Origin of the sequence: Streptomyces sp. NPDC097617 (assembly GCF_044761485.1) — a bacterium.
GTDB lineage: Bacteria > Actinomycetota > Actinomycetes > Streptomycetales > Streptomycetaceae > Streptomyces.
In genome coordinates, this window is the sequence record NZ_JBIWCL010000005.1 from 300508 (window position 1) to 357974 (window position 57467).

Annotated in this window: 47 protein-coding genes and 2 tRNA genes (2 of these 49 only partly in view); 30 read left to right on the forward strand and 19 right to left on the reverse strand. The window is 71.2% G+C overall.

What is annotated here, in order from left to right:
• The 3 genes from ACIQZO_RS12370 to ACIQZO_RS12380 form a co-directional block, all read right to left on the reverse strand.
• On the reverse strand, positions 1–151 hold the 5' end (the start) of the coding sequence (locus ACIQZO_RS12370; RefSeq protein WP_403624095.1) for an ABC transporter substrate-binding protein. It extends 1199 nt beyond the left edge of the window; 151 of the gene's 1350 nt are visible here — the first part of the coding sequence; the start codon lies at positions 149–151; the stop codon falls past the left edge of the window.
• A 100-nt stretch (positions 152–251) separates the two neighbouring features.
• A complete protein-coding gene (locus ACIQZO_RS12375) occupies positions 252–1511 on the reverse strand; it encodes an ROK family protein (protein WP_403624099.1) in 1260 nt (419 codons plus the stop codon).
• Positions 1512–1681: 170 nt separating this feature from the next.
• The gene (locus ACIQZO_RS12380) at positions 1682–2764 is read right to left on the reverse strand and encodes a mechanosensitive ion channel family protein (protein WP_403624102.1); all 1083 of its coding nucleotides are present in this window, start codon (positions 2762–2764) and stop codon (positions 1682–1684) included.
• Positions 2765–3049: 285 nt separating this feature from the next.
• Between ACIQZO_RS12380 and ACIQZO_RS12385 the strand changes: the two genes are divergently transcribed.
• The gene (locus tag ACIQZO_RS12385; protein ID WP_360892756.1) at positions 3050–3586 is read left to right on the forward strand and encodes an HNH endonuclease; all 537 of its coding nucleotides are present in this window, start codon (positions 3050–3052) and stop codon (positions 3584–3586) included.
• Between the two features lie 132 nt (positions 3587–3718).
• Here ACIQZO_RS12385 and ACIQZO_RS12390 read toward each other — a convergent pair whose 3' ends face one another.
• Complete coding sequence (locus tag ACIQZO_RS12390; protein WP_403624105.1) at positions 3719–6709, reverse strand: beta-N-acetylglucosaminidase domain-containing protein; 2991 nt, start codon at positions 6707–6709, stop codon at positions 3719–3721.
• A 201-nt stretch (positions 6710–6910) separates the two neighbouring features.
• Here ACIQZO_RS12390 and ACIQZO_RS12395 point away from each other — a divergent pair, with 201 nt between their 5' ends.
• The gene (locus ACIQZO_RS12395) at positions 6911–8935 is read left to right on the forward strand and encodes a 4-alpha-glucanotransferase (protein WP_403624108.1); all 2025 of its coding nucleotides are present in this window, start codon (positions 6911–6913) and stop codon (positions 8933–8935) included.
• 20 nt (positions 8936–8955) lie between these two features.
• Positions 8956–9195 (forward strand): hypothetical protein, encoded by a 240-nt coding sequence (locus ACIQZO_RS12400; RefSeq protein ID WP_403624111.1) that lies wholly within the window; start codon positions 8956–8958, stop codon positions 9193–9195.
• 108 nt (positions 9196–9303) lie between these two features.
• Here the strand turns inward: ACIQZO_RS12400 and ACIQZO_RS12405 are convergent, their stop codons facing one another.
• Positions 9304–9795: a MarR family winged helix-turn-helix transcriptional regulator gene (locus tag ACIQZO_RS12405; RefSeq protein WP_403624114.1), complete on the reverse strand. Its 492-nt coding sequence runs from the start codon at positions 9793–9795 to the stop codon at positions 9304–9306.
• Between the two features lie 105 nt (positions 9796–9900).
• Here ACIQZO_RS12405 and ACIQZO_RS12410 point away from each other — a divergent pair, with 105 nt between their 5' ends.
• The 4 genes from ACIQZO_RS12410 to ACIQZO_RS12425 are packed head-to-tail and all read left to right on the forward strand — an operon-like array spanning position 9901 to position 14158.
• A complete protein-coding gene (locus tag ACIQZO_RS12410) occupies positions 9901–11286 on the forward strand; it encodes an MFS transporter (RefSeq protein ID WP_403624117.1) in 1386 nt (461 codons plus the stop codon).
• 55 nt (positions 11287–11341) lie between these two features.
• Positions 11342–12274: an EamA family transporter gene (locus ACIQZO_RS12415; RefSeq protein ID WP_403624120.1), complete on the forward strand. Its 933-nt coding sequence runs from the start codon at positions 11342–11344 to the stop codon at positions 12272–12274.
• A 50-nt stretch (positions 12275–12324) separates the two neighbouring features.
• Positions 12325–13245 carry a DMT family transporter gene (locus ACIQZO_RS12420; RefSeq protein WP_403624123.1) on the forward strand — a complete coding sequence of 307 codons (921 nt, stop codon included), beginning with the start codon at positions 12325–12327 and terminating at the stop codon, positions 13243–13245.
• Positions 13246–13255: 10 nt separating this feature from the next.
• The gene (locus ACIQZO_RS12425; protein ID WP_403624126.1) at positions 13256–14158 is read left to right on the forward strand and encodes a LysR substrate-binding domain-containing protein; all 903 of its coding nucleotides are present in this window, start codon (positions 13256–13258) and stop codon (positions 14156–14158) included.
• 117 nt (positions 14159–14275) lie between these two features.
• Here the strand turns inward: ACIQZO_RS12425 and pepN (ACIQZO_RS12430) are convergent, their stop codons facing one another.
• A complete protein-coding gene (gene pepN, locus ACIQZO_RS12430) occupies positions 14276–16876 on the reverse strand; it encodes an aminopeptidase N (protein WP_403624128.1) in 2601 nt (866 codons plus the stop codon).
• Positions 16877–17016: 140 nt separating this feature from the next.
• Between pepN (ACIQZO_RS12430) and ACIQZO_RS12435 the strand changes: the two genes are divergently transcribed.
• Positions 17017–17517 (forward strand): DUF1203 domain-containing protein, encoded by a 501-nt coding sequence (locus ACIQZO_RS12435; RefSeq protein WP_403624131.1) that lies wholly within the window; start codon positions 17017–17019, stop codon positions 17515–17517.
• A 59-nt stretch (positions 17518–17576) separates the two neighbouring features.
• On the opposite strand, the gene ACIQZO_RS12440 is transcribed toward ACIQZO_RS12435, so the two are convergent.
• The 3 genes from ACIQZO_RS12440 to ACIQZO_RS12450 form a co-directional block, all read right to left on the reverse strand.
• Entirely contained in the window at positions 17577–18605 is a 1029-nt protein-coding gene (locus ACIQZO_RS12440; RefSeq protein ID WP_403624133.1) for an aspartate-semialdehyde dehydrogenase, read from the reverse strand.
• A 467-nt stretch (positions 18606–19072) separates the two neighbouring features.
• Positions 19073–22396: a S8 family serine peptidase gene (locus tag ACIQZO_RS12445; protein WP_403624136.1), complete on the reverse strand. Its 3324-nt coding sequence runs from the start codon at positions 22394–22396 to the stop codon at positions 19073–19075.
• 273 nt (positions 22397–22669) lie between these two features.
• Positions 22670–23230 (reverse strand): CGNR zinc finger domain-containing protein, encoded by a 561-nt coding sequence (locus ACIQZO_RS12450; RefSeq protein WP_403624139.1) that lies wholly within the window; start codon positions 23228–23230, stop codon positions 22670–22672.
• Positions 23231–23366: 136 nt separating this feature from the next.
• On the opposite strand from ACIQZO_RS12450, the gene ACIQZO_RS12455 reads away from it, so the two are divergent.
• Complete coding sequence (locus ACIQZO_RS12455; protein WP_403624141.1) at positions 23367–24257, forward strand: pyridoxamine 5'-phosphate oxidase family protein; 891 nt, start codon at positions 23367–23369, stop codon at positions 24255–24257.
• Here ACIQZO_RS12455 and ACIQZO_RS12460 read toward each other — a convergent pair.
• Positions 24233–25192 (reverse strand): hypothetical protein, encoded by a 960-nt coding sequence (locus tag ACIQZO_RS12460; RefSeq protein ID WP_403624144.1) that lies wholly within the window; start codon positions 25190–25192, stop codon positions 24233–24235. The two genes, ACIQZO_RS12455 and ACIQZO_RS12460, sit on opposite strands and share 25 nt — an antisense overlap.
• Positions 25193–25424: 232 nt before the next feature.
• The gene (pepN, locus tag ACIQZO_RS12465) at positions 25425–27980 is read right to left on the reverse strand and encodes an aminopeptidase N (RefSeq protein ID WP_403624147.1); all 2556 of its coding nucleotides are present in this window, start codon (positions 27978–27980) and stop codon (positions 25425–25427) included.
• Between the two features lie 139 nt (positions 27981–28119).
• Between pepN (ACIQZO_RS12465) and ACIQZO_RS12470 the strand changes: the two genes are divergently transcribed.
• Entirely contained in the window at positions 28120–28764 is a 645-nt protein-coding gene (locus ACIQZO_RS12470) for a DsbA family protein (RefSeq protein ID WP_403624150.1), read from the forward strand.
• Between the two features lie 146 nt (positions 28765–28910).
• On the opposite strand, the gene ACIQZO_RS12475 is transcribed toward ACIQZO_RS12470, so the two are convergent.
• From ACIQZO_RS12475 to ACIQZO_RS12485, 3 genes are all read right to left on the reverse strand, one after another.
• Positions 28911–29567 (reverse strand): superoxide dismutase, encoded by a 657-nt coding sequence (locus ACIQZO_RS12475; RefSeq protein ID WP_403624153.1) that lies wholly within the window; start codon positions 29565–29567, stop codon positions 28911–28913.
• 161 nt (positions 29568–29728) lie between these two features.
• A complete protein-coding gene (locus ACIQZO_RS12480; RefSeq protein WP_403624156.1) occupies positions 29729–31132 on the reverse strand; it encodes an amino acid permease in 1404 nt (467 codons plus the stop codon).
• A 134-nt stretch (positions 31133–31266) separates the two neighbouring features.
• Positions 31267–32667: an amino acid permease gene (locus ACIQZO_RS12485; RefSeq protein ID WP_403624160.1), complete on the reverse strand. Its 1401-nt coding sequence runs from the start codon at positions 32665–32667 to the stop codon at positions 31267–31269.
• 285 nt (positions 32668–32952) lie between these two features.
• Between ACIQZO_RS12485 and ACIQZO_RS12490 the strand changes: the two genes are divergently transcribed.
• Complete coding sequence (locus ACIQZO_RS12490) at positions 32953–33537, forward strand: biotin transporter BioY (protein ID WP_403624163.1); 585 nt, start codon at positions 32953–32955, stop codon at positions 33535–33537.
• Between the two features lie 75 nt (positions 33538–33612).
• On the opposite strand, the gene ACIQZO_RS12495 is transcribed toward ACIQZO_RS12490, so the two are convergent.
• On the reverse strand, positions 33613–35046 hold the full coding sequence (locus tag ACIQZO_RS12495) for an amino acid permease (protein WP_403624166.1): 1434 nt from the start codon (positions 35044–35046) through the stop codon (positions 33613–33615).
• A gap of 219 nt (positions 35047–35265) precedes the next feature.
• On the opposite strand from ACIQZO_RS12495, the gene ACIQZO_RS12500 reads away from it, so the two are divergent.
• The 3 genes from ACIQZO_RS12500 to ACIQZO_RS12510 all read left to right on the forward strand — a co-directional run bounded on the left by ACIQZO_RS12500 (position 35266) and on the right by ACIQZO_RS12510 (position 38233).
• The gene (locus tag ACIQZO_RS12500) at positions 35266–35751 is read left to right on the forward strand and encodes a ribose-5-phosphate isomerase (protein WP_202201560.1); all 486 of its coding nucleotides are present in this window, start codon (positions 35266–35268) and stop codon (positions 35749–35751) included.
• A gap of 68 nt (positions 35752–35819) precedes the next feature.
• Complete coding sequence (locus tag ACIQZO_RS12505) at positions 35820–36626, forward strand: Fpg/Nei family DNA glycosylase (protein WP_403624169.1); 807 nt, start codon at positions 35820–35822, stop codon at positions 36624–36626.
• A gap of 464 nt (positions 36627–37090) precedes the next feature.
• Positions 37091–38233, forward strand: a complete 1143-nt coding sequence (locus tag ACIQZO_RS12510) for a PP2C family protein-serine/threonine phosphatase (protein WP_403624171.1) — start codon at positions 37091–37093, stop codon at positions 38231–38233.
• A 73-nt stretch (positions 38234–38306) separates the two neighbouring features.
• Here ACIQZO_RS12510 and ACIQZO_RS12515 read toward each other — a convergent pair whose 3' ends face one another.
• Positions 38307–38714 carry a DUF4232 domain-containing protein gene (locus tag ACIQZO_RS12515; protein WP_403624174.1) on the reverse strand — a complete coding sequence of 136 codons (408 nt, stop codon included), beginning with the start codon at positions 38712–38714 and terminating at the stop codon, positions 38307–38309.
• Here ACIQZO_RS12515 and ACIQZO_RS12520 point away from each other — a divergent pair.
• From ACIQZO_RS12520 to ACIQZO_RS12535, 4 genes are all read left to right on the forward strand, one after another.
• Positions 38695–38940, forward strand: a complete 246-nt coding sequence (locus tag ACIQZO_RS12520; RefSeq protein WP_403624177.1) for a hypothetical protein — start codon at positions 38695–38697, stop codon at positions 38938–38940. The genes ACIQZO_RS12515 and ACIQZO_RS12520 overlap by 20 nt on opposite strands.
• A 75-nt stretch (positions 38941–39015) precedes the next feature.
• Positions 39016–40404: a pyridoxal phosphate-dependent decarboxylase family protein gene (locus ACIQZO_RS12525; protein ID WP_403624180.1), complete on the forward strand. Its 1389-nt coding sequence runs from the start codon at positions 39016–39018 to the stop codon at positions 40402–40404.
• Positions 40401–40856, forward strand: a complete 456-nt coding sequence (locus tag ACIQZO_RS12530) for an HD domain-containing protein (protein WP_403624183.1) — start codon at positions 40401–40403, stop codon at positions 40854–40856. The genes ACIQZO_RS12525 and ACIQZO_RS12530 overlap by 4 nt, the downstream gene beginning before the upstream one ends.
• Positions 40857–41033: 177 nt before the next feature.
• Positions 41034–41228, forward strand: coding sequence for a hypothetical protein (locus ACIQZO_RS12535; protein WP_403624186.1), 195 nt, complete (start codon positions 41034–41036; stop codon positions 41226–41228).
• Positions 41229–41491: 263 nt separating this feature from the next.
• On the opposite strand, the gene ACIQZO_RS12540 is transcribed toward ACIQZO_RS12535, so the two are convergent.
• Positions 41492–41562, reverse strand: a tRNA-Gly gene (locus tag ACIQZO_RS12540).
• A 169-nt stretch (positions 41563–41731) separates the two neighbouring features.
• On the opposite strand from ACIQZO_RS12540, the gene ACIQZO_RS12545 reads away from it, so the two are divergent.
• From ACIQZO_RS12545 to clpX, 5 genes are all read left to right on the forward strand, one after another.
• Positions 41732–41808 (forward strand) — tRNA-Pro (locus tag ACIQZO_RS12545).
• Between the two features lie 164 nt (positions 41809–41972).
• Positions 41973–43361, forward strand: a complete 1389-nt coding sequence (tig, locus tag ACIQZO_RS12550) for a trigger factor (protein ID WP_403624189.1) — start codon at positions 41973–41975, stop codon at positions 43359–43361.
• Positions 43362–43637: 276 nt separating this feature from the next.
• On the forward strand, positions 43638–44255 hold the full coding sequence (locus ACIQZO_RS12555) for an ATP-dependent Clp protease proteolytic subunit (RefSeq protein WP_403624192.1): 618 nt from the start codon (positions 43638–43640) through the stop codon (positions 44253–44255).
• Between the two features lie 56 nt (positions 44256–44311).
• Complete coding sequence (locus ACIQZO_RS12560) at positions 44312–44980, forward strand: ATP-dependent Clp protease proteolytic subunit (protein ID WP_403624195.1); 669 nt, start codon at positions 44312–44314, stop codon at positions 44978–44980.
• 153 nt (positions 44981–45133) lie between these two features.
• A complete protein-coding gene (gene clpX, locus ACIQZO_RS12565) occupies positions 45134–46420 on the forward strand; it encodes an ATP-dependent Clp protease ATP-binding subunit ClpX (RefSeq protein ID WP_361751229.1) in 1287 nt (428 codons plus the stop codon).
• A 92-nt stretch (positions 46421–46512) separates the two neighbouring features.
• Here the strand turns inward: clpX and ACIQZO_RS12570 are convergent, their stop codons facing one another.
• Entirely contained in the window at positions 46513–47451 is a 939-nt protein-coding gene (locus ACIQZO_RS12570; RefSeq protein WP_403624198.1) for a hypothetical protein, read from the reverse strand.
• A 128-nt stretch (positions 47452–47579) separates the two neighbouring features.
• Between ACIQZO_RS12570 and ACIQZO_RS12575 the strand changes: the two genes are divergently transcribed.
• Positions 47580–50201 carry a valine--tRNA ligase gene (locus ACIQZO_RS12575; protein WP_403624201.1) on the forward strand — a complete coding sequence of 874 codons (2622 nt, stop codon included), beginning with the start codon at positions 47580–47582 and terminating at the stop codon, positions 50199–50201.
• A gap of 308 nt (positions 50202–50509) precedes the next feature.
• Complete coding sequence (locus ACIQZO_RS12580) at positions 50510–51658, forward strand: sensor histidine kinase (protein WP_403624204.1); 1149 nt, start codon at positions 50510–50512, stop codon at positions 51656–51658.
• A 118-nt stretch (positions 51659–51776) separates the two neighbouring features.
• Here the strand turns inward: ACIQZO_RS12580 and ACIQZO_RS12585 are convergent, their stop codons facing one another.
• Entirely contained in the window at positions 51777–52826 is a 1050-nt protein-coding gene (locus tag ACIQZO_RS12585) for a rod shape-determining protein (protein WP_403624207.1), read from the reverse strand.
• A 116-nt stretch (positions 52827–52942) separates the two neighbouring features.
• Here ACIQZO_RS12585 and ACIQZO_RS12590 point away from each other — a divergent pair, with 116 nt between their 5' ends.
• The 5 genes from ACIQZO_RS12590 to mreC form a co-directional block, all read left to right on the forward strand.
• Positions 52943–54481 carry a bifunctional folylpolyglutamate synthase/dihydrofolate synthase gene (locus ACIQZO_RS12590; protein ID WP_403624210.1) on the forward strand — a complete coding sequence of 513 codons (1539 nt, stop codon included), beginning with the start codon at positions 52943–52945 and terminating at the stop codon, positions 54479–54481.
• Positions 54482–54484: 3 nt separating this feature from the next.
• The gene (locus ACIQZO_RS12595) at positions 54485–54853 is read left to right on the forward strand and encodes a DUF4233 domain-containing protein (RefSeq protein ID WP_399745935.1); all 369 of its coding nucleotides are present in this window, start codon (positions 54485–54487) and stop codon (positions 54851–54853) included.
• Between the two features lie 64 nt (positions 54854–54917).
• Positions 54918–55328 carry a nucleoside-diphosphate kinase gene (gene ndk, locus ACIQZO_RS12600; RefSeq protein ID WP_403624213.1) on the forward strand — a complete coding sequence of 137 codons (411 nt, stop codon included), beginning with the start codon at positions 54918–54920 and terminating at the stop codon, positions 55326–55328.
• Between the two features lie 296 nt (positions 55329–55624).
• Entirely contained in the window at positions 55625–56644 is a 1020-nt protein-coding gene (locus ACIQZO_RS12605) for a rod shape-determining protein (RefSeq protein WP_008738981.1), read from the forward strand.
• A 132-nt stretch (positions 56645–56776) separates the two neighbouring features.
• Positions 56777–57467, forward strand: the 5' portion of a protein-coding gene (gene mreC / locus ACIQZO_RS12610) for a rod shape-determining protein MreC (RefSeq protein WP_403624216.1). Its footprint extends 257 nt past the window's final position; only the first 691 of its 948 coding nucleotides appear in the window; it begins with the start codon at positions 56777–56779; the stop codon falls past the right edge of the window.

Here is a 57467-nt window from a genome sequence, read left to right on the forward strand (position 1 = left end):
AGCCGTGCCAGAAGTTGAGGGTGACGTCCGCCTTCGGGTCGTCGGAGGCGGTGTCCGCGCTCTGGCCGGTACAGGCCGTGGCGAGGGCGGATATCGCCGCGAGGAGGGCGGTCGCGGTGGTCAGGCGACGGGTGCGTCCGAATCTGGGCATGGCGGGGCTCGCTCTCTGCGGGAGGAACTTCCGTGGGGGGTGCCGATGGGGGAGGCGGTACGGGGATGGGGCGGTACGGGGGCGGCGGCGCGGGGTGCGGTCAGCCGGAGGTGTCGAACACTTCGTCCCGGGTGGCGGCCAGCGCGCTCTCCAGCGCGCCGTGCAGGACCGGCCGCTCCCGCACCTCACCGGGAACCAGCCGGGGCCGGGAGGGCGCCAGTTCGGCGAGTTCGGCCTCCAGCAGGGCGCGCAGCGGCTCGCCGCCGGCGCTGATGGCGGCCCCGGACAGGACCACGATCTCCGGGTCCAGCACGGCGACGACCGAGGCGAGACCGGTGGCCAGCGCGGTCGCGTACGACTGGAGGAAGCGCAGGTGGGCCCCCTCGGGCGCGGCGGCGGCCCGCGCGAGCAGGGCGACCGCGGCGGCCACCTCCGGGCCGTGCGGGGCGCCGGACGCGGCGGGTCCCGGGGGTGCGGGTGCATCGTGCGCGGGTGAGTCGGGAGCCGGCGGGGGCTCGACGCCCAGTTCCGCGGCGAGCCGGGGCAGTCCCTCCACTCCGGCCAGCTCCTGGTACCCGCCGGAGTTGGCCCGGGTGACCTGCCGGACCAGCGGGCGGCCGGGGACGGGCAGGAAGCCCACCTCGCCCGCGCCGCCGGTCCAGCCGCGGTGCAGCCGGCCGCCCAGCACCAGCGCGGCGCCGAGGCCCTCCTCGTTCCACAGCAGGACGAAGTCCTCGTGGCCGCGGGCGGCGCCGAGCCGCTGTTCGGCGACGGCGGCGAGATTGACGTCGTTCTCGTACTCGACGGGCATCGGCAGGGCCGCCGCCAGGTCCTCCAGGAGGGTGGGGGAGTGCCAGCCGGGGAGGTGACTGGCGTACCGCAGCCGGCCGGTCTGCGGGTCGAAGGCGCCCGGGGTGCCGATGACCACCCGGCGCAGGTCGGAGCGGTGCAGCCCGGCGGCCTTGACGGCCTCCCCGAGGGCCTCGGTCACCTGGTCGACGGCCTCCGCGCCCTCGGTGTAGGGGACCTCGTGGGTGGCGATCACCGTGCCGGTGAGGTCGGCGACGGCCGCCAGCACCCGCTCGGGGGTGACATCGAGGCCGCCCACGTACGCGGCCCGCGGGTTGATCGCGTAGAGCTGGGCACTGGGGCCGGGGCGGCCGCCGTCCGTACCGGTGGCGACGACGAGTCCGACCGCTTCCAGGCGGGCCAGCAGCTGGGAGGCGGTGGGCTTGGACAGCCCGGTCAGGTGCCCGATACGGGTCCGGGACAGCGGGCCGTGCGTCAGCAGGAGTTCGAGTGCGGCCCGGTCGTTCATGGCGCGCAACAGGCTGGGCGTTCCGGGCGTGGCGGCGGGCATCGAGCGGCTCTCCCTCACCGAGGTGATCTGTTAGGTAAGTTTCCTATCACCTGTTGAACTGTGTCAATGCCGCTGCCCCGCAGGCTGTGTCCTTTCGGGAACGGCCTGCGGGGCAGCGGGGGTGAGCGGGGCCCGTGCGACCTGTGGTCGCCGCGGGGGCCACGTGGTGGCTACTTGGTGATCCGCGGGCCGGCCGGCGGCGGGATCGGGGCGGTGGCCAGCGACTGCGGGGAGGCCGGGTTCGCCAGCGCGGACGGCGCGGCGAACGCGACCGACGGGTCCGCGGGGGCCTCCTCGTCCTCCTCGGCGGCCGGCATGCCGCCGATGATCCGGATGCCCGCGGCGTCGAAGGCCTCCTTGATCCGCCAGCGCAGCTCCCGCTCCACCGCGAACTGCTGGCCGGGCATGGTCTTGGCGGACACCCTCACGGTCATCGAGGCGAGCAGCACCTCGTCCAGGCCCAGAACCTCCACCGGACCCCACAGACGCTCGTCCCACGGGGACTCCTTCGCCATGGAGTCGGCGACCTCCTTGACCACCTCGCGGATCTTCGACAGGTTTTCCGAAGGCTTGACCTGTACGTCCACGCCCGCGGTGGCCCAGCCCTGGCTGAGGTTGCCGATGCGCTTGATCTCGCCGTTGCGGACGTACCAGATCTCACCGTTGTCGCCGCGGAGCTTGGTCACCCGCAGTCCGACCTCTATGACCTCGCCCGAGGCCACGCCCGCGTCGATCTTGTCCCCGACGCCGTACTGGTCCTCCATGATCATGAAGACGCCGGACAGGAAGTCCGTCACCAGGTTCCGGGCGCCGAAACCGATCGCCACACCGGCCACACCGGCACTCGCCAGCAGCGGGGCCAGATCGATCTTCAGCGCGGCCAGGACCATCAGCGCGGCCGTGCCGAGGATCAGGAACGAAGCCACCGACCGGAGCACCGAGCCGATCGCCTCCGAACGCTGGCGCCGCCGCTCGGCGTTGACCAGCAGGCCGCCCAGCGCGGTGCCCTCCACCGCCTCGGCGCTGGTGTTCATCCGGCTTATGAGCTTGGTGAGGGCCTTGCGGACCGCCGAGCGGATCACCGCCGCTATCACGACGATCAGCAGGATCCGCAGACCGATGCTCAGCCAGGTGGCCCAGTTCTGCTCGATGAAGCTGGCGGCCTCGTTGACGCTGTCCTGCGCCTCCTTGACCGATGCGGGCGCGTCCGGAACTTCGGCTGCCAGCGGCAGCAGAGCGGCGGGCCAGGGCACGACGGGAACCTCCAGGTATAGCGGTCTGCCCGCGGAACCGGGGGTACCCCCGGAGGGAACCGGGGGTATGCGGGGCAGACCAACCACACTAACGGGGCAATCCCTTCACCTTGGCGCCGTGTTCGAGGGAGAGACCAGACTCACCTGGGGATGACTGACTGTGGTTGAAAACACCTCGGACCCGTTACGGGCGCGTGGTGGCGTTTCGACCAGCCGTAAGGAGAGACTGGAGAGCAGATCGTCCCGGCGCGAGCCACGCGCCGCCGGCGTACAAGGAGGCAGTCCGTGCCGCACGTCCTGGTCCTCAACGCGTCGTACGAGCCCCTCGGCGTCGTACCGCTCCGCCGCGCGCTCGTCCTCGTCCTGGAGAACAAAGCGGTCTCCCTGGAAGAATCCGGCGCCTATCTGCACAGCGCGACAAGGGTCGTCCCCGCGCCCAGCGTGGTACGGCTCAAGCGCTTCGTGCGGGTCCCCTACCGGGGGCCCGTTCCACTCACCCGGCGCGCCCTGTTCGCGCGGGACGGCGGTCGCTGCATGTACTGCGGCGCCGTCGCCACCAGCGTCGACCATGTCATCCCGCGCAGCCGGGGCGGACAGCACGCCTGGGACAACGTCGTCGCCGCCTGCCGCCGCTGCAACCACGTCAAGGCCGACCGGCACCTTCTGGAACTCGGCTGGCGGCTGCGGCACCAGCCGGCGCCGCCGTCGGGGCTGGCGTGGCGGATCATCGGCACGGGGCACCGGGATCCGCGGTGGATGCCGTACCTCCAGCCGTACGGGGCGCAGGACGCGCTGGAGCGGATCGGGGTCGCCGCGTCCTAGCGCTCGCGGGGCCGCCGGTTCCCTGCGGGGTTGCGCCCCCGTCGGGTACCTGCGGCCCCGGCCTCCCGGGGCTCCGCCCCGGACCCCGCGCCTCAAACGCCGGCGGGGCTGGAAGAGGCGGCGGGGCTGGGTTTACGGGGTGACTCCGTAGGCCTCTGCCGACCAGAGGGAGCAGCCGTAGCGGGTCGCGCGGGTTTCGCACGTGACGCGGAGGAAACGGGTGTCCGGGGCGTCCAGGCGGAGGGACTCGCGGCCACCGCGGGAGGCGGAGACGGCCGCCCCCGGCCGCCAGGTCACCCCGTCCGCGGAGGTCTCCACCCGGTACGCCGAGGGGTACGCGTCCTGCCAGTGCAGCTCCACCCGGCCCACCCGCGCCGGGGCGCGCAGCTCGGCCTGCCACCACGCACCGTCCACCGCCGGTGACGACCAGCGCGTGGTCGCCGAGCCGTCCACCGCCGCCGGGGCCGGGAAGTCGGCGGTCTCGTTCGCCGAGGAGGTCGCCTTCGCGGTGCGCAGCAGATCCGGGCCGCCGGTCCGGGCCACCGCACGCACGGTCAGGGTGCGTGACTCCCCGTCAAAGGTCACCGGTACCCGGTAGCTGCCCGGCGCGGTGCCCGCGGCGACGCTGACCTCCAGCGGGATCGACGCCTGGCCGCCGCGCGGCACCACCGCGAGCTGCGGCAGGCGGACCTCGATGCCCGCCGGCGGCCGCGCCGACAGCGGCCCGCGGACCTCGCCCGGGCCCAGGGCGGACAGCTGCGCCGAGACCCGCTGCGCGGCTCCGCCGATCTCGGCGGCGGTCGCGGCCCCGTCCGCCAGCTCGAAGCGGGCCCGCGGGCCGTCCGCGAACCAGGGGACCACCTGGTGCACCGCCGGCGCCGATTCGGCCCCGGCCCAGGACAGGCGTACCGCGTCCGTGCTCAGCCCGGCCGTGTCCACCTGGGTCCAGCCCGTTGCGGCGGCGTCGGCGACCTTGCGCCAGCCCTCGCCGGGTACGTGGGCCTCCACCACGGCGCCCCGCGCCCCCTGCGGGAGCGGTTCCGTCATCACCGTCACCGCCGACACCGGACGCGGGGCGTTCAGTCGTACGGTCCAGGCCCCGGCCTCCTTGGTGACCGTGCCGGTCCTGCGGCTGGCCCCGGTCCAGGCGTCGGCCTCCGCCGTCGCCTGCGCCAGGAAGGGGTCCAGGACGGCCTTGTCCACGCGGGCCTCGCCCTGTTGCGCCAGCGCCTCGCGGGCCGCGGCCAGGGCGCGGGAGGCCTGCCAGGCGGCTGCCCCGTCCCCGCGGGCCTGGGCCTGCAGGACGTCCACGGCCAGCTCGCCCGCCGTTCCGTAGCGCGCCAGGCGCTCCAGCCAGGGTCCGGCCTCGCCGGACAGGGCCGGCAGCCGGCCCGGGGCCTCGCGCAGTACGGTGAACGCCTTGCGCAGCGCGGTCCCGGCCGCCGGATCGCCCGCGGCGCGGGCCCGCCAGAACTGCTCGACCAGCGGCTTCAGGTACGCCGACTCCTCCTGCCCCAGGCCCGAGGACGCGGTGTTCCCGGCCAGCGCCGCCACCGCCTCGCGGGTGCGCGGGTCGGCGCCCGCCAGGTCGCGCACCGCGGCGGCCCAGGACTCGCCGGCCCGGTAGCCGCGCGGGTTCCACGCGAAGTCCGCCGCCGTGAACAGCGGGATCCGCGACAGGGTGCCCTGCGGCATGGCGTTGGCCAGCAGCGCCGCCGAACCGCCCGCCACCACCGGATCGCGGCCCGCGTACGGGCCGAGGAAGATCCGGCCCGGGTCCCAGTCGTTCACCGGGTAGTTGTCCATGGTGATCAGCCGGTGTCCGAGGGCGGAGCGCGCCCCGGCCAGGTCCTTGCCGGAGATCGTGGGCGGCACCACGCCCACGCCCGTCCAGGCCACCTCCACCCGCGGGTCCAGCGCACCCGCCAGGGCGGTCCGGTAGGCGGTGGCGCCCTCCTGGTAGAACTCCGTCGGCAGCAGGGACAGCGCGGGCGCCCCCGGATAACGGGCGGCCAGGTGCGCCGCCACCCGCCCCGCGACCTCCGCGTGCGCCTTCGCGGCCGCCGCCGGACCCTTCCCGTACCGGTCCCGGTCGGCCTTGCAGCCCCACTCGGTGTAGCTGACGTCCTGGAATTGCACCTGGAAGGCGCGGAAGCCGAGGTCCCACATCGCGTCCAGCTTGCGGGTGAGCGCCGCCCGGTCGGCCTCCGAGGACAGGCACATCGACTGCCCGGGCGTCACCGCCCAGGCCAGGACTATCCGGTTGGCGCGGGCCCGTTCGGCCAGCGCGTGGAACTCCTCCTGCTGCTCCCGCGGGTAGTCCTGGCGCCAGGCCGTCGTGCGGTAGGGGTCGTCGCCGGGCGCGATCAGCAGCCGGTTCTGCTTGGTGCGGCCCATGAAGTCCAGCTGCGCAAGGCGCTGTTCCCGCGTCCACGGCTGCCCGTAGAAGCCCTCGGTGATCCCGCGCACCGGGGCCGCGGGCCAGTCCCGCACCAGGACCCCGGGTACCTTCCCGCCGCCCGCCGCGAGCACCTGCCGCAACGTCTGCGCCGCGTGGAACAGGCCCGACTCCCCGACCCCGGACAGCGCGATCGTGTCCCGGCCGTCGTGGCGCCCCACGGCCAGCCGGTAGCCCCCGCCCGGCAGGTCGGACGGTGCGGTCGCGCCCAGTGCCCGCAGCGCCTGCTCCGCGCCCGGGTCCTGGAGCCGTACGAGCGTGCCGCGCGCGGGGAGCGGCGCCCCGGGGGCCGGCTCGCGGAGCGTGCGCACGCCCGCCGCGCGCAGGGCGTCCCGCACCACTTGGACCGCGTACGGATCCGCGTCGGCCGGCGCGAGGAGTACGGCCTCGGCCCCCAGCGGCAGCTCGCGCGCGGGATCGGCGGTCATCGACTGCGGCCGGGGCCATACGGCCGGGCCCTCGGAGGCGGCCCGGGGCGTATCGGCGCCGGGGTCCAGCGGGGGTCCTCCGACGGCGACCCCGGTGGCCGGTACGCGCGCCGGTCCGGTCGGCACGGAGGGCGCCGCGAGGCTCCCGGGTGGCGCGGAGGCCACCGCGCCGCCCAGCAGCGTGCCGATCACCGCCACGGCGGCGGCGGTGGCCCGCTTCCTGCCCCTGAGCTGCACAGAGCCTCCTCGTCGCGAGACGTCCCCCGCTCGTACGAATGAGCTTGAGCCCACCATCCGCGCGGCTGGAGTGTCAATGCGAGAGGGTGATCTGCCCCGGATGTGCCAGGAATGCGGTGCCTCCGAGTGGGTATGGACGCGGTGTTCACCGGCGGCGTCCGACCCCCGTGCACCACTCTTCTGACACATCCTCATGCCCTCATGCCCACACGCACGAAGGAGCGCCCGCAGATGGACGACCTGGCCCGGCTCGCCGCCCAGTACGGCGTCGCCACCGACTACCGGCCCGCCGCCGACGTCACCGTCCCGGTGCCGGAGGCCACCGTCAAGACGGTCCTCGGGCTACTGGGGGTGGTCACCGGCGACGCGACAAGCATCCGGGTGCGCGCCGAGGCCGCTGTGCGGGAGGCCGCCGGACGGCTGCTGCCGCCCACGGTGGTGCTCTGGCAGGGGGAGCCGGTGGCCCCGGAACCCGCCGGACTGCCGCCGGGCACCGTGGTGAGGGTGGTGGAGGAGGAGAGCGGGGCGGAGCTCGCGTGGGGCCCGGGACTGCCCCTCGGCGTCCACCGGCTCACCGCCGAGGCGCCCGACGGGCGCACCGCCGAGGCCACCCTGGTGGTCGCCCCGGAGCGCGCCCCGGCCGCACCCGAGCGGGCCCACGGGCTGCTCGTCCAGCTCTACTCCCTGCTCTCCGAGCGCTCCTGGGGCATGGGCGACCTCGGTGACCTCGCGGAACTCGCCCGCTGGGCGGGCCGCACCCACGGCGCCGGATTCATCCAGGTCAACCCGCTGCACGCGGCCGTCCCCGGGGTCCCGACCGACCCCTCCCCGTACCGGCCCTCCTCGCGGCGCTTCCCGGACCCCGTGCACTTGGCGATCGAGGACGTCCCCGAGTACGCCGACTGCCCCGACCGCGAGGCCCTCGACGCGCTCGCCTCACGCGGCGGGGAACTGCGCCGCCAGGTCCTCGAGAAGGGTGCGCTGATCGACCGGGACGCCGTCTGGGAGCTCAAGCGGTCCGCCCTGGAGCTGCTGTACGCCGTCCCGCGCACCCCCGAACGCCAGGCCGCCTACGAGGAGTTCCGCGCCGACCAGGGCCCCTCGCTGGACACCCACGCGCTCTGGTGCGCGGCCGCGGCCGGCGAGGACCCCCGGGAGCGGGCCGACTTCCACCGCTGGCTGGTCTGGCTGACGGACACCCAGCTCGCGGCCGCCCAGCGGGCGGCCCGGGCCGCGGGCATGTCCGTGGGCATCGTGCACGACCTCGCCGTCGGGGTGCACCCGGAGGGCTCCGACGCGCAGACCGGCTCCTTCCACGCCCGGCACATCTCGGTGGGCGCGCCGCCGGACGCCTTCAACGCCCGCGGCCAGGACTGGGGGCTGCCCCCGTGGCGCCCGGACGTCCTGGCCGCCACCGGCTACGCCCCCTTCCGGTCCCTGCTGCGCGGGGTGTTCCGCTATGCGGGCGCCCTGCGGATCGACCATGTGATGGGGCTGTTCCGGCTCTGGTGGATCCCGGAGGGGACCCCGCCCGCCGAGGGTGCCTACGTCAGCTACGACGGCGAGGCCATGCTGGCGATCCTGGTCCTGGAGGCCCACCGGGCGGGCGCGCCGGTCATCGGCGAGGACCTCGGGACGGTGGAGCCGCGGGTCCGTCAGGAGCTGGCCCGGCGCGGGGTGCTCGGCACCTCGGTGCTCTGGTTCGAGCGGGACTGGGACGGCGGCGGGCGCCCGCTCGCCCCGCAGGCCTGGCGGGCCGACTGCCTGGCCACCGTCACCACCCACGACCTGCCGCCCACGGCCGCCAAACTCGCCGGGGGCCATGTGGAACTGCGCGACCGGCTCGGCCTGCTGACCCGGCCGGCCGAGCTGGAGCGGGCCGAGGACGCCGCCGACACCGCCGAGTGGCTGGAGCTGCTGGACGGGCTGGGGCTGGACACCAAGGGCGAGGAGGCCGCCGTACGCGCCCTGTACACCTTCCTGCTGCGTACCCCGGCGCGGCTGGTCGGCGTATGGCTGCCGGACGCGGTGGGGGACCGGCGGCCCCAGAACCTGCCGGGCACCTGGGACCAGTACCCCAATTGGCGGCTGCCGGTCGCCGATGCCGGGGGGCGGCCGCTGGCGCTGGAGGAACTGGTGTCCTCGCCCCGGGCGAACGCCCTGCTGGGCGCGGTGGGGGAGGGCGTGCGAACCCGTACGGCACCCCCGGGCGCGCGCCCCGTTTAGGTGTTCGCTACGTTTGCACCGTGGACAAGAAGAACGCTCTGCGCGCCGGCGCCGTCACGGCCGGAACCGCGCTGATGATGCTGCTGATGACGTCTCCCGCCCTCGCGCTCACCCGCGACGACGGTGACGACCCGGGCCCGGGCCTGAGCATTGGCGAGACGGTCGGCCTGTACGTGGTCGCGCCCCTCGTGATTTTCCTGGTCATCGTGGGTCTCGTGATGGTCCTCGACAAGTCGGACAGGCCGCAGAAGCAGGCCTGAGCCGGTCCGGCCCCACGGGGTCGGGACCACTGACCTTCCCGGGCGCCGGGGGTCCGTACCGCCGAATTCACCCGGCCGTACGTCGACCCCTGGCGCCTTGTCATGTCCTCAGAGGCCGGCCAGCACCTTGCGGAGCAGGCCGGTCAGCTGGGCGACCTCGTCGTCCGACAGCCCGGTGAGCCCGGCGCGCTGCACTTCCAGCCCGGCCGTGACCGCCTCGTCGATGAGCGCGAGGCCACGCTCGGTGATCGTCACCTGGAGCCCCCGCCGGTCGTGCGGATCGGGCTTACGCACGAGCAGCCCGGCCTTCTCCAGCTTGTCCAGCCGCCCGGTCATACCGCCCGTGGTGAGCATGAGGGTGGCCGAGAGCTGGCGCGGCGAGAGCGTGTAGGGCTCGCCCGACCTGCGCAGCGTGGCCACGACGTCGAACTCGCCGCGCGAGATGCCGAAGCGCGAGTAGCACTGCTCCGTCGCGTCGCCCATGGCCTTGGCGATCCGGTAGATGCGTCCGAAGAGGGCCATGGGAGCCGTCTCCAGGTCGGGGCGCACCGCGAACCACTGGGCCGTGATCGCGTCCACCGCGTCCTTGTCGTCACTCATGGGTGCAGTATCCGGCTTCCTCAGGATCGTTCGCAAGAAAGTTGCTTGACGATAAGTAGCTTAGCGGTAAGCTACTTACCAGCAACCGAGTCCGGGGGAGAGGTCATGGCCGTGTTCCTGAGGAAGACAGTCGCGTCGGAGGAGGCGAAGGTCGCGGGGGAGCGGTCGCTGCTTCTCGGCATCGGCATCAGCGCGGTCGGGATCGGTATGTACGTCCCGTTCTCGCTGGTCTTCTTCCACCACGTCACCGGCCTCTCCCTCACCCTCGTCGGCCTGGTCATGACGGTCACCGGGCTGGCCGGACTGGCGTTCATGCCGCTGGCCGGCTCGGCCGTCGACCGGTTCGGGGCCAAGCGGGTCAACCTGGTGCTCTACGGGATACGGGCGCTCGGCTTCGCCCTCTACCCCTTCGCGAGCTCCCTGCCCGCCTTCGCGGCCGTCGCCCTCGTCACCGCGCTCGCCGACCGCTCCTTCGCCGTCGTCCAGCAGTCCCTGATCGGCGAGGTGGCCCGGGGCGCCGCACGCGACCGGCTCCAGGCCTCCACCCGGGCCCTGCAGAACGCCGGGATGGGCGCGGGCGCCCTGCTCGTGTCCGGGGTGCTGGCGCTGTGGGGCACCGGCGGGTTCACGTACACCGCCTGGGGCAATGCCCTGGCCTTCGCCCTCGCCGGACTGCTCGTCAGCCGGGTCCGCGCGGTCCGCACGCCGGGTACGGTCGGCGCGGCAGGGGCGGCCGGCGCCTCGCAGGCCGGATCCGCCGGGTACCGGACGGTGCTGCGCGACCGCCCCTTCCTCGGGCTCACCGCCGCCAACTTCCTCACCGCGCTGGGCTACTCCGCCCTCTCCGTCCTCTTCCCGCTCTACCTCGCCTCCTGGCTGAAGGCCCCCGACTTCCTCACCGGAGCCGCCTTCACCGTCAACACCGTGCTGTGCGCCGGGATCGGCGTACTGATCGCGGGCCGGGTCCGCCGCTCCGGCGCCCGCCGCACCCGCTCGGCCGCCCTCGGCGCCCTGCTCTTCGCCGCCGCCTTCACCGGGCAGATCGTGCTGGGCACCCTGCGGCCCGGGCAGACCGTCACCCTGGTCGCCCTGCTGGCCATCGTCGTCGTCTACACCCTCGGCGAACTCGTGCACAGCCCCTCCGGCGGCGCCCTGTCGGTCTCCGCCGCCCCCGAGCCGGTCCGCGGCCGCTACCTGGCCACCTACCAGCTGTCCTACTCGCTGGCCGCTGCCCTCGCTCCCTCCCTCTTCACCGCCCTGCTCGCCGTCGACGGCCGCCTGCCCTGGGCCGTCCTGACCGTCGCCGCCCTCGGTGCCGCCCTGGCGCTGCTCCGGCTGGAGCGGCACCTGCCGGCCGAGGCCGTGCACGCCGAGCCGCCGGTGGTCATCAAGGCCGGCGCCGCGCCGACCACCGCGCCGACCACCGCGCCGACCGCCGCGCCGACCACCGCGCCGGCCACCGAGGCGGCCGCGGTGAGCGCCGCCGCCTGAGGCCGCCGCCGCTCCTGCCACCCGCTCGCCACACCCACTCGAGGAGCCACCCACAGTGAAGCGTTTAGCCACTGTCACCCTGACCGCTCTCGCCCCCATCTCCTGGGGTTCGACCTACGCCGTGGCCACCGAGCTGCTGCCGCCCGACCGGCCGCTGTTCACCGGTGTCATGCGGGCCCTGCCCGCGGGTCTGCTGCTGACCGCCCTCGCCCGCACCCTGCCCAAGGGCCAGTGGTGGTGGAAGTCCGCCGTCCTCGGCATCCTCAACATCGGCGCCTTCTTCCCCCTGCTGTTCCTCTCCGCCTACCGGCTCCCCGGCGGGGTCGCGGCCGTACTGGGCGCCGCCGGCCCGCTGTTCGTCGTAGGACTGGCCGCGCTCGTCCTCGGGGAACGGGCGAGCCTGCGCACCGTACTGGCCGCCGTCGTGGGGGCGTTCGGCGTCAGCATGGTCGTCCTCACCGCCGAGGCGCAGCTCGACGCGGTCGGCGTGGCAGCCGGTGTGATCTCCTCCGCCTCGATGGCTGCGGGCACCGTGATGACCAAGCGCTGGGGCCGCCCGGAGGGCGTGGGCCCGCTGGCGATGACCGGCTGGCAGCTCACCGCGGGCGGACTGTTCATCATTCCGCTCGCGGCCCTCGTCGAGGGAGCTCCGCCCGAGCTCGACGGCAAGGCCCTCCTCGGCTACGGCTACATGATGCTGATCAACACCGGTATCGCGTACTGGCTCTGGTTCCGCGGCATCGGAGCCCTCAACGCCACCTCGGTCACCCTGCTCGGCCCGCTCTCCCCGCTCACCGCCGCCGTCATCGGCTGGGCCGCTCTCGGGCAGGCGCTGTCGCCCGTGCAGATCGTCGGGATGGCGATCACCTTCGGGGCCACCGTCGCCGGGCAGCTGGCGGTCGCCCGCACTGCCAAACCGTTCAGTTCTCCTGAAAAGAACGATCAGAACATTTCGATAGACCTGATGGATGAAGGGGTGCGACGGTAGGTCGCACGCACCGCCCGCCGACTCCGAGGAGCAGACCCACAGTGGCCGTCATGGACCGCGCCCGTACCGTCCCGCAGACCGAGCCCGGCAGCACCGGAAAGAAGGGTGCCGCCGGGCTCGGCGTGCTGCTCGCACTGCTCGCGACGGTCGTCTGGTCCGGCAGCTTCGTCGCCACCCGGGGTATGGCCGAGACCGTCCCGCCCGTCCAGGCAGTCTTCTGGCGCTGGATCATCGCCCTGCTGGCCGTGGCCCCCTTCGCCGCGCGGCAGACCTGGCGGCAGCGGGCCCTGATCCGGCGCCACCTCGGATTCATCGCCCTCGCCTCGCTCTTCGGCGTCACCCTCTACAACACGCTCGTGCACCAGGCCGGTCTGACCACCTCCGCCTCCAACATGGGCATGATCATGGCCGCCTCGCCCGTCATCATGGCGCTCTACGCCCGCCTCGGCGGCGAACGGCTCGGACCCCGGCGGACCTCCGGCCTCCTGCTCGCCGCCCTCGGGGTGCTGCTGCTCGTCGGGGACGGCTCGATCGGCCTCGACCTCGGCGCCGGAGACCTGTGGATGTTCGCCGCCGCCCTCTCCTTCGCCACGTACAGCGCCCTGCTGCGGCGCAAGCCCGCCGAACTCGGCGGACTCGCCTTCCTGATCACCACGTTCGCGCTCGGCGCGCTGATGCTGGCACCCGCCTACGCCGTCTCCGTCTCCGTCCAGGGCGGCTTCGAGATCACCCCCGGGACGGTCGGACCGCTGCTGTACATCGGCGTGTTCTCCTCCGCCATCGCCTTCTTCGCCTGGAACAAGGCCGTCTCGATGATCGGGGCGGCCCGTGCGGGAGTCGTCTACTACCTCCAGCCGGTCTGCGTGGCCGGGCTCGGCCTCCTGCTGCTGGGCGAGCGGACCGGACCGGCGCAGCTGCTCTGCATGGCGCTGATCCTCGGAGGGGTCGGGCTGGGGAGTGCCCGGCGGTAGGTTCGGGCCCATGACCGAGTGGGACATCAAGAAGCTGCGGATCCTGCGGACCCTCGCCGATCGGGGGACCGTGACCCGGACGGCCGAGGCGCTGCACATGACGCCCTCGGCCGTCTCGCAGCAACTGACCAACCTCGCCCGGCAGCTGGGAGTGGTCCTGCTGGAGGCCGAGGGCCGCCGGGTACGGCTCACGGACGCGGCCCACCTCGTCCTGCGGCACACGGAAGCGGTGTTCGCCCAACTGGAGCGGGCCGACGCGGAACTCGCCGGATACCTCGCCGGGGACACGGGGGAGGTGCGGGTCGGCGCCTTCTCCACCGCCGTACCGGCCCTCGTGGTCCCCGCGGTGGCCGCCCTGCGGCGGTCCCACCCCGGGGTGGAGGTCCGGGTCCGCGAGACGGAGGCCGCGGAGTCGTACGAGCTCCTGTCGGCCGGGGGCGTGGACCTGGCGCTGTCGCTCGCGGCCCACGCGCCGACCGCGCGGGACCCCCGGTTCACCCGGGTCGTGCTCCTGGAGGACCCGCTGGACGTGGCGCTCCCGCCGGGCCATCCGCTGGCGGCCGCTGCCGACCTGAGGCTGGCCGACCTGTCCGGCGACCCCTGGATCTACGGGGGCAGCGGACCCTGGTCGCAGATCGCCCGGTCCGCGTGCGAGGCGGCGGGCTTTGTCCCGGAACAGGCGCACTCGGCGTCCGGGTGGACCGCGATCCTGGCCATGGTCGAGGCGGGGATGGGGGTGGCGCTGGTCCCCCGGATGGTGTCGGGCCGGGTCTCCGGCGGGACGGTCCGGGTCCTGGCCCACGACCGCCCGACCCGCCACGTGATCGCGGCGGTCCGCCGAGGCGCCGAGTCCGCGCCCGCGCTGTCCCACGTGCTCGCGGCGTTGCGCGAAGCGGCCGCGGCGCGGCGGTAGGGGTTGACCGGGCTCTGCCCGGACCCGGTCCTCAAACACCGGACAGGCTGAAAATTCAGCCTCGCCGGCGATTGAGGACCGGGGTCCGGGGCGGAGCCCCGGTTACGGCGCGAGCCGTCAGGCCCGCGCGGCAGCGGCGTCCGCGGCCTGGGCCTTCAGGGCGCGTTCGATGCCCGCCCGGGACTCCGAGACCAGGCGGCGCAGGGCCGCGTTCGGCTCGGCCGAGGCCAGCCACGCGTCCGTCGCGTCCAGGGTCTCCTGCGAGACCTGGAGCGCCGGGTACAGGCCCACCGCGATCTGCTGGGCGATCTCGTGACTGCGGGTCTCCCAGACCTCCTTGACCGCCGCGAAGAACTTCTCGGTGTACGGGGCCAGCAGCTCGCGCTGGTCGATCTGGACGAAGCCGCCGATCACCGCCTCCTGCACCGCGTTCGGCAGGTCGCCGGACTCGACCACCGAGGCCCACGCCTCGGCCTTGGCCTCCGCCGTCGGGCGCGCCGCCCGGGCGGTCGCCGCGTGGCGCTCGCCCGCCGCGGTGGCGTCCCGCTCCAGCTCCGCCGCGATGGCCGGCTCCCCGCAGACGCCCGTCGCGACGAGCCGCTCCAGGAACGTCCAGCGCAGCTCGGTGTCGACGGCCAGGCCCTCGATCTCCGCCGCGCCGTCCAGCAGCGCGGACAGGTAGGTCAGCTGGCCCTCGGTGCGGGCCGTGGCCGCGAAGGCCCGTGCCCACGCCAGCTGGTGGTCGCCGGCCGGCTCCGCCCCGCGCAGGTGCTCCAGGGTGGCCTCGGTCCAGGCCGCCAGGCCCTCCTCGCGCCACGCCGGGTCGGCGTACAGGTCGACGGCCAGCTTCACCTGGCGGTGCAGCGACTGCACGACGCCGATGTCGGACTCCTTGCCGATGCCCGAGAGGACCAGCGAGAGGTAGTCGCGGGTGGCGAGCTCGCCGTCACGGGTCATGTCCCAGGCCGAGGCCCAGCACAGGGCGCGCGGCAGGGACTCCGCGAAGTCGCCGATGTGCGCGGTGACGGCGGCGAGGGACTCCTCGTCCAGGCGGACCTTCGCGTAGGACAGGTCGTCGTCGTTCAGCAGGAAGACCGCCGGGCGGGTGCGGCCGACCAGCTCCGGCACCGTGGTCAGCGCGCCGTCGATGTCCAGCTCGATCCGGTCGGTGCGCACGAGGGCGCCGTCCTGGAGCTCGTACAGGCCCACCGCGATGCGGTGCGGGCGCAGGGTGGACTCGCCCTTGGCGCCGGCGGGCAGTGCCGGCGCCTCCTGGCGGATGCCGAAGGCGGTGATCGCACCGTTGGCGTCGGTGGTGACCTCCGGGCGCAGGATGTTGATGCCGGCCGTCTCCAGCCACGCCTTCGACCAGGCGGTCAGGTCGCGTCCGGAGGTCTCCTCCAGGGCGCCCAGCAGGTCGGACAGGCGCGTGTTGCCGAACGCGTGCGCCTTGAAGTACGCCTGCACGCCCTTGAAGAAGGCGTCCGTGCCGACGTAGGCGACGAGCTGCTTGAGCACCGAGGCGCCCTTGGCGTACGTGATGCCGTCGAAGTTGACCATGACGTCATCGAGGTCACGGATATCGGCCATGATCGGGTGCGTGGACGGCAGCTGGTCCTGCCGGTACGCCCAGGTCTTCATGGAGTTGGCGAAGGTGGTCCACGCCTGCGGCCACTTCGTGCCGTCCGCGTCCGCCTGGCAGGCGATCGAGGTGTACGTCGCGAAGGACTCGTTCAGCCACAGGTCGTTCCACCACTCCATGGTGACCAGGTCGCCGAACCACATGTGCGCGAGCTCGTGGAGGATCGTCTCCGCGCGCGCCTCGTACGCCGCGTCCGTCACCTTCGAGCGGAAGACGTACTGGTCGCGGATGGTGACCGCGCCCGCGTTCTCCATGGCGCCCGCGTTGAACTCCGGTACGAAGAGCTGGTCGTACTTGGCGAAGGGGTAGGCGCAGGCGAACTTCTCCTGGAACCAGTCGAAGCCCTGCCGGGTCACGTCGAAGATCGCGTCCGCGTCGAGGAACTCGGCGAGCGAGGGCCGGCAGTAGATGCCGAGCGGCACGGACTGGCCGTCCGGGCCCTCGTACGAGCTGTGCACCGCGTGGTACGGACCGACGATCAGCGCGGTGATGTACGAGGAGATGCGCGGGGTCGGCTCGAAGCGCCAGACGTTGTCCTTGACGTCCGCGGCCTCGGCCCCCTCAGGGACGTCCCGTGGAGAGTTCGAGATGACCGTCCAGCCCTCGGGGGCCGTCACGGTGAACTGGAACGTGGCCTTCAGGTCGGGCTGCTCGAAGCTCGCGAAGACCCGCCGCGCGTCCGGTACCTCGAACTGGGTGTAGAGATACGCCTGCTGGTCGACCGGGTCGACGAAGCGGTGGAGGCCCTCACCGGTGTTCGTGTAGGCGCAGTCCGCGACGACACGGAGCTCGTTGGCTCCGGTCACCAGGTGACTCAGGGCGATCCGGGAGTCGTGGAAGACCGCCGCCACGTCCAGGGACTTGCCGTTGAGGACGACCTCGTGAACGGCCGGAGCGACCAGGTCGATGAATGTCTCGCCCCCGGCCTCGGTCGACTGGAAGCGCACGGTGGTCACGGACGGATAGGTGCCACCCTCCTGCGCGCCGCTGAGATCGAGTTCGATCTCGTAGGAGTCGACGGTCAGCAGCTTGGCCCGCTGCTGAGCCTCTTCACGGGTGAGATTCGTGCCAGGCACGCTTTCATCTCCTTCGATGGTGACGTTGCCCGGCCATCCTGCCATCCGGACACCGTCACCGCCTCGGAGTAATCCCACCGGCGAACGCGACGTCGTATTCCCGCCGGACACCGGCGGGCCACAGGGGCAGGATCGCGGCCATGACCAGTGGATATCGGGCCAGGCCCATCGAGGAGACGGCGCTCGCGGAGCTCCGCGAGCGCGACGACGCGGGACGCGCGTGCGTCCCCCATACCGATAGGGAGGGCGGGGCCCCGCTGCGGTGCTGTTTGCGGACCGGTGCGGCCGGTGAGCGCATCGCGCTCGTCTCGTACGCGCCGCTGCGCCGCTGGGCGGTGCGGACCGGGGCGGATCCCGGTGCCTACGACGAGCAGGGACCCGTCTTCATCCACGCCGAGGACTGCGGGGGGCCCGCCCCGGAAGGCGGCTATCCCTTCGCCCGGGCCGGGGGGTGGCGCACCGCCCGGCGCTACGACGCCCGTGGGCACATCCTCGGCGGGCGGGTCCTGGACCTCGGGAGTGATCCTGACGGGGTGTTCGAACGGAGCCTCGCCGAGGCCTTCGCCGATCCCGAGGTGGCCCTCGTACACGTGCGCAACGCCGAGTTCGGCTGCTTCCAGTTCGAGGTGCGCAGGCCCTGACGTGCCGGGAGGGCGGGTGCCGTACGGCACCCGCCCTCCTCGTCGTGGCGCCCGCGGGATCAGCCGCGCAGCTCCTCGGCCACGAGCTCGGCGATCTGCACCGCGTTCAGCGCCGCGCCCTTGCGGAGGTTGTCGCTCGAGAGGAACAGGGCGATGCCGTTGTCCACGGTCTCGTCGGCGCGGACGCGCCCCACGTACGAGGCGTCCTTGCCCGCCGCCTGCAGGGGGGTCGGGATCTCCGACAGCTCGACGCCCGGGGCGTCCTTCAGCAGCTCGTAGACGCGCTCCACGCTGATCGGGTTCGCGAAGCGGGCGTTGACCTGGAGGGAGTGGCCGCAGAAGACCGGCACGCGCACGCAGGTGCCCGAGACCTTGAGCTCCGGGATCTCCAGGATCTTGCGGGACTCGTTGCGGAGCTTCTGCTCCTCGTCGGTCTCGAAGGAGCCGTCGTCGACCAGGTTGCCCGCGAGCGGGACCACGTTGTAGGCGATGGGGCGCTGGTAGACGGTCGGCTCGGGGAAGTCCACCGCGCCGCCGTCGAAGGTGAGCTGGTCGGCGTTCTCGGCGACGGCGCAGGCCTGGCCCTTGAGCTCGGCCACACCGGCCAGGCCCGAGCCGGAGACGGCCTGGTAGGTGGTGGCGATCAGCGCGGTCAGGCCGGCCTCGTCGTGCAGCGGGCGCAGTACCGGCATCGCGGCCATGGTGGTGCAGTTCGGGTTCGCGATGATGCCCTTGGGACGGTTCTTGATCGCGTGCGGGTTGACCTCGGAGACCACGAGGGGGACCTCCGGGTGGCTGCGCCAGGCGGAGGAGTTGTCGATCACGACGGCGCCCTGGGAGGCGACCTTCTCGGCCAGCGCGCGGGAGGTGGCGCCGCCCGCTGAGAACAGCACGATGTCCAGGCCCGAGTAGTCGGCCGTGGAGGCGTCCTCGATGGTGATCTCCCGGCCCTCCCATTCGAGGGTGGAGCCCGCGGAACGGGCCGAGGCGAACAGCCGCAGCTCGTCCACCGGGAACTTCCGCTCGGCGAGGATGCCGCGCATGACTCCGCCGACCTGTCCGGTGGCTCCGACGATTCCGACCCTCACGGTGACTCCTTTTGGTACGTACGACGCGGGCGCGCGTGAAGCCATCATGCGTACGACCCCACGATCCTTGTCCAATCCATTGTCCGAGGAACGGACGGTGTCCCGAATGCGAACCCCTGTGGCGAGTTCGTGGCCGGCGCGTTGCAGGGCGCCCGAACAGCCGTTTTGCCTGGTCGGGGGCGGTTGGCGTCCAGCCTGCCGGGTCCGGAAAGCGGACATGACCGACCGCAGAACGAACCACCCGTGCGCCTGGAGCTGGAGCTGGAGCTGGAGCTGGACCAGGAGCACGAGCGGAAGACCACCCGCAATGTGATCGCCAAGACCCGGGGCGGCCGCCCCGACCGGGTCGTGTCAGTCGCTGCGCTCGCTCGGCAGGCCGTAGCGCCGAGGAGGAAGGGCCGCCGGAACGGCCCGAGGGGGCGGTGCTCGTCAGAGCGCCGCCCCCTCGGGTTTCGTACCGCGGGGTCCTACGGGAGGACCTTCTCGATCTGCACGCTGCCGGTGCCGGCGGCGGTGCCGCGGGCGTTGAGCAGCTGGACCTGGCCGAAGAACTGACGGCCCTCGGGGGCCGCGCTGTTGACCAGGACGTTCGCCGAGACCTGCGCGGTGGCGCCGTTGGCGAGGTTCACCGCGGCGGCCTCGTCGACCTGGACGGAGCCCAGGGCGGCCGAGAAGAACACGTCGCGGTAGTCGTACGTGGTGGAACCGGACGGGACCGCGTAGCCCAGCACCTCGACGGTGTAGGTGCCGGCGGCCGGGTTGACCAGGCTCACGGCCTCCTCGGAGTCGCCGTCGGCGGAGGTGCCGACCTTGACGCCGTCCTTGTACACGTCCAGGTCGAGGTCGGCGCCCGTGTCGGACGTCTTGCCGATGGCGATGTCGAGGCGGGAGACGCCCTCGCCGATGGTGACCTCGGTGGTGTGGGTCTCACCGGTGGCGATGGTCGGCTTGGCGACCTTCGCGGAACCGAGCGGGCCGCCCTTGAGCTTGCCGCCGGAGATGGCCGCGGCGTCGTTCTTGACGCTCCACTGGACCGGCGCCGGGGTGCCCTGCTTGACCTCGGGCAGGACCTTGACCGCGGGGTCGAAGGCCGCGCCGAGCACGGAGACGTCCAGCTTGAACGGGTTGTCCAGCAGCGGCGACGTGCGGCGCGACTCGACCTCGATCTCCCAGACGCCCGGCTGCGGGTCGGCGTAGGAGCGCAGGTCGGGGCGGCAGGTGTTCGCCGGGTTGTTGTAGTTCGGGTAGCACTGGGTGGTCGCGCTGTCCTCGACGCCCAGACCGTACGGGTGGATCGAGATGAAGCGGGTCTGGCTGCCCGGCTTCAGACCGCCGAGGGCGACCTCGAGGGTCTTGGCGCCCTGCGGGACGGTGACGAAGTACGACTTGTGGCTGTTGCGCTGCACCGAGGAGGTGTCCGACAGCGTGAACGACGGCTTGGCCAGCGGGGTCGAGGCGACGACCGTCGTCAGGATCTGCTTGTCGATGCCCTCGGTGGTCTCGTCGTCCAGCTGCAGGATGCCGCTGTGCACGCCGGCCGACGTGGCCTTGGCCTCGACCTTGATGGTGACGGGCTTGTTCAGCGGCAGCGTGACGTAGTCGTAGCCGCCGATGACCTTGAAGGTGCCGTCGTTGTTGCGCCAGGTCAGGTCGTGGCGGGTGCCGTACTTGACACCCGTGGTGCGGGTGACGACGACGTCGTAGACCTTCTTCTGGCCGACCTTGAGGCCGCCCTCGCGGTCGTAGAGGCCGGTGCCGAAGCCCGGGGTCTTCAGGAACTGGTCGATCGCGGTGTCGACCGGCGCCTTGACGGTGAACTCGTTCGCCTTGGCGTCGCGCTGGATGGACTCCCACGCGCCGGGAACGTCGATCAGACCCGAACCCTGGGCGTGCGCCGGGACGTCGGCGATCTTCTTCGCGGAGCTGGTGAGTGCGATCCGCAGCGAGGCCGGGGTCAGCTTGATGTTGTGCTGCTTCGCGGCCGAGATCAGCAGGGCGCTGGCGCCCGCCGCCTGCGGCGAGGACATCGAGGTGCCCTGGAGCATGCCGTAGCCGGCCGGCAGGGTGTAGCCCGCCTCGGCCACCGGGGCACCCGGCAGCCAGGTCTGGATGGTGTTGATGGCCGCGCCGGGGGCGGTGATGGTCGGCGTGAACCCGCCGTCCTCACGCGGACCGCGCGAGGAGAAGGGGAACATGTTGTACTTCTTGCTCACGCCGGAGCCGTAGTTGGCGGCCCAGGTCTCCTTGGAGACCGCAGCGCCCACGGAGATGACCTTGTCCGCGAGACCGGGGTCGCCGATGGTGTTGACGCCGGGGCCCTCGTTGCCCGCCGAGATGACGAGCTGGACACCGTAGGTGTCGATGAGGGTCTTGTAGAGCTCGGAGCGCGCGTTGTTGCCGTCGTTCAGCGCCGGGAGGCCGCCGATCGACATGTTGACGATGTCCACGCCGCGGTTGACCACGAGGTCGATCATGCCCTCGGTCAGCGCGATGTTGGTGCAGCCGCCGGACCAGGAGCAGGCGCGCGAGGAGACGAGCTTGGCGCCGGGCGCCTCGCCGTTCATCTTGCCGCCGAACAGGCTGTTGGCGGCCGTGATGCCGGCGACGTGCGTGCCGTGCTCGGACTCGATGATGCCGACGTTGACGAAGTCGGCCTTCTTGCCGACCCAGTCACCGCCCAGCGGGTCCATCGGGACGTCCTTGCGGATCTCGATCACGAACGGGATCCGCTCGGCGACCTCGGTCGCCGGGTTGTCCGTGCCGAAGTAGCCGATCTGGTAGCCGTCCTTGTACGGCTTCATCGGCTCGTTGTTCGTGAAGTCGCCGTCCTGGTCGGTGTCGACGCGGACGGTGCCGGCCGCCACGTCGTAGAGCATGCCGAACCGGTCGGTGGTGTCCCCGTCCCGGTTGACGTCGCCCTTCATGTCACCGGTGGCGGTGATCGACTCGCTGAAGCGGCTCCACTGGAAGCTGCCCTCGGGGGCCTTCCAGCTCTGGCCGCCCGCGGAGAAGGTGCCGCCGGCGGAGGTGACCGGGGTGATCTGGGCGCGCCAGGTGGCGTCGTTGTCCGTGATCGGGTCGGTCGCCGTGACCCAGTCGACGATCTTGCGCTCGCCGGTGCTGGTCTTCTGCAGGGCCGGGTGGCCGAGGTCGACGCCCGAGTCCATGATGCCGATGGTCACGCCGCGGCCGTCGGCCTGCGGGTTGTTCTTCACGAAGTCGACCGCGCCCGTCTCGAAGGACGGGTTGTACGGGTTCTTCGCGGGGGTGTTCTTGTCCGGCGCAGGGTAGGTCTCGGCCGCGGTCTTCTTCGCCGTGCCGGTCGCGCGGTCCGCGTCGGGGCGCGGGTCCGGCAGCTGGATCTCGTGCCGCAGGTCGATGCCGTGCACGGAGGACAGCTTGGCGGCCGCCTTCAGCGCGGCGTCCGCCTTGCCGGTCGGCAGGGTGGCGCGGACGTAGCCGAGGTTGTCGTACGTCCGGCCCACCGAGGCGCCCTGGACGGCGCCCAGCTGGTCGGCCACCTGCTTGGTCTGGCCGGGGGCGGTCGCGACCATGACGGTGACGTTCGCGTCACCCTTGGCCTTGGCCTCCTGGAGGAGCTCCGCGTCGGCCGAACCGAGCTTCTGCTCCGCGGACTTGACAGCCGGGTTGGTGACCGGAGTGTCCGCGCCGGGCGCCGCGAGGACGGGACCGGCGCCGGTGGCCGCGAGAGCGGCGACCAGACCGGCCGCGGCCGCGACGCGTGCGACGCGTCTGGCCCCGGATATGGAGCTGGGGGATTCGAGGGTCATCAGCATCCCTGGTAAGTGAAAGATACGGTCCGGATTTCGGTGCCGGATGACCGGTCAGCTTGGCCTACGTGACAGCTCTTTGGGGAGGGTTGTCATTGACCGAGACCTGCCATGGCGCACTCCCGCCAGTGCGGGCAATGCGCCAGCGCGGCCGTACCGGGGCACAGCGGTGCGAACCACAGGGGCTGGTGGGTCGATTTATCGACTTGATGGCCATGCGTCAGCACCGGGACGCGGTGGCGCCCCGGCGCAGGTGTGACAGATTCCGTCCGCTCAGCGCTCGCGCGTGCGCGCGTAATGACGTGAGGCCTTGGCGCGGTTTCCGCAGGCGGACATCGAGCACCAGCGCCGGGTGCCGTTGCGCGAGACGTCGAAGAAGCGCAGGACGCAGGTCTCCGAGGCGCAGGTACGGATCCGCTCGGGCGCGGAGCCCAGCAGCCCGAGGTAGTCGCGCGCCGCCGTCCAGGCCGGCCCCCAGGCGGGGTCGGCGAACTCGGCGCGCTCGCCCGGGCCTTCGGCGGTCAGCGTGGCACGGATGCGGCCGTACTCCAGTACGGCGTCGATCAGGCCGCGGGCGCTCTCGTCGGCCGGGTCGGCGACCGCGCGGGACAGTGCCTCGCGGGCGGTCAGCAGGTGGACGAGGGTCGCCGCGTCGGCGCGGAAGCGGTCGGCCAGGCCGGCGCTCTCCAGCCAGACCGCGAGCCCCTGCACCCGGGTGAGCCCGGCCGCACCGGCGAACAGGTCCAGCGGTTCGCCGTCGGAGACCCAGCGGGTGTTGAGCAGGTCGAGGGCCACCGGCTCCCCGGTCAGGGGTCGTGGATCCGCCGCCGTCATATCCCTCGCCCCTCTTCGACCGCATGGCTAACCCCTTAAGGGTACGTGAGCGGTTGACACACCCTGCCCTAACCTTTAAATTCGCTTTAGAAGGTTAGGTGAATGGGTGGGGGGAATCCTCTGCGGAAGGACCGTCATGATCTCCGGGGCGTACCACGAGGGCCCGCTGACCGTGCAGGACCGGGTCGGCGTACGGGACCTGGCCGAGCACGTCGGACGCTCGATCGGCACGGGCGTCGGCGATGTCGCCGCGGCCTTCCTGGGGCTGCAGCCGCACCTGGTCGTCGGCGCGGCCGACGGCGCGGGGCGGGTGTGGGCCTCCCTGCTCACCGGTCCGCCCGGTTTCGTACGGGCCACCGGGCCGGACCGGATCGTGGTCGCCGACGGTCCGCCGGAGGGCGATCCGCTCGCCGGGGCGCTGGCCACGGCCGGGACCCGGATCGGGAGCATCGCGCTCGACCCGCGCACCAGGCGCCGGATGCGGCTGAACGGAACCCTCGCGGTGACGCGGCGGGGCTTCGCCGTGGAGACGGAGCAGGTCTTCGCCAACTGCCCGAAGTACATCCAGCGACGGCAGCCGCTGGAGCTGGTCCGGCAGGGGGCCGGTGTCGTGCGGCGCGGTGACGCGCTGACCCCCGGTCAGCAGCGGGCGGTACGCGGCGCCGATACCTTCTTCGTCGCCACCACGGCGGAGGCGGACGGGGTCGACGCCAGTCATCGGGGAGGGCTGCCGGGCTTCGTCGAGGTGCTCTCGCCGGTCGAGCTGGCGTGGCCGGACTACGCCGGCAACGCCATGTTCCTGACCCTGGGGAATCTGACGGCCGATCCGCGGGCCGGGCTGCTCTTCCCGGACTGGGGGACCGGCGCCGTCCTGCAGCTCAGCGGTCGGGCCCGGACGGATTTCGGGGCCGACGGGAGCCGCCGCACCCGCTTGCGGGTGGAGTCGGTGGTGGAGGGGCTGCATCCGGGGCGGCTGCTGTGGAGCACCCCGGAGTACTCGCCTCACCTGGGCAGGACGACCAGGTAGGAGGCGGGTTCCCGGTCGTCGGCGGCGGTCAGGGCGGTCCGGATGACCGCAGCCTGCTGCTCCGGCCAGTCACGGAGCTTGCGTGGGGTGATGTGGAGGACGGTCACCCCGAGCCGCTCCAGCGTCTCGCGCTTGCGCACCGACTCCGACCACTGCTCGTCCTCGCCCTGGCGGGGGGCGCGGGTGTCGATCTCCACGGCCACGGAGTGCTCCGGCCAGTACGCGTCGACCCCGCCGAGGTGCGGGCCGCCGGGCAGTCGCAGGTCGATGTTCCAGACCGGGTCGGGGAGCTCGTAGCCCCGTACGAGGTGGTACAGCCGGTCCTCGGCGATGGCCCGGCCCTCGGCGAGCAGCGACTCGACGGCGTCGACCACATGCGGCCGGTTCAGCAGCCGGGCCACCGTCAGCTCGCGTACGACGGCGGCCGGTTCGCAGTGCCCGCCGCGAACGGCCTCGCTCAGCAGGCGGCGTACGGTGCCGGCGTCGGAGAGCTGGGTGACGGCGTCGGCGACGGCCCGCGCCACGGGCGCCACCGGCAGCCCGGTCACCTCCTGGGAGCGGGGCGGGGTGTGCGTCCGTACGATCCGCACGTCCCCGGTGGAGCGCAGCCGCCGGGAGCCGGGCACCAGGACGTCGATGTGCGAGAGGGCGAGGAGCGCGGGCGCGGAGCCGAACCGGTAGAGGGCGAGCGCCGCCAGCCCGGTGATCATGGCCTCGCCGCCGCGCCGACCCGCGTACAGCAGCGCGGCGTGCAGCCGCTCCTCGCTGGTCGCCGGGCCGGAGTGGAGCAGGAACACCCCGGGCAGGATCTGCCGCCAGGGCCGCTCGGCCGCGTCGGAAGCGGTGACGCCGTGCTCGCGCAGCTGGGCGAGGGTCAGCACGCGGGGGCGGCTGCCGGTGAGGTGGGCGAGGGGGAGGGGTGCGTTGTGGTTCATGACGCGGTGATTCCCTCAGGCCATGGCCTTGCTAACCCCTGTTACACGCTCGTCGACAAACCCGGACAAGCTGGGGCTAAAGTACGGGCGTTCGATTGCCGATGGAGTGCCCCGGCGTGTCGCCGCTCCCGGGCTCTGCCCGGACCCGGTCCTCAAACGCCGGACGGGCTGGAAAACCAGCCTCGCCGGCGTTCGAGGCACGGGGCAGCGTCCCCGGAGCGGACCCGCAGGGTCAGCCCGCCGCGGCGTCGCAGGCCTGGGCGCGCAGGGCCCGGGCCAGGTCGTCGCGGGCTTCCACGACCAGCCGGCGCAGGGCGGGCGGAGCCGCGGGGTGGGAGGACAGCCAGGCGTCGGTGGCGTCCAAGGTGGCGGAGTCGCTCTGCAGCGAGGGGTACAGCCCCTTCACCACGTCGATCCCGATCTGGATCGACCGGTCGGCCCACACCCGTTCGATCACCTCGAAGTAGCGCCCCGCGAATCCCGCCAGCAGACCCCGCTGCGAGGACTGCTGCATGCCCGCGATCGTCGCCTCCACCAGCGCGTTGGACAGCGCGTCCGACTCGACCACCGCCGCCCACGCCTGGTCCTTCACCGCCTGCGAGGGCCGCGCCGACAGGCACCGCACCTGGTGCCGCTTGCCCGAGGCGGTGTCGTCGCGCGCCAGTTCGGCGGCGATCACACTCTCGTCCACCGCCCCGTGCGAGGCCAGCGGCAGCAGGAAGTCCCAGCGCAGTTCCTGGTCCACGTTCAGCCCGTCGATCCGCGCCGTCCCCTCCAGCAGCCCCAGCAGCAGCTGGAAGTCGCCCTCGGTCGCCGCGCTCGCCGCGAAGAAGCGGGCCCACGTCAGCTGGTGCTCCGACCCCGGCGCCGAGACCCGCAGCTCGTGCAGTGCGCCCGCCGCCAGCTCCCGGCCGCCCTGCTCGCGCCACTCGGGATCCGCGTAGTGGGTGATCGCGGTCAGCGCCTGCGCGTGCACCATCTGCAGGACGCCCACGCCGCTCTCGCGGCCCGCATGCGCCAGGACCAGCGAGACGAAGTCGCGGGCCGGCATCAGGCCGTCACGCGTCAGGTTCCACAGCGCCGACCAGCTCAGTGCCCGCGCCAGCGGGTCCGTGAGGTCGCCGAGGTGGGCCCGCAGGGTCTCCAGCGAACCCTCGTCGAAGCGGATCTTGCAGTAGGTGAGGTCCTCGTCGTTGACCAGGACCAGGTCGGGCCGGTCCGCGCCGGCCAGTTCCGCGACGACAGTCCGCGCGCCCGACACGTCCGCGTCGGCCCGCGCGTAGCGGACCAGGGACCCGTCGGACTCCAGCCGGTACAGGCCCACCGCGACCCGGTGCGGGCGCAGTTCGTCGCCCTCCTGCGCGATGGCCAGTTCCGTCACGCGGCCGCCCGCGTCGTAGGTGATCGCCGGGGTCAGCACGTTCACGCCGGCGGTCTGCAGCCAGGCCCGCGACCACTGCGCCATGTCCCGGCCGGAGACCTCCGCGAGCACCGACAACAGGTCGTCGAGCGTGGTGTTCCCGTAGGCGTTGGCCTTGAAGTAGCGCCGCGCGCCCTCCAGGAAGGCCTCCCGTCCCACGTAGGCGACGAGCTGCTTGAGCACCGCCGCGCCCTTGGCGTAGGTGATGCCGTCGAAGTTCAGCTTGGCGTCCTCCAGGTCACGGATGTCGGCCGTGATCGGGTGCGTGGACGGCAGCTGGTCGGCGCGGTAGGCCCACGCCTTGCGATTGTTGGCGAAGGTGACCCACGCCTGGTCGAAGCGGGTGGCCTCCACGAGCGCGAAGGAGCCCATGAAGTCGGCGAAGGACTCCTTCAGCCACAGGTCGTCCCACCACTTCATGGTGACCAGGTCGCCGAACCACATGTGCGCCATCTCGTGCAGGATCGTGTTCGAGCGCCGCTCGTAGGAGGCCTTCGTGACCTTGCCGCGGAAGATGTACTCCTCGCGGAAGGTCACCATCCCCGGGTTCTCCATCGCGCCCAGGTTGTACTCCGGCACGAAGGCCTGGTCGTACTTCCCGAAGGGGTACGGGTAGTCGAAGAGCTCGTGGAACAGGTCGAAGCCCTGCTTGGTGATGAGGAAGATGTCATCGGCGTCGAAGTGCTTCGCGAGCCCCTTACGGCACATCGCGCCCAGCGGGACGGTCAGGTCCCCGCGGGTGTAGGAGTCCGTCACGTAGTGGTAGGGACCCGCGACCACGCACGTGATGTAGGTGGAGATCGGCGCGGTCTCGGCGAACCGCCACACGCCCGCCTCGCGGGACTCCTCCGCGCCGTTGCTCCACACCTGCCAGCCCTCGGGGGCCGTCACCTCGAAGCGGTACGGGGCCTTGAGGTCGGGCTGCTCGAAGTTCGCGTACACCCGCCGCGCGTCGGCCGGCTCGTACTGGGTGTAGAGGTAGACCTCGCCGTCCTCCGGGTCCACGAAGCGGTGCAGGCCCTCGCCGGTGCGGCTGAAGGCGCAGTTCGCGTCGACCACGAGGACGTTCTCGGCGGCCAGTCCGTCGAGGGAGATCCGGGCGCCGTCGAAGACCGCGGCCACGTCCAGCGCGCGGCCGTTCAGGGTCACGGCGTTCACCGAAGGGGCGATCAGGTCCGCGAAGGTGGAGGAGCCGGCGGCCGCCGCCCGGAAGCGGATCGTCGTCACCGAGCGGAAGGTGCGCGGACCCTCGGCCGGTTCGGCCTCGTCCACCGCCGACCTGATGTCGAGGACCACCTCGTACCCGTCGACGGACAGCAGCTCGGCCCGCTCGCGGGCCTCCTCGCGGGACAGATTCTCTCCGGGCACCTGCACTCCTTCGTGCGTGATCGCGTTCTTGGGTCGAATCCTCGCACGAGGGAATGCGCGTCACTCGGTACTGGTTGGTGACGGGGAACGTGAGCTCAGCGATGCCCCTTTGCGACCCGTGCCGAGACTGAGGAGAGAAATGACCGACACCCAGGTGCGCGAGAAGACCCCGGTCGATTTCTGGTTCGACCCGCTCTGCCCTTGGGCCTGGATGACGTCCCGCTGGATGGTCGAGGTCGAGAAGGTCCGCGACGTCGAGGTCCGCTGGCACGTGATGAGCCTCGCGGTGCTCAACGAGAACAAGCTCGACGAGCTGCCCGAGGTCTACCGCGAGCTGCTCGGCCCCAAGGGCTGGGCCCCGGTGCGCGTGGTCGTGGCGGCGCAGCAGAAGCACGGTGCGGAAGTCACCGGCAAGCTCTACACCGCGCTCGGCACCCGTATACACAATGACGAGAAGGGCCCGACCCGCGAGGTGATAGCCGAGGCGCTGGCCGAGGTCGGCCTGCCGGCCGAGCTGCTCGCCTACGCCGACTCCGACGAGTACGACGAGGTGCTGCGGGCCTCGCACAACGACGGCATCGACCGGGTGGGCCAGGAGGTCGGCACCCCGGTGATCTCGGTCCCCGGCTCCGAGGGCGATGTGGCCTTCTTCGGCCCGGTGGTCACCCCGACCCCGCGTGGCGACGCGGCCGCCCGGCTGTGGGACGGCACCCTGCTCGTCGCCTCGACCCCGGGGTTCTACGAGATCAAGCGCACCCGCACCAAGGGCCCGTCCTTCGAGTAGGACCCGGCGAGCCCGGCCGGCCCGGCCGGCGCACCGCACAGAAGACCCCCGTGAGTCACGTCCTCACGGGGGTCTTCCGTTCGTCACGCCCGCCGGTGAGGGTTGAGAAGACGATCACGAGGCGGACGGGCTTTGGGGTGGCGCGATCAGCCCTTGGCGGGGATCAGCAGCGGGGTGTTCGCCTTGGCGTCGGCGTAGCGCCGGGACACGTCCTGCCAGTTGACGACATTCCACATGGCCTCGATGAAGTCCACCTTCTGGTTCTTGTACTGAAGGTAGAAGGCGTGCTCCCAGGCGTCGAAGACCAGGACCGGGGTGCTGGCCACGCCGACGTTGCCCTGGTGGTCGTAGACCTGCTCGACGACCAGACGGCCGCTGACGGGCTCGTACGCGAGCACGCCCCAGCCGGAGCCCTGGGTGGCGGAGGAGGCGAAGGTCAGCTGCTTCCTGAACTTCGCGAAGGAGCCGAAGGACTCGGTGATCGCGTCGGCCAGGTCGCCCAGGCCGTCGGCCGCGGTGGGCTCGCCGCCGCCCTCGCCGGTCTTCGGGCTGGCCATGTTGTGCCAGTAGATGCTGTGGAGGATATGACCGGAGAGGTGGAACGCGAGGTTCTTCTCCAGGCCGTTGAGCGCGCCCCAGTTCTCCTTGTCGCGTGCCTCCGCCAGCTGCTCCAGCGTGTTGTTGGCGCCCGTGACGTAGGCCGCGTGGTGCTTGTCGTGGTGCAGCTCGATGATCTGCGGGTTGATCACCGGCTCGAGTGCCGCGTAGTCGTACGGAAGCTCAGGAAGCGTGTAGATGGCCATGCGTGTTATCCGGTCCCCTCGGCGTGCCAACTGCTTATTGCAATCAATGCGCAACTGCACGCTAGCAGTATCTATTCCAGGCCACATGTAAGGGTTGCCTACGAACGACGAAGGCGGGCCCCGTGTCTTCGCACGGGGCCCGCCTCATGTCCGCGGTGCCGTCAGGTCCGGGCCGCGGCCCTGCGCTGCATGACGTATCCGGTCGCCGCGAGGGCGACGGTGAGCCCGCCGGTGAAGACCACCTGGACCCGCGTGTCCTCACCCAGGGCCATCAGCACCAGGACCGCGGCCACCCCGGCCAGCGCCACCCAGGTCAGATACGGGAAGCCCCACATCTTCACGACCAGCTTCTCGGGGGCCTCGCGCTCCAGCCGGCGGCGCAGCACGAACTGCGAGACGGCGATGAAGCCCCAGACGATCAGGATGACCCCGCCCACCATGTTCAGCAGCCAGGCGAACAGGGTGTCCGGGTACCAGTAGGAGAGCAGCACGGTGACGAAGCCGAAGCCGCAGGAGGCGAGCACCGCCCGGCGCGGCACCCGGCCCGTGACCTTGCCGAGCGCCTTCGGGCCCTGGCCGCGCGAGACGAGGGAGTAGGCCATGCGCGAGGAGCCGTAGATGTTGGCGTTCATCGCGGACATCAGGGCGATCAGGATGACCACGTTCATGATCTCGCCGGCAGCCGGGATGCCCAGGCGGTCGAGGGTGGCGGTGTACGGGCCGTCCGCGGTGACCGCGGGGTCGTTCCACGGGAGCAGCGTGACGATCACCAGCATGGAGCCCACGTAGACGATCGCGATCCGCCACATGGTGGTGCGCACGGCCTTCGCCACGCCCTCGACCGGGTTCTCGGACTCGGCGGCCGCGATGGTGACCGTCTCCAGTCCGCCGTACGCGACGACCGAGGCCAGCAGTCCGACCAGCAGGCCGTCGACGCCGTGGGGCAGGAAGCCGCCGTCGTGCAGCAGGTTGGCGGCGCCGGGGGCGTCGGTGCCGGGCAGCAGGCCGAGTACGGCGAGGACGCCCAGGCCCAGGAAGAGGGCGATCGCGCCGATCTTGAGGGCGGCGAACCAGAACTCGAACTCGCCGAAGTTCGAGACGGCGGCGAGGTTCGATCCGCAGAACACGGCCATGAAGGCCAGCACCCACATCCAGGAGGGGGTGCCGGGGAACCAGCCGGTCATGATGTGCGCCGCGCCGATGGCCTCGATGGCCACGCCCACGCACAACAGGGTCCAGAACATCCAGCCCGCGGTGAATCCGGCCCACGGGCCGATCGCCCGGTCCGCGTGGACGGAGAAGGAACCGGAGGCGGGGTTGGCGGCGGACATCTCGCCGAGCATCCGCATCACGAACATCACGAGCAGCCCGGACGCGGCGTACGCGAGCACGATCGAGGGACCCGCCGCGGCGATGCCGGCGCCGGACCCGACGAAGAGTCCGGCGCCGATGACACCGCCGAGGGCGATCATCGAGAGGTGGCGCTGCTTGAGTCCGTTGCCGAGGGGTGACCCGGCGTCGGCCTGCGGCGCTTCGGGTGGTGCGACGGTGCTGCTGTGGCTCATGGGGTGTGTGCCTGTCAGGTGCGGGGGTGGAGCAGGCCCCAGTGTGTCGATTGCCCGATCACCGGACGTCGAACGTCCGATATTCGGACAGTCATTTCACGGATCGTGATCACACCCGTACGACCCCGGCCGGGTCAGGCGGCCCGCCGCTCCCGCAGTTCCCGGATCCCCGCCACGGCCAGCACCAGCGCGGCCGCACCCGTGGACCACAGCAGCTGGGGCCGCGCGGAGTCGTCGAACAGCATCAGGACCAGCACCGTCGCCATTCCGAGCAGCGCCGCCCAGGTCGCGTACGGGAACAGCCACATCGGCAGGGTCAGCCGCTCCGGCATGTCCCGCTCGATCCGGCGGCGCAGCTTCAGCTGCGACACGGCGATCAGCGCCCACACGAACAGCAGCACCGCGCCGACCGCGTTGAGCATGTAGAGGAAGATCGTGTCCGGCCACAGCAGGTTGAGCACCACCGACACGAAGCCGAAGGCCACCGACGCGAACACCGCCCGGCGCGGCACCCCGCCGCCCGAGACCTTCAGCAGCGCCTGCGGCGCCTCGCGGCGCTCGGCCAGCGAGAACACCATGCGGGAGGACCCGTAGAGATTCGCGTTGAGCGCCGACAGCAGTGCCACGAACACCACGATGTTCATGATCTGGCCGGCCGCCGGGATGCCGATCGAGTCGAGGACCGCGACGTACGGGCTCTCGCCCGGCTTCAGCGCGTTCCACGGCAGCAGGGTCACGATGACCACCATCGAGCCCACATAGAAGAAGAGGATGCGCCAGACCGCGCTGCGCACCGCCCGGGACACCGACCGCGCCGGGTCGTCGGACTCGGCGGCCGCGATGGTGACGACTTCCAGGCCGCCGAAGGCGAAGATGACGGCGAGCATGCCGGCGACCACGCCGCCGACGCCGGCGGGGAAGAAGCCGCCCTGGCCGGTGAGGTTGGCCATGCCGACCGGCTCGGTGTCCGGGAGCAGGCCGAGGACGGCGAGGGTGCCGAGGATCAGGAAGAGGACGATCGCGCCGACCTTGAGGGCGGCGAACCAGAACTCGAACTCGCCGAAGTTCTTCACGGCGGCCAGGTTGCTCACCGTGAAGACCACCATGAAGAGCAGCACCCAGACCCACTGGTCGACTGCGGGCAGCCAGCCGTTCGCGATCTTCGCCGCGCCGGTGGCCTCCACGGCCAGCACCACGACCAGCAGGAACCAGTACAGCCAGCCCGCCGAGAAGCCGGCCCAGCGGCCGAGCGCCTTCTCCGCGTAGACGGAGAAGGAGCCCGAGGCGGGCATCGCGGCCGACATCTCGCCCAGCGCCCGCATCACCAGCATCGCGAGGACGCCCGCGAGCAGGTAGGAGCAGATGATCGCGGGACCGGCGATGCCGATGCCGGCGCCGGAGCCGACGAAGAGCCCGGCGCCGATGACGCCGCCGAGGCCCAACATGGTCAGGTGGCGCTGCTTGAGGCTGTGGCTGAGGGGTTCCGCGGGCAGGTCGCCCGTCGTGGGAGGTGCTTCTTCCAGGCGCTCGCGCATGAAGGGTGCTCGTACTCTCGTTCGGCCCAGCGGCGGTAGGGGCTCCGCGTCAGAATTGGCGGGACCCTACAGTCTCGCTGAGCGGCGGTCGTCCGTGCAAAACGGACGTGTTGTCCGATCTTCCTCGTGACGAGGATCACGTCAGTTCGGATGTGTGGCACGGGGTTTGTGGTATCCCCACCAAAGCGGGGAGGGCGGCTTTGTTCCGGGCAGCGCTGGGGAGACGGCCGCCCGCGCACTAGCGTCGGTGATCGTCCCGCCGCCCCCACCCCGTGGAGTCCCCCGATGAGCACTGCCTCCGTCTCCCTCCGGCCCGGCGCCGTCCTCGCCGATCTGCTGCCCGCGAGCCGCGTCCGCGACATCGCGCTCGTCGTCGGCGGCGCCGCGCTCACCGGACTGGCCGCCCAGATCTCGGTCCCCGTTCCCGGCTCTCCGGTCCCCGTGACGGGCCAGACCTTCGCCGCGCTGCTCGTCGGCAGCGCCTTCGGCGCCCGCCGAGGCTTCCTCTCGCTGGCGCTGTACGCCCTCGTCGGCATGGCCGGCGTGCCGTGGTTCGCGGGCGGGACCTCCGGCGCCGGTGGCGCTTCCTTCGGGTACGTCCTCGGGATGCTGCTGGCCGCCACCGTCGTCGGCGCCCTCGCGCGGCGCGGCGGCGACCGCTCGGTGCTGCGTACGGCCGGCTCGATGGCGGTGGGCTCCGCCGTGATCTACGCGGTCGGCGTGCCGTACCTGATGGCCGCCACCGGGATGTCCCTCGGCGCGGCTGTCGCGGCGGGCCTGGTCCCCTTCCTGATCGGCGACGCCCTCAAGGCCGCGCTGGCCATGGGCGCCCTGCCGGCCGCCTGGAAGCTGGTCGGCCGCCGCGGCTGAGCGGCCCCCGAAACGCACCGGAGCCCGGCCCGCCTTGCGAAGGCGGGCCGGGCTCCGGCGTATGTGCACGAGCGATCAGCCCTGCAGGGCCCGCTTGCGGCGGAAGTCCAGGATCACACCGACGAGCACGACCAGGCCGGCGACCAGGGTGGACAGGGTGACGACCTCGCGGTTGGCGTCGTCCACGAACATGTAGCCGATCACGAACATGATCAGTGCGGCGGTGGCCCAGGTCAGCCACGGGAAGAGCCACATCTTCACGGTCAGCTTCTCCGGGGCCTCGCGGACCAGGATCCCGCGCATCCTCAGCTGGGTGAAGCAGATCACCAGCCACACGAAGAGCGCGATGGCACCCGAGGAGTTGAGGAGGAAGTTGAAGACCGTGTCCTTGAAGGCGTAGTTGAAGTAGACGGCGACGAAGCCGAAGACCGTGGAGCCCAGGATCGCGGCGACCGGCACACCCCGCTTGTTGACCTTGGCGAACGCCTTGGGGGCGTCACCGCGCTCACCGAGTGAGAAGGCCATGCGGGAGGCGGTGTAGAGGCCCGAGTTCAGGCAGGACAGCACGGCGGTCAGGACGATGACCTCCATGATCGTGCCGGCGTGAGCGATGCCGATCGAGTCCAGGGCGGCGACGTACGAGCCCTTCTCGGTGATCGACTTGTCGTTCCACGGGAGCAGGGTCAGCACGATGAAGATCGAGCCCAGGTAGAAGACGCCGATCCGCCAGATGACGGAGTTGGTGGCCCGGGTGACCGCCTTGCGGGGGTTCTCCGACTCACCGGCGGCCAGGGTGACGATCTCGCTGCCCATGAAGGAGAAGACGACCATCAGCACACCGGTGAGCACGGCGCCGTAGCCGTTGGGGAAGAACCCGCCGGCGTCGGTGAGGTGCGCGAAGCCCGCGCCCGGGTTGTCGGAGCCCGGCAGCACGCCGAAGACGGCCAGCATGCCGACGATCACGAACGCGCCGATGGCGACGACCTTGATGCCCGCGAACCAGAACTCGAACTCACCGTAGGAGGCGACCGAGCCGAGGTTGGTGACGGTCAGCACCGCCATCACGATCAGCGCCCAGGCCCACTGCGGGACGGCCGGGATCCAGTTCTCCAGGATGGCGGCACCGGCGGTGGCCTCCACGGCGAGGACGACGACCCAGAAGAACCAGTAGAGCCAGCCGATGGAGAAGCCCGCCCAGCGGCCGAGCGCGCGGTCGGCGTAGGCCGAGAAGGAGCCCGAGTTCGGGCTGGCGGCAGCCATCTCGCCGAGCATCCGCATCACGAAGACCACCATCGCGCCGACGAGGGCGTAGGAGATCAGGATGGCGGGACCGGCCTTGGCGATACCGCCACCGGAACCGACGAAGAGGCCGGCGCCGATGACGCCGCCGATGGCGATCATGGACAGGTGGCGGTTCTTGAGACCGGCCTTCAGACCGTCGGAGGGCTGGCCTTCACCGGGGTTCCCGGTGGGGTCGCCTTCTTTCTGGAGGGTCGTCGTGGAGCTCATGGACGGATCCTTAGGTTCTCGGGTTGCGAGCCCCGGCATTCAAGCCTGAGATGAACGCAGGACGGAAGACCTCAATCCGGATCGTTGCCTTGGGGTGAACCTCCAGGAACAAAGCCCTGCCGTGTCCCATCTGCGTTCTTTGGGTTTACTTGAGCTTTAGAAGTGACTTACGCGACACCCGCTGCGGGCTGTCGGGGCTCCTCGTGCCACACTCGTCCCATGCGCGTGTACCTCGGATCCGACCATGCCGGCTTTGAGCTCAAGAACCACCTGGTGGACTGGCTCAAGAACAACGGCCACGAGCCCGTCGACTGCGGGCCCCACATCTACGACGCCGTGGACGACTACCCGCCGTTCTGCCTGCGCGCCGCGGAGAAGACCGCCGCCGACGCCGACAGCCTCGGCATCGTGATCGGCGGCTCCGGCAACGGCGAGCAGATCGCCGCGAACAAGGTCAAGGGCGTCCGCGCCATCCTGGCCTGGAGCGTCCAGACCGCCCAGCTCGGCCGTGAGCACAACAACGCCAACGTCATCTCCGTCGGCGGCCGGATGCACACGCAGGACGAGGCCGTCAGCTTCATCGAGGCCTTCCTGGCGACCCCGTACTCCGACGAGGAGCGCCACACCCGCCGCATCGAGATGCTCTCCGCCTACGAGACCACCGGCGAGCTCCCCCCGATCCCGGCCCACCACCCGCAGGGCTGATCCCGCTTCCGGCCGTGCCGCCCCTCGGGGGCGGCACGGCCGGTTTCTTCTTTCCGAGGAGCTTCGCCGTGCCCGAGGGGCATACGATCCACCGCCTCGCCCGGGACCACGCCGAGCGGTTCGCGGGCCGGCCGGTCCGCGTCAGCAGCCCCCAGGGCCGCTTCGAGCAGAGCGCGGCCGTCCTCGACGGGCGCGAGCTGGACGGCACCGAGGCACACGGCAAGCACCTCTTCCTGGAACTCGGCGACGCCTGGATCCACATCCACCTCGGCCTGTTCGGCAAGCTCGGCTTCGGCCCCGCCCCGGCCCCGCCCGCCACGGACACCGTCCGGCTGCGCCTGGTGAACGAGGACCACTACGCCGACCTGCGCGGCCCCACCGCCTGCGCCCTGATCGGCGAGAGCGAGAAGAAGGCGATACACGACCGGCTCGGCCCGGACCCGCTGCGCGCCGCCGACGACCCCGACCGCGCCTGGGCCCGGATCTCCCGCTCCCGCACCACCGTCGCCGCCCTGCTCATGGACCAGAAGATCGTCGCGGGCATCGGCAACGTCTACCGCGCCGAGGTCCTCTTCCGGCACGGCATCGACCCGTACCGGCTCGGCCGGGAGCTCACCCGGGGTGAATGGGACGCCATGTGGGCCGACCTGGCCGCCCTGATGCGCGAGGGCGTGCGCAACAACCGCATCGACACCGTCCGCGACGAGCACCTGCCCGAGGCGATGGGCCGGCCGCCGCGCGTCGACGACCACGGCGGCGAGGTGTATGTCTACCGGCGGGCGAACATGCCCTGCCACATCTGCGGGGGCGAGATCCGCACCGCCGACCTCGCCGCCCGCAACCTCTTCTGGTGCCCGGGCTGCCAGTCCCGTTAGTCCGCCCCTTCCGTCAGGAGCCGTGCGGCAGCCACGGCGCCACGTCCCCGGCGAAGGCGCGCGAGGCCTCCGTCAGCGCCCCCGGGCGCACTTCCCGCACCAAGCCGGCCGTACCCGGCGAGCCGGGACGATAGCCCCGCCGGGTACGGAGAGCCGGAAGTCGAGGGCGGCGGCCGATCCCACGCACGCATCAGCGTCCCGGACGCCGAGCGAACGGCCGACGCCGGTCAGCGTTCCGTAGGGCTCCCGCTCCTCGGCGAGGTCGGCACGCCACCGAATGCCAGTTCCAGGTGGTCGTACCAGACATCCCACTCATCCGCCTGTAATGCGCGCATCTCAAGAGCCATACGGCCATCCCTATCGGGGCATTCCGTCCCAGTCGATCTGTTTTCGGGCGGGTGCGAGCCCCAGGTCCGGGGGTACCCCTGCGCATCCACAGCCAGGATGGATAAGGTCCCGATGCAATGGCCCGAGCACGCGTGGAATCCCTCATGGCCCGGATGCGCATGCTGTCGCACCGGAGCCGCACCGCCCTGCGCAAATCAGCCGTCGACTACTTCCGCGGCGACGGCTCCGACTGGCTCGCCTTCGGCGGACTGCTCCTCACCATCCCCGCCATCGCCTGCGGCACGCTGATGCTGCCTGTCTGGTTCTCGCCGGCGGCGCTCGTCCTGCCGATCGTGGCCGGGGGACTGCTGCTGCGTCCCGCCAGCCTCCTCGCGCTGTACGCCGCCTCCGCGGCCGCACTGATCGTCGAGGCCCTCGTCCTCGGTCCTTATACCCAGGGCCCGGCGCGCGTCACCCCCGGCACCGTGCTCGTCGTCGCCGCCTGCGGATTCTTCGGCCTCGTCATCGCCCAGTTCCGCAGCCGCGTCGGCGTGCCCTGGCGGCGCGGCGGCACCATGCTCTTCGACCTGCGCGAACGCATCCGCGTCCAGAGCAAGCTGCCCGCCCTGCCGCGCGGCTGGCACCGGGAGATGGCCCTGCGCCCGGCCGGCGGCCAGTCCTTCTCCGGCGACTTCGTCGTCGCCGCCCGCACCAACGGCGGGCGGACCCTGGAGATCGTGCTGACCGACGTCTCCGGCAAGGGCATGGAGGCCGGCTCCCGCGCCCTGCTCCTGTCCGGAGCCTTCGGCGGACTGCTCGGCGCGCTGCCCGCCCACGGCTTCCTGCCCGCAGCCAACGGCTACCTCCTGCGCCAGGACTGGGACGAGGGCTTCGCCACCTCCATCCACCTCGTCCTGGACCTGGAGACCGGCGACTACGAACTCCTCTCGGCCGGCCACCTACCCGCCCTCCAGCTCTCCGCGGGAACCGGCCGCTGGCAGGAGAAGTCCGGCGAGGGCCCGCTCCTCGGCGTATACGACGGAGCCGAATTCACCCCCGCCAGCGGCAACCTGCGCCCCGGCGACGTCCTGATGCTCTTCACCGACGGCCTGGTCGAGACCTCCGACCGCGACATCAGCGAGGGCATCGACCGCCTCACCGGCGAGGCCGACCGCTACGTGGCCGCCGGCTGGGACGGCGCCGCCTGGCACCTGATCGAAAAGGTCGCCAAGGACGTCAATGACGACCGCGCACTGCTGCTGATCCGCCGCTCCGCCTGACCGCAGGACCCCCACCCCCCGCTGCGCCGGGCGGCGTCACGGCCGCCCCACCGCGATCCGTGGCGTCCGGGCCTCAGCGGACCAGCGGCTGCCACGGACCGAGCCCCAGCCTCCCGGTGTTCCCGAGGTCCACCGGCGCGGAGACCCGCAGCCACAGCCGGGGCGCGCCCGGCTGCGGCTCGACCTCCACGATGCGTGCCGTCACGGCCGGAACCGACGATTCGGTGACGAGGTTGCGCCACACCATCCCGAAGAAGGCCGCCTGCCCCGGGGCCAGCGTCACCGGCTGCGGAGCCGCGTCCAGGTTCGGCGTCCCCGTGGTGATCCCCGCCGTCCCGTGCTCCACCGCGACCTCCACCGGATCGTTGCGGTCGTCGCGCAGCGACAGCTGCGGATAGCCCTCCAGAACGTAGGGCTGCGTACCGCAGTTGACCAGCTGGAAGTCCGCCACCCGCAGCCCCATGGCCGCGTTCCCGTCCATCTCGACGAGCCGCACCCCGCCCTCGGGGCACGGCTCCGCCGAGGCCGGCGGAGCCGCGGGGGCGCTCCGGGCGGGCGCCGGCCTCGCGCCCCCGCTCACCGAGGTCGGCCCGGGCGCCGCCCTCGGGGCCGGTGGCGTCGAGCACCCCGCGGTCCCCGCCAGCGCCCCCGCCACGACCAGGGCCGGTATCCATCGCATCGTCCGCCGCTTCGCGATCATCCGGTGAGCCTACGACGGCACGCGGGCCAATCCCCGCGGATTGGCCCGCCCCCTCGGGCCCGGCCGGGCCTACCGTGCCCCCATGGACCGCATGCTCGCCGCCGACCTCGCCCGGCTTCCCGAACTCCTCGACGCCGCCCGCGGCGCCGCCGCCGACGCGCTCGCCACGCTGGAGGCGCGTCCCGTCGTACCGCCCGCCGGGAAGCCGCACGCCCCCGAAGCCCTCCCGGAGGACGCCACGGGCACGGAGGCCGCCCTCGCCGCCTTCCGCGAGCGCTGGGAGCCGCGGCTGTCTGCCTCCGCGGGACCGCGCTACCTCGGCTTCGTCACGGGCGGCGCCACCCCCGCCGCCCTCGCCGGGGACTGGCTGACCGCCGCCCACGACCAGAACTCCAACTCCGCGCTCGACGGCGGCGGTCAGGACCTCGAACGCGAGACCGTCGGCTGGCTCCGCGAGCTCTTCGGCCTGAGCGCCGCCCACTCGGGCACCTTCGTCTCCGGCGCCACCATGTCCAACACCACCGGCCTCGCCATCGCCCGCGAGTGGCTCGGCGAACGCCTCGGCGTCTCCCCGGCCGAGGACGGCGCGGCCGCCCTCGGCCGGGTCCGCGTACTCTCCGGCGCCCCGCACTCCTCGATCGCCAAGGCCCTCTCGGTCCTGGGCCTCGGCCGCAGCTCCCTGGTCCGGGTCCCCACCCTGCCCGGCCGCGAGGCCGTCGACCCCGCCGCCCTGGAGCGGGCGCTGGCCGACGCCCCCGGACCGGCCGTGGTCGTCGCCAACGCGGGCACCGTCAACACCGTGGACTTCGACGACCTCCGCACCGTCGCGGACCTGCGCGAACGCCACGACTTCTGGCTCCACACCGACGCCGCGTTCGGCGCCTTCGCCGCCCTCTCCCCGCAGCACGCGCACCTCGCCGACGGCCTCGACGCCTCCGACTCCCTCTGCGTCGACCTGCACAAGTGGCTCAACGTCCCCTACGACAGCGCCGTCCAGTTCACCCGCCGCCGCGACCTGCAGGCCCGCGTCTTCCAGAACTCCGCCGCCTACCTCGGCCCGCTCGGCGAGCACCCCGACCTCGTCCACCTCACCCCGGAGAACTCCCACCGACTGCGCGCCCTCGCCGCCTGGTTCACGCTCCGCGCGTACGGCCGCCAGGGCCACCGGGAGATCGTCGAGCGCGACATCGCCTGCGCCCGCGCCCTGGGCGCCGCACTGGAGGAGGACCCCGCCTTCACCCTCCTCGCCCCGGTCCGCCTCAACGTCGTCTGCTTCACCCTCGCCGAGGCCCCCACCCCTGAGCGCCTCACCGCGCTGCGGGAGGCCGTGGCCGCCGAGGTGTTCGTCACTCCCACCGTCTACGGGGGAACCGCGGCCCTGCGCGCCGCGTTCTCCAACTGGCGTACTACGCACGACGACGTGCGCCGGGCAGCGGAGGCACTCGGCGCGGCGGCAAGGGAGATCGCATGACGAACAGCCCCCTGACCCTCATCGAGGTCGAGTCCCTCGCCCGCGGTGCGCACGAGGGCCAGACGGACAAGGCCGGCCGGCCGTACGCCGAACACCTCGCGGCCGTGGCCGAGGGCGTCCGGCTGCGCGGCGGCAGCCCCGAACAGCAGGCGGCGGCCTGGCTCCACGACGCCATCGAGGACGAGGCCCTCAGCCTCACCTGGCTGGACGCGGCGGCCCTCCCGCAGACGGTGAAGGACATGGTCCTCGCGGTCACCAAACGCCCGGGCGAACCGGTCGAGCAGTACGCGGCACGCATCCTGGACACCCCGGGCGCCCTGCTCGTCAAGGAGGCCGACCTCGCCCACAACGCGGACCCCGTACGCCTCTCCGTACTGGACGCCCCCACGCGCGACCGGCTGTCCGCAAAGTATGCGAATATCCGTTCCCTCCTCGGCCTCGCCAGCCCGTGACAGGCACCCCGTGCCCGAAATATTCCTGTCGCACATGATGCTTGGCGGAAACAGAACCGCGGCTATTCGTCACGGGGCGTATAGCCGGGGCCCGTTGGTGGGAGGATGCTCCATGTGGGGGTATGCCTTGCCGTGCCCCCAGGGCCGACCAGGGGACGACCGAAGGTGTGATCAGTAGTGGCCATTTCGCTGTCAGTGGTGGTTCTGTTGGCGGTCATTCTGGTGGTGCTGATCCGCGGCAACCACATCAAGACGGGCCCTGCCATCGTCGCGGCGCTCTTCGGCTTCTTCCTCGCGTCCAGCTCGATCGCGGACGACGTGAACCGCTTCCTGAACTCCGTCGCGACGATGATCGCGAACATCAAGCTCTGACCCGAGCTCATCTCGGCGCGCGGCGACGTGCCACGCCTGGCAGGCGTGCGGTCCACCTTCCGACAGGACGATGAGCGTGCGTACGTCAGGCGTGCTGCGGCACCTCGTCCTTCAGCATGGCCCGCAGCATGGCGCGGAACTCCTGCGTGTCGACCTCGCCGTGCACAGACACGGCGTGCTCGGCGGCCACGTGGTCTCCGCTCTGGGAACGACGAAGGGCCAGGTTGAGGAGTCATCCTCTGACCTGGCCCTTTGTGCTTCAGAGCGGGTGACGGGAATCGAACCCGCGTAGCTAGTTTGGAAGACTAGTGCTCTACCATTGAGCTACACCCGCAACGCGCGCGCCGCAGGTCCGGGGACCTCGGCACGGACAGCATCCTAGCGGGTCGCTCCCGGTGGGTGCACACCACATTCGGCGCCGTGGCGGAGTCCTGCCCGAAATACTCTCGTGAAACCCCGTGCATCAGAGTGTTCCCGGGCATGTACCCTACGTGTCGCACCGACGGGGTGTGGCGCAGCTTGGTAGCGCGTCCGCTTTGGGAGCGGAAGGTCGTCGGTTCGAATCCGGCCACCCCGACCAGCAGCAGTGTCTCCACAAGATCGCGTTGTGGGCTGATTGCCGCTTGCGGTTACTATGCAAGCTGCGTGCCCGTGTGTCTGATGTACCGGGCCGAAGTCCGCCGAAGCGCTGAATCACAGCGTGACGGCAGAATCCCCAGCAGTCAGCCACAAGGAGACCGAACCGTGAAGAGCGCCGTGGAGACCCTGAACCCGACTCGGGTTCGGCTCACTGTTGAGGTGCCCTTCGAGGAGCTCAAGGACAGCCTCGACGCGGCGTACAAGAAGATCAACCAGCAGGTCACGGTGAAGGGCTTCCGTAAGGGCAAGATCCCGGCCCGCGTCATCGACCAGCGCTTCGGCCGCGGTGCGGTGCTGGAGGAGGCCGTCAACGACGCCCTCCCGAAGTTCTACACCGAGGCGGTCAACGAGGCCGACCTGAACCCGCTGGGCCAGCCCGAGGTGGACATCACCGAGCTGAAGGACGGCGAGGTCCTCGCCTTCACCGCCGAGGTCGACGTCCGACCCGAGATCGAGATCCCGGACTACTCCGGCATCGAGGTCGAGGTCGACGCCATCGAGGTCTCCGACGAGGACGTCGAGAAGTCGGTCGAGCAGCTGCGCGGCCGCTTCGCCTCCACCAAGGACGTCGAGCGCGCCGCCGCCGAGGGGGACGTCGTCACCATCGACCTCGAGGCCAAGGTCGACGGCGAGGTGCTGCCCGACGGCGTCGCCTCCGACGTCTCGTACACCATCGGCTCGGGCGAGCTCCTCGAGGGCATCGACGAGGCCGTCACGGGCCTGGAGGCCGGTGGCGAGGCCACCTTCACCTCCCAGCTGAAGGGCGGCTCCGCCGAGGGCAAGGACGCCGAGGTCACCGTCAAGGTCACCAAGGTCTCCGCCAAGGAGCTCCCGGAGCTGGACGACGAGTTCGCGCAGATGGCGAGCGAGTTCGACTCCCTCGAGGACCTCAAGGCCGACAGCCGCAAGCGCCTCGAGGACATGAAGCAGTACGACCAGGCCACGCAGGCCCAGGAGCGCGTCCTGGAGAAGCTGCTCGAGCTCGTCGAGGTCCCGATCCCCGAGAAGCTCCTCGCGGACGAGGTCCAGACCCGCAAGCACAACCTGGAGCACCACCAGCTCGGCCAGATGGGTATGACCATCGAGAAGTACCTGGAGTTCCAGGGCAAGACGGTCGAGGAGTTCGACGCCGAGACCTCCGAGCAGGCGATCAAGGGCATCAAGACCCAGTTCGTCCTCGACGCGCTGGTCAACAAGGAGAAGCTGGGCGTCAACCAGGAGGAGCTCACCGAGCACCTCATGCGCCGTGCCGCTTCCTCCGGCATGTCCCCCGACCAGTTCGCCCAGGCCGTGGTCGAGGGTGGCCAGGTTCCGATGCTCGTCGGCGAGGTCGCCCGCGGCAAGGCCCTCGCGGTCGTCGTCGAGGCCGCCAAGGTCGTCGACACCAACGGTGAGGTCGTGGACCTGTCCGACGAGGACGAGGAGCAGGCCGCCGAGACCGTCGAGGCCGCCGTTGACGGCGACGACGAGGTCAAGGCCGAAGAGGCCAAGTAACACCCCGGGCCAAGCCCACTGAGCAGTGCCCCGAAGGGCCCGGACGCAGTCGCGTCCGGGCCCTTCGCCGCGGCCCCCGTAAGGCCCGCGGACCTTGCGCTCCGAGCGAACAGTTCGGGAAGCGGGATGGCGTTGTCCTACCTGCGCGTTAGGGTCCATGAATACGAGGGCACGTGAGTACCCGAACGCCGGCGGACTCGTCCGCTCCGGCCGGACCGGGCCCCAGAACGAGACGCTGAGACGGCACATGGCCGTCGGAGACGAGCAGGTGGATACGTGACGAATCTGAAGCCTTACGCCGCGGGTGAGCCGTCCATCGGTGGCGGCCTCGGCGACCATGTCTACAACCGGCTGCTCGGCGAGCGCATCATCTTCCTCGGCCAGCAGGTCGACGACGACATCGCCAACAAGATCACCGCGCAGCTCCTGCTCCTGGCCGCCGAGCCGGAGAAGGACATCTACCTCTACATCAACAGCCCCGGTGGCTCCGTGACGGCCGGTATGGCCGTCTACGACACCATGCAGTTCATCAAGAACGACGTCGTCACCATCGGCATGGGAATGGCGGCCTCGATGGGCCAGTTCCTGCTGACCGGTGGCGCCAAGGGCAAGCGCTTCGCCCTGCCGAACACCGACATCCTGATGCACCAGGGCTCCGCCGGCATCGGTGGTACCGCGTCGGACATCAAGATCCAGGCCCAGTACCTGCTGCGCACCAAGCAGCGGATGGCCGAGATCACGGCGTTCCACTCGGGCCAGACCGTCGAGGCGATCATCCGCGACGGTGACCGCGACCGCTGGTTCACCGCCGAGGAGGCCAAGAACTACGGCCTCATCGACGAGATCATCTCGGCCGCGTCCCACGCGCCGGGCGGCGGCGGCACCGGGGCCTGATCCCGGTACCCACCGTCAGTACCCCGCAGCCGACCAGCCCGCAGAACGCCACCAGGATGGTGAACACCCAGATGCAGACCAACTTCTCCGCGAGCAGCCTCTACAGCGGCCCGCAGGTGGACAACCGCTACGTCATCCCGCGCTTCGTCGAGCGCACCTCGCAGGGCGTGCGCGAGTACGACCCGTACGCGAAGCTCTTCGAGGAGCGCGTGATCTTCCTCGGCGTGCAGATCGACGACGCGTCCGCCAACGACGTCATGGCGCAGCTGCTGTGCCTGGAGTCGATGGACCCGGACCGCGACATCTCCATCTACATCAACAGCCCCGGTGGCTCCTTCACCGCGCTGACGGCGATCTACGACACGATGCAGTTCGTGAAGCCGGACATCCAGACGGTCTGCATGGGCCAGGCGGCCTCCGCCGCCGCGGTCCTGCTCGCCGCCGGTACCCCCGGCAAGCGCATGGCCCTGCCGAACGCCCGCGTGCTGATCCACCAGCCCTCCGGTGGCACCGGCCGCGAGCAGCTCTCCGACCTGGAGATCGCGGCCAACGAGATCCTGCGCATGCGTGACCAGCTGGAAACCATGCTGGCCAAGCACTCGACGACGCCGATCGAGAAGATCCGCGACGACATCGAGCGCGACAAGATCCTCACGGCCGAGGACGCTCTCGCGTACGGGCTGATCGACCAGATCATCTCCACCCGCAAGAGCAGCAAGGCCTGATCCTTGCCACCAGTTGGCGTGAGCACATCGTCGGATTGAGCGATGTGAACCACGTCAAGGGGGCCCCGCACGGGGCCCCCGGCAAGGTACCGTCGGATATGAGGCACCAGGAGCGCTGAACCAGGCGTCTCCCAGGCGAAGGGGAAGCACCTCGTGGCACGCATCGGTGACGGCGGCGATCTGCTCAAGTGCTCGTTCTGCGGAAAGAGCCAGAAGCAGGTGAAGAAGCTCATCGCAGGACCCGGTGTGTACATCTGCGACGAGTGCATCGACCTCTGCAACGAGATCATTGAAGAAGAGCTCGCGGAGACCTCCGAGGTCCGGTGGGAGGAACTCCCCAAGCCCCGTGAGATCTACGAATTCCTGGAGAGCTACGTCGTCGGCCAGGAGCCGGCGAAGAAGGCGCTCTCCGTAGCGGTCTACAACCACTACAAGCGGGTTCAGGCCGGCGAGAACGGCGGAGCGCAGGGCCGCGAGGACGCGATCGAGCTCGCGAAGTCCAACATCCTGCTGCTGGGCCCCACGGGCTCCGGCAAGACGCTGCTCGCGCAGACCCTCGCCCGCATGCTGAACGTCCCGTTCGCCATCGCCGACGCGACGGCGCTGACGGAGGCCGGGTACGTCGGTGAGGACGTCGAGAACATCCTCCTGAAGCTGATCCAGGCCGCCGACTACGACGTCAAGAAGGCCGAGACCGGGATCATCTACATCGACGAGATCGACAAGGTGGCCCGCAAGAGCGAGAACCCGTCGATCACGCGCGACGTGAGCGGCGAGGGCGTGCAGCAGGCCCTGCTGAAGATCCTGGAGGGCACGACCGCCTCCGTACCGCCGCAGGGCGGCCGCAAGCACCCGCACCAGGAGTTCATCCAGATCGACACGACGAACGTGCTCTTCATCGTGGGCGGCGCCTTCGCCGGCCTCGAGAAGATCATCGAGTCGCGTGCGGGCGCCAAGGGCATCGGCTTCGGGGCGACGATCCGCTCGAAGCGCGAGATCGAGGCCAGCGACCAGTTCCAGGAGGTCATGCCGGAGGACCTGGTGAAGTTCGGGATGATCCCCGAGTTCATCGGCCGCCTCCCCGTGCTGACCTCGGTGCACAACCTGGACCGCGAGGCCCTGCTCCAGATCCTCATCGAGCCGCGCAACGCGCTGGTGAAGCAGTACCAGCGGCTGTTCGAACTCGACGGTGTGGAGCTGGACTTCGAGCGCGAGGCGCTGGAGGCCATCGCGGACCAGGCCATCCTCCGCCAGACGGGCGCGCGCGGCCTGCGCGCCATCATGGAAGAGGTCCTGATGTCGGTGATGTACGAGGTCCCGTCCCGCAAGGACGTGGCCCGCGTGGTCATCACCTCGGACGTGGTCCGCTCCAACGTCAACCCGACGCTGGTCCCGCGCATCGTCCCGAAGGACCAGGGCCCGCACGAGAAGTCGGCGTAGCCCGACCGGCCGTCGAGCAGTAGGCCGAGCCGTACGCAAGAAGGGGCGCCCCCGACCGGGGGCGCCCCTTCTTGCGTATACCGCGCGCGGGGTTACTTCTTGACGCGGGCGGTGTTGTAGAGCTTCGCGGTGAGTTCGGCGGCCTGCTCCTGGGTGTATCCGGGCTTGCCGGCCAGGATGGAGGCCACGTCCGAGGCGCTCACCATGCTCAGGGTGCTGTAGTCACCCCAGATGCAGAAGGGGAGCGTGGCCTCCTTGGGCCCCTTGGTGCTCGTGTCCTTCGAGGTGAACTTGATGTCCTGGCACTTCATCACGGCGCCCTTGAAGTTGGCCGGGGACATCGTCTTGGGGCTGCCGACGAGCTGCACCTCGGACTTGCCGTCCTTGGACGCCTCCAACTTGGCCATGGCGAAGTAGCCGTCCACGGCCTTCTCCGGGTCGGCGATCTCGCCGTAGACGCCGGAGAAGTTGAGACCCTTGGCGGCCAGCGGGTTGCTCGGGTCCCCGCCCACGTAGTTCATGCCGACCTGCTCCGGGTTCTTGACACCCGCCGCCTCGGCTTCCTTCTTGTCCTCGGCGGAGAAGCTCTTCGCCTTGTACTTCGGGTCCTTCTTGAAGTCGTCCACCGACTCCGGGGCCACCAGCTTGTAGCCCTTGGTGTCCGCGGAGATGGCGCCGCCCGCGCCGCCGCCCAGGAGGTACCAGCCGCCGCCCGCGATCACCGCGACCGCGACGACCGCGGCGATGATCACGCCGGTCTTGGACTTCTTCGGGGGCTGGCCGCCGTACGGGGGCTGCTGCTGGGAGTAGCCGTAGGCCGGCGTCGGCGGCTGCTGCTGCGGGTATCCCTGCGGGGGGACGCCCGGCTGCTGCGGGTAGCCGTAGCCGGGCTGCGGGGCCTGGGGCTGGCCGTACGGGCCGGGCTGCTGGGCGGGCTGGCCGTACGGGCCGGGCGGCGGCGGGGGCTGCTGTCCGTAAGGTCCCGGCTGCTGAGGCTGCTGCCCGTAGGGCCCTGGCTGGTTGTAGCTCATCCCGCGTTCCCCCAATGAGGTTGCTTATCCGTTTCTCACATCCTGACGGAAGCCCGGGGCCGTCAGGGCGCCGGGTCCCCGGAATACCGGTTTCATGACTGGACTGTTACCGCTCTAAACTGTGCCCCGTGACCGAGAACGCGCAGACACCCAGCAGCCCCAACTCCGAATTGCCGACCACGTACGCGCCGGCCGAGGTAGAAGGGAAGCTCTACGAGCGCTGGGTTGAGCGCGGTTACTTCGAGGCGGACGCGAAGAGCGAGAAGCCCCCGTACACGATCGTCATTCCGCCGCCGAACGTCACGGGCTCCCTGCACCTGGGGCACGCCTTCCAGCACACGCTCATGGACGCGCTGACCCGCCGCAAGCGGATGCAGGGCTACGAGTCGCTGTGGCTGCCCGGCATGGACCACGCCGGCATCGCCACCCAGAACAAGGTCGAGCAGCAGCTCGCCGAGGAGGGCAAGTCCCGCCACGACCTGGGCCGCGAGGAGTTCGTCGAGCGCGTCTGGCAGTGGAAGGAAGAGTACGGCGGCAAGATCCTCGGCCAGATGCGCCGCCTCGGCGACGGCGTCGACTGGTCCCGTGAGCGCTTCACCATGGACGAGGGCCTGTCCAAGGCCGTCCAGACGATCTTCAAGAAGCTCTTCGACGACGGTCTGATCTACCGTGCCGAGCGCATCATCAACTGGTGCCCCCGCTGTTTGACGGCCATCTCCGACATCGAGGTGGAGTACCAGGAGGACGCGGGCGAGCTCGTCTCCATCACCTACGGGGAGGGCGAGGACACCCTCGTCGTCGCCACCACGCGTGCCGAGACGATGCTCGGTGACACGGCGGTCGCCGTCCACCCGGACGACGAGCGCTACAAGCACCTCGTGGGCAAGCGGATCAAGCTGCCGCTGACCGATCGCACCATTCCGGTCGTCGCGGACACGCACGTCGACCCGGAGTTCGGCACCGGCGCCGTCAAGGTGACCCCGGCGCACGACCCGAACGACTTCGCCATCGGGCTGCGGCACGACCTGCCCAATATGACGATCATGGACGAGCGCGGTGTCATCACCGTCCACGGTCCCTTCCTCGGCCTGGACCGCTTCGAGGCGCGTTCGGCCGTCGTCGGCGCGCTGCGCGAGCAGGGCCGGATCGTCGCGGAGAAGCGCCCGTACCTGCACTCCGTCGGGCACTGCTCGCGCTGCAGCACCACCGTCGAGCCCCGCCTGTCCCTGCAGTGGTGGGTCAAGGTCGAGACCCTCGCCAAGGCCGCCGGTGACGCGGTCCGCGACGGCCGCGTCACGATCCACCCGCAGGAGATGGAGAAGCGGTACTTCGACTGGGTCGACAACCTCAACGACTGGTGCATCTCGCGCCAGCTGTGGTGGGGCCACCGCATTCCGGTCTGGTACGGCCCGAACGGCGAGGTCATCTGCCTCGGACCGGACGACGAGGCGCCCACCGGCGAGGGCTGGACGCAGGACACCGACGTCCTCGACACCTGGTTCTCCTCCGGCCTGTGGCCGTTCTCCACGCTCGGCTGGCCGGAGCAGACCCCGGACCTGGCGAAGTTCTACTCCACCGACGTCCTGGTCACCGGCCACGACATCATCTTCTTCTGGGTCGCCCGGATGATGATGTTCGGCCTGTACGCCATGGACGGCGAGGTCCCCTTCAAGACGATCGCGCTGACCGGCCTGGTCCGCGACGAGCGCGGCAAGAAGATGTCGAAGTCCTTCGGCAACGTCGTCGACCCGCTGGACTGGATGGACAAGTACGGCTCCGACGCCGTCCGCTTCACCCTGGCCAAGGGCGCCAACCCCGGCACCGACGTCCCGATCGGCGAGGACTGGGTCCAGGCGTCCAGCAAGTTCGCCAACAAGATCTGGAACGCCACGCGCTTCGCGCTGATGAACGGCGCCACCATCGAGGGCGAGCTGCCGCCGGTCGAGCGGCTGTCCGCGACCGACCGCTGGATCCTGTCCCGCCTGAACAAGACGGTCGCGCAGGTCGACGCGTACTACGAGGACTTCCAGTTCTCGAAGCTCAGCGAGGCGCTCTACCACTTCGCGTGGGACGAGGTCTTCGACTGGTACGTCGAGCTGTCGAAGACGACCTTCTTCGCGGGCGGCGAGCAGGCCCAGGTCTCCGGCCGGGTCCTCGGCGAGGTCGTCGACGTCATGCTGCGACTGCTGCACCCGGTCGTCCCCTTCGTCACCGAGACGCTGTGGACCACGCTGACCGGCGGCGAGTCCCTCGTCATCGCCGAATGGCCGAAGGACAGCGGCTTCCGCGACGAGGCCGCCGAGGCCGAGATCGCCTCCGTCCAGTCGGTGATCACCGAGGTCCGCCGGTTCCGCAAGGAGCAGGGGCTGCAGGACGGCCAGAAGGTTCCGGCCCGTCTGGACCTGGGCGCGACCGCCCTGGGCGCGCACGAGGCGGCCATCCGGCAGTTGCTGCGCCTCCAGCCGGAGGGTGACTCCTTCAGCGCCACCGCGACCCTCCCGGTCGCCGGCGGCACCGTCGCGCTCGACCTGTCGGGCACCATCGACGTGGCCGCCGAGCGCAAGCGCCTGACCAAGGACCTGGGCGCCGCGGAGAAGGAGAAGCAGCAGGCCGAGGCGAAGCTCGGGAACGAGGCGTTCATCGCCAAGGCCCCCGACAACGTCGTGGACAAGATCAAGGGCCGCCTCGCCAAGGCGGAGGCGGACATCGCCCGGCTGCAGGCGCAGCTGGACGGGCTGCCGGCCGCCTAGCGGCCCGTACGCATGCACAGGTGAAGGCCCCCACGCCGTCGGTCGACGTGGGGGCCTTCGCTGTATCCCTTCCCCGCCCCGGGGTCGGCGTCACAGCAGGTGGCCGCCGAACTCCGCGACCGCCGGTCAGCAGGAACAGGCCCCGGTGGGTGGTGATGCACCGAAGCCACGGTCGGCGGGCGGGCCCGCGGCAGGGCGCGAGGTCGCCGGGCGCCGGGACCTACGGCCTGTCCGAAGTGCCCGAAATCACGCCGTTTTTGGTTCCGGGGCGATTCGAACCGGGACGCCGACCACGGATGATGGAGGGCATGCGCGTCAAGCCCGTCGTCCCGGCCTTCGACCGGCTGGTGGCCTCCGGCCGTCGGCTCAGCGAGACCTGGGCCGGGTCCCCCCGGGCCGTGGACGTGCTCACCGCGCTCGGCTGCCTCGGCCTGATGGCCCTCGACCTGCCGGGCCTCGCCGCCGCCGACAACTCGCTGTCCGGCCCCACCGCGGCCGTCGTCCTCGCGCTGGGCTGCGCGACCCTGCTGGTGCGCCGCCGTCAGCCCTGGATCTCGTACCTGGCCGCGCTGCTGTTGATCGGGTGGCTGCACGAGCTGACCCTGATCCAGTTCGCGCTCTACTCGGTCGGCCGTTACCGGGGGCGCCGGGCCGGGATCCTCGCCACGCTCGGGTACGTCGCCTTCGCGCTGCTCATGTTCGTCCTGCCGGGCTGGCCCGAACCGCAGGGGCAGACCCTGAGCGGCTTCCTCAGCCTGGTCGTGCCGATCGGGGTGCTCGCCTCGGCGGTGGGCATCGCCGCCTACCGGCACGACCTGGTGGGGGAGCTGGCCGCGCGGCGGGCCGAGTCCGCCGTGTTCCAGGCCGTCCAGCAGGAGCGCACCTCCGTGGCCCGCGATGTCCACGACTTCGTCGGGCGGGAGCTGACCCTGCTCACGGTCCGCTCCGAGGTCCTCTCGATGCGGGCGCGCGAGACGGCGTACGGGCCGGACTTCGAGGAGCTGGCCGACACCGCGCGCCGGGCCCATCTGGTACTCAACGAGATCATCGTGCAGCGCGGGGAGCGGGCCTCGACCCCGGGCGTGGACGGCCTGGCGGCGCTGGCGCAGGAGAGCGGGCGGGCCGGATCGCCGGTCCGCCTCGTCATGGACCAAGACGTGCACGGGCTGTCGCCGCTGCGGCAGGCGGCGGTCTACCGGGTGGTGCAGGAGTGCCTGACCAACGCGGCCAAGCACGCGCACGGCGAGACCATCGACGTGTCGATCACGGCGGACGGCCCGCGGTTGCGGATCGCTGTGAGCAACGCCCTGCCGGCCCGGACCCCGGGCCGGGCCCCCGTCTCGGCGGGCTCGGGCACGGCGAGCATGTCCGAGCGCGTGCGCAGCCTGGGCGGAACCCTGACGGCGACGCGCACCCGGAACACGTACGAGGTCGTGGCCACCCTCCCGCGCGGCTAGCAAGCATCCGAAGGCCCGGTCCCGGTCCCCGTCCCGGTCCCCGTCCCGGTCCCCGTCCCGGTCCCCGTCCCGGTCCCCGTCCCCGTCCCGGTCCCGGTCCCGGTCCCGGGACCGGGACCTATGCCCTCGCCGGGGCCAGCAGGCCGCCCAGGGTGTCCAGCTCCTCCACGCATCGGCCGGAGCCCAGTGCCACGCAGTCGAGCGGGTTGTCCGCGACGAAGACCGGGATGCCCGTCGCCGAGGCCATCCGCAGGTCCAGGCCGGGCAGCAGGGCGCCCCCGCCGGTCAGCACGATGCCGTGCTCCATCACGTCGCCCGACAGCTCCGGCGGGCACTCCTCCAGGGTGGTGCGCACGGCCGCGATGATCGCCTCGATCGGTTCGTCGAGCGCGGCCCGCACGTCCGGGACGGTCAGCCGGAGGGTCTTGGGCATGCCGCCGACCTTCTCGCGGCCGCGCACGGTGAAGGTGCGGGTCTCCAGCTCCGGCCGGTCCGGTACCGGCCAGGCCGAGCCGATGCCCAGCTTGACGTCCTCGGCGGTGCGCTCGCCGATGAGCAGCCCGTGCTCCTTGCGCACGTGGTCGATGACCGCCGCGTCGAGCCGGTCCCCGCCGACCCGCAGCGACTGCGACGTCACGATGCCGCCCAGGGAGATGACGGCGACCTCGGAGGTGCCGCCGCCGATGTCCACGACCATGGAGCCGCGGGGTTCGGCCACGGGCAGTCCGGCGCCGATCGCCGCCGCCATCGGCTCCTCGATCAGGTGGACCGTCCGGGCGCCGGCCCGGGTGGACGCCTGGACGATGGCCCGCCGCTCGACCGGGGTGACGCCGGAGGGCACGCAGATCACCATCCGGGTGCGGGTCCGCCGGCCCGGGACCGCCTTGCGGACGAAGTGCCGGATCATCTCCTCGGCAGCCTCGTAGTCGCAGATCACGCCGCCCTTGAGGGGGCGGATCGCGGTGATGGAGCCCGGGGTGCGGCCGATGGTCTCCTTGGCGTCCGTACCGACGGCCAGGGCGGTGGTGGTGCCCGCCTTCACGGCGACCACGGACGGCTCATTGAGGACGATTCCGTGCCCCCGCGCGTAGACGAGGGTGTTGGCGGTGCCCAGGTCGATCCCTATGTCGCGGCTGGATGCTGTCTTTTTGCTGCTGGCCTGCGGCATTTATTCCCCTATCTCCTGCCGCAAGGCTTGCATAACGATCCGGTCGCTCCGGCGGCCGGAGGTCCCGAAACGGCCGGGCCGAAAGTCCTTCGGGTGCCCGTCCGTAGACTGGCCCTGTGAGTGACCAGCAGCCCGAGAGCCACGACCGCGACGACAACGACGACCTCGCCGGTACCTTCGACGAGTTCGACCAGATCGTGGCGGAAGAGTCCGACCGCGACCCCGACCTGGCGGTGATCGAGGCCGGTAGCCGCACCCTGCGCGCGCAGGCCGGACCGCCCTTGGGTGACCCGGTACCCGCCCGGCCCGTAGACCCGGAGGCCGCCAAGGCGCTGCTGGAGGTGGAGCAGGAGCTCGCCACCCGCTGGGGCGAGACCAAGCTGGAGCCCTCGGTGTCGCGGATCGCGGCGCTGATGGACGTGCTGGGCGAGCCGCAGCGCGCGTACCCCTCCATCCACATCACCGGCACCAACGGCAAGACGAGCACGGCCCGCATGATCGAGGCCCTGCTCAACGCCTTCGAGCTGCGCACCGGCCGCTACACCAGCCCGCACGTGCAGTCGATCACCGAGCGGATCAGCCTCGACGGGGCGCCGATCACCGCCGAGCGGTTCGTCGAGGCCTACCACGACATCAAGCCGTACGTGGAGATGGTCGACGCCTCCGAGGAGTACCGGCTGTCGTTCTTCGAGGTGCTCACCGGGATGGCCTACGCGGCCTTCGCGGACGCCCCGGTGGACGTGGCCGTGGTCGAGGTCGGCATGGGCGGCAGCTGGGACGCGACCAATGTCATCGACGGGTCCGTCGCGGTGGTCACCCCGATCAGCCTGGACCACACCGACCGGCTCGGCTCCACACCCGGTGAGATCGCCGTGGAGAAGGGCGGCGTCATCAAGCAGGACGCGACCGTGATCCTGGCCCAGCAGCCGGTGGACGCGGCGCAGGTGCTGCTGAAGAAGGCCGTCGAGGTCGACGCGACCGTGGCCCGCGAGGGCATGGAGTTCGGCGTCGTCGCGCGCGAGGTCGCGGTCGGCGGCCAGCAGCTGACGCTGCGCGGTGTGGGCGGGGAGTACGACGACATCTTCCTGCCGCTGTACGGCGCGCACATGGCCCACAACGCGGCGGTCGCCCTGGCCGCGGTGGAGGCCTTCTTCGGCGTCGGCCAGGAGCACGCCCGGGTCCTGGACCTGGACACCGTACGGAAGGCCTTCGCCTCGGTGGCCTCGCCCGGCCGCATGGAGGTCGTGCGGCGCAGCCCGACGGTGGTCCTGGACGCGGCGCACAACCCGGCGGGCGCGGCGGCCACCGCGGAGGCGGTCACCGAGTCCTTCGGCTTCAGCCGGCTGATCGGTGTCGTGGCCGCGAGCGAGGGCAAGGACGTCCGCGGGGTGCTGGAGGCCTTCGAGCCGATCTTCGCGGAGGTGGTGCTGACGGAGAACTCCAGCCACCGGGCAATGGGCGCCGACGAGCTGGCGGCCGTCGCGGTCGAGGTCTTCGGCGCGGACCGGGTGCAGGTGGAGCCGCGGCTGGACGACGCCCTGGAGGCGGCGATCACCCTGGCGGAGGAAGAGGCCGAGTACGGAGGGGCCGGGGTCCTGGTGACCGGTTCCGTGATCACGGTGGGCGAGGCCCGCCTGCTGCTGAAGAGGGGCTGAGGGATGCGCACGCTGTGTGCGAGCACGCTGATCGGTGAATTCTTTGTGATCGGCTTCGCGGGGCTGGTGGCGATGAAGGACCCCGACCTGACCCAGGCCGCGGTCTGGACCGTGTGCGGGGTCACCATGCTGCTGTCGGTGCTGCTGTGCGGGATGCTGTCGCGTCCCGGGGCCGTCCAGCTGGGCTGGGCCCTGCAGATCGGTCTGATCCTGAGCGGGTTCGTCGTGCCGACGATGTTCTTCCTCGGGGCGGTGTTCGCCGGACTGTGGTGGTGCTCCGTTCACTACGGCCGGAAGATCGACACGATCAAGGCGCGCTGGGCGGCCGCTCAGGAGGCGCAGGGGGCGCCCGGGGCGCCTGACGCTGCGTGACGGGTCCCCTGATCGGCCCTGTAGATTCGCCCTACCGCACCCGTATGCCGCAAGGAGCCGCAACATGACCCAGCGCACCCTCGTCCTGCTCAAGCCCGACGCCGTCCGTCGTGGCCTGGTCGGCGAGATCATCGGCCGCATCGAGCGGAAGGCCGGCTGGACCATCCCCGCACTGGAGCTGCGTACGCTGGACCAGGAGACCCTGGAGGCGCACTACGGCGAGCACAAGGGCAAGCCGTTCTACGAGCCCCTGATGGGCTTCATGTCGAGCGGTCCCGTCGTCGCCCTGGTGGTCGAAGGGGAACGCGTCATCGAGGGTGTCCGCCAGCTGGCCGGACCCACTGACCCGATCGCCGCGGCACCCGGCTCCATCCGGGGTGATTTCGGTTCGATCACGCGTGAGAACCTGATCCACGCCTCGGACTCGCAGGAGTCCGCCGAGCGTGAGCTGAAGCTGTTCTTCCCGGCGCTCTGAGCATTCGTTCCTGACGCAACATCAGCCGAATAGCGCTCATGACCTGGGGCGACCGAAGTAATTTCGGTCGCCCTTCGGTATTTCCGGGCGGGAGCGGGAACGACTGGGCAGGACACGTCGTCACCACTGAGGGGGCGGGTATCCATTCCGGCGGGATTGCCGGAGTCCCGTCGCGCGGTCTTCGTACTTGCGGCACTACGATGGGGCCTCCACCCACACACCCACCTCGCCGACCTGACAGCAGCCGCTATCAACTGGAAGGCCAGACGCTCCTCATGGGGAACAAGGGGAACAAAATGTCGTTCATCGGCCGTGACATGGCGATCGACCTCGGGACCGCCAACACGCTGGTGTACGTGAGGGGCCGGGGGATCGTCCTGAACGAGCCGTCCGTGGTCGCCATCAACACGAACACCGGTGGCATCCTGGCGGTCGGCTCGGAGGCGAAGAAGATGATCGGGCGCACGCCCGGCAACATCGTCGCCGTACGGCCCCTCAAGGACGGCGTGATCGCCGACTTCGAGATCACCGAGCGCATGCTCCGGTACTTCATCCTCAAGATCCACAAGCGCCGCTACCTGGCCCGTCCGCGCGTGGTGGTCTGCGTTCCCTCCGGCATCACCGGAGTCGAGCGACGCGCCGTCATCGAGGCGTCCACGCAGGCCGGCGCCCGCCAGGTGCACATCATCGAAGAGCCCATGGCCGCCGCCATCGGCTCGGGCCTGCCCGTCCACGAGGCCACCGGCAACATGGTCGTGGACATCGGTGGCGGCACCACCGAGGTCGCCGTCATCTCCCTCGGCGGAATCGTCACGGCACAGTCCATCCGGGTGGCCGGCGACGAGCTCGACAACGCGATCATCCAGCACATCAAGAAGGAGTACTCGCTCCTCCTCGGTGAGCGCACGGCCGAACAGATCAAGATCACCATCGGGTCGGCGTACGACCTCGACAAGGACGAGCACACCGAGATCCGCGGTCGCGACCTGGTCTCCGGCCTGCCCAAGACGGTCGTCATCTCGGCCGCCGAGGTGCGCAAGGCCATCGAGGAGCCGGTCAACGCCATCGTCGACGCGGTCAAGACCACGCTCGACAAGTGCCCGCCGGAACTGTCCGGCGACATCATGGACCGCGGCATCGTCCTGACCGGCGGCGGCGCCCTGCTCCGCGGCCTCGACGAGCGGCTGCGCCGGGAGACCGGCATGCCGATCCACATCGCGGAGGATCCGCTCGACTCCGTCGCCCTCGGCTCCGGCAAGTGCGTCGAGGAGTTCGAGGCCCTCCAGCAGGTCCTGGACGCCCAGCCCCGTCGCTGACAGATGCCCCTCCCTGCCGGAGGGGCCATGCGGAACACAAGGATCCGCCGTACGGGTGCTACCGGGCCCGTGCGGCGGATCGTTGATATACAGGCAAAGAGAATTCCGACGAGGAAGGCACGGCCGCCGCACGTGAGGGACACACGAGAAAGCCGGCTGCTCCTGGTGCTTCTGATCGCCATCGCGTTCGCGTTGATCACGGTGGACATCAGGGCAGGCGAGGAGTCGCCGGTCGACGGTGCCCGGCAGGCCGCCGCAGCGGTCTTCGGTCCGGTCGAGGAAGGTGTGGCGACCGCGGTCGATCCGGTCGCCAACGCCATAGGGGCGGTACGGGACTCCGGCGAGCGCCACAACCGGATCGCCACGCTGGAGCGCGAGAACGCGGCGCTGAAGGCCAAACTGGGCAGCGAGGACCAGACCCGCAGCCGCATCCACGAGCTCGACGAGATGCTCAAGCGGGCCGGCGCCGGGCAGTACGGCATCAAGGGCGCCGAGGTCATCGCGATAGGAGCGGCCCAGGGCTTCTCCTGGACCGTCACCATCGACGCCGGCAGCAAGGACGGCATCGAGCGGGACATGACCGTCCTCAACGGCGACGGGCTCGTCGGCCGGGTCAGCACGGTCGGCCCCGACACCGCCACGGTCGTCCTCGCCAACGATCCCGACTTCACCGTCGGCACCCGCCTGGAGAAGACCGGTGAACTGGGCTTCGCCACCGGTCAGGGCGACCGCGCCCTCTCCGTCCAGATGCTCAACGGCAAGGCCAAGGTAAGCCCCGGCGACCGGCTCGTCACCTTCGGCTCGCGCGGCAACAAGCCCTTCG

What these genes read in the sequence shown, in the direction of transcription:
- ACIQZO_RS12560 (WP_403624195.1), top strand. Translation starts at nt 44,312, where the DNA reads ATGGTGAACACCCAGATGCAGACCAACTTCTCCGCGAGCAGCCTCTAC.
- ACIQZO_RS12525 (WP_403624180.1), top strand. Translation starts at nt 39,016, where the DNA reads ATGGACCGCATGCTCGCCGCCGACCTCGCCCGGCTTCCCGAACTCCTC.
- ACIQZO_RS12455 (WP_403624141.1), top strand. Translation starts at nt 23,367, where the DNA reads ATGATCTCCGGGGCGTACCACGAGGGCCCGCTGACCGTGCAGGACCGG.
- ACIQZO_RS12435 (WP_403624131.1), top strand. Translation starts at nt 17,017, where the DNA reads ATGACCAGTGGATATCGGGCCAGGCCCATCGAGGAGACGGCGCTCGCG.
- ACIQZO_RS12515 (WP_403624174.1), bottom strand. Translation starts at nt 38,714, where the DNA reads ATGGACGGGAACGCGGCCATGGGGCTGCGGGTGGCGGACTTCCAGCTG.
- ACIQZO_RS12605 (WP_008738981.1), top strand. Translation starts at nt 55,625, where the DNA reads ATGTCGTTCATCGGCCGTGACATGGCGATCGACCTCGGGACCGCCAAC.
- ACIQZO_RS12475 (WP_403624153.1), bottom strand. Translation starts at nt 29,567, where the DNA reads ATGGCCATCTACACGCTTCCTGAGCTTCCGTACGACTACGCGGCACTC.
- ACIQZO_RS12520 (WP_403624177.1), top strand. Translation starts at nt 38,695, where the DNA reads ATGGCCGCGTTCCCGTCCATCTCGACGAGCCGCACCCCGCCCTCGGGG.
- ACIQZO_RS12585 (WP_403624207.1), bottom strand. Translation starts at nt 52,826, where the DNA reads ATGCCGCAGGCCAGCAGCAAAAAGACAGCATCCAGCCGCGACATAGGG.
- ACIQZO_RS12510 (WP_403624171.1), top strand. Translation starts at nt 37,091, where the DNA reads ATGGCCCGAGCACGCGTGGAATCCCTCATGGCCCGGATGCGCATGCTG.
- ACIQZO_RS12500 (WP_202201560.1), top strand. Translation starts at nt 35,266, where the DNA reads ATGCGCGTGTACCTCGGATCCGACCATGCCGGCTTTGAGCTCAAGAAC.
- ACIQZO_RS12425 (WP_403624126.1), top strand. Translation starts at nt 13,256, where the DNA reads ATGACCGAGTGGGACATCAAGAAGCTGCGGATCCTGCGGACCCTCGCC.
- ACIQZO_RS12495 (WP_403624166.1), bottom strand. Translation starts at nt 35,046, where the DNA reads ATGAGCTCCACGACGACCCTCCAGAAAGAAGGCGACCCCACCGGGAAC.
- ACIQZO_RS12445 (WP_403624136.1), bottom strand. Translation starts at nt 22,396, where the DNA reads ATGACCCTCGAATCCCCCAGCTCCATATCCGGGGCCAGACGCGTCGCA.
- ACIQZO_RS12480 (WP_403624156.1), bottom strand. Translation starts at nt 31,132, where the DNA reads ATGAGCCACAGCAGCACCGTCGCACCACCCGAAGCGCCGCAGGCCGAC.
- ACIQZO_RS12580 (WP_403624204.1), top strand. Translation starts at nt 50,510, where the DNA reads ATGCGCGTCAAGCCCGTCGTCCCGGCCTTCGACCGGCTGGTGGCCTCC.
- ACIQZO_RS12460 (WP_403624144.1), bottom strand. Translation starts at nt 25,192, where the DNA reads ATGAACCACAACGCACCCCTCCCCCTCGCCCACCTCACCGGCAGCCGC.
- ACIQZO_RS12410 (WP_403624117.1), top strand. Translation starts at nt 9,901, where the DNA reads ATGGCCGTGTTCCTGAGGAAGACAGTCGCGTCGGAGGAGGCGAAGGTC.
- ACIQZO_RS12570 (WP_403624198.1), bottom strand. Translation starts at nt 47,451, where the DNA reads ATGAGCTACAACCAGCCAGGGCCCTACGGGCAGCAGCCTCAGCAGCCG.
- ACIQZO_RS12375 (WP_403624099.1), bottom strand. Translation starts at nt 1,511, where the DNA reads ATGCCCGCCGCCACGCCCGGAACGCCCAGCCTGTTGCGCGCCATGAAC.
- ACIQZO_RS12595 (WP_399745935.1), top strand. Translation starts at nt 54,485, where the DNA reads ATGCGCACGCTGTGTGCGAGCACGCTGATCGGTGAATTCTTTGTGATC.
- ACIQZO_RS12530 (WP_403624183.1), top strand. Translation starts at nt 40,401, where the DNA reads ATGACGAACAGCCCCCTGACCCTCATCGAGGTCGAGTCCCTCGCCCGC.
- ACIQZO_RS12490 (WP_403624163.1), top strand. Translation starts at nt 32,953, where the DNA reads ATGAGCACTGCCTCCGTCTCCCTCCGGCCCGGCGCCGTCCTCGCCGAT.
- ACIQZO_RS12420 (WP_403624123.1), top strand. Translation starts at nt 12,325, where the DNA reads ATGGACCGCGCCCGTACCGTCCCGCAGACCGAGCCCGGCAGCACCGGA.
- ACIQZO_RS12450 (WP_403624139.1), bottom strand. Translation starts at nt 23,230, where the DNA reads ATGACGGCGGCGGATCCACGACCCCTGACCGGGGAGCCGGTGGCCCTC.
- ACIQZO_RS12485 (WP_403624160.1), bottom strand. Translation starts at nt 32,667, where the DNA reads ATGCGCGAGCGCCTGGAAGAAGCACCTCCCACGACGGGCGACCTGCCC.
- ACIQZO_RS12405 (WP_403624114.1), bottom strand. Translation starts at nt 9,795, where the DNA reads ATGAGTGACGACAAGGACGCGGTGGACGCGATCACGGCCCAGTGGTTC.
- ndk (WP_403624213.1), top strand. Translation starts at nt 54,918, where the DNA reads ATGACCCAGCGCACCCTCGTCCTGCTCAAGCCCGACGCCGTCCGTCGT.
- ACIQZO_RS12470 (WP_403624150.1), top strand. Translation starts at nt 28,120, where the DNA reads ATGACCGACACCCAGGTGCGCGAGAAGACCCCGGTCGATTTCTGGTTC.
- ACIQZO_RS12395 (WP_403624108.1), top strand. Translation starts at nt 6,911, where the DNA reads ATGCCCACACGCACGAAGGAGCGCCCGCAGATGGACGACCTGGCCCGG.